This window comes from Hydrogenophaga sp. (assembly GCF_030656115.1).
Lineage (GTDB): Bacteria > Pseudomonadota > Gammaproteobacteria > Burkholderiales > Burkholderiaceae_C > Hydrogenophaga.
Genome location: NZ_JAUSOO010000037.1, coordinates 56000 through 112118 on the forward strand (window position 1 = coordinate 56000; position 56119 = coordinate 112118).

51 protein-coding genes and 1 pseudogene (2 of these 52 cut by a window edge) are annotated in these 56119 nt (G+C 65.3%); 24 read left to right on the top strand and 28 right to left on the bottom strand.

Annotated elements, in window-relative coordinates:
- Together Q7J58_RS04685 and Q7J58_RS04690 are read right to left on the bottom strand one after the other, a co-directional pair.
- Window positions 1-875, bottom strand: the 5' portion of a protein-coding gene (locus Q7J58_RS04685) for a hypothetical protein (RefSeq protein WP_304824127.1). 1117 nt of this gene lie to the left of the window's left edge; the window shows 875 of its 1992 coding nt (coding positions 1-875); it begins with the start codon at window positions 873-875; its stop codon lies off the left edge, out of view.
- 24 nt (window positions 876-899) lie between these two features.
- On the bottom strand, window positions 900-1709 hold the full coding sequence (locus tag Q7J58_RS04690) for a hypothetical protein (RefSeq protein WP_304824130.1): 810 nt from the start codon (window positions 1707-1709) through the stop codon (window positions 900-902).
- Between the two features lie 303 nt (window positions 1710-2012).
- Between Q7J58_RS04690 and Q7J58_RS04695 the strand changes: the two genes are divergently transcribed.
- Together Q7J58_RS04695 and Q7J58_RS04700 are read left to right on the top strand one after the other, a co-directional pair.
- Complete coding sequence (locus Q7J58_RS04695; RefSeq protein ID WP_304824133.1) at window positions 2013-2339, top strand: PIN domain-containing protein; 327 nt, start codon at window positions 2013-2015, stop codon at window positions 2337-2339.
- A 1-nt stretch (window position 2340) separates the two neighbouring features.
- Entirely contained in the window at window positions 2341-2574 is a 234-nt protein-coding gene (locus Q7J58_RS04700; RefSeq protein WP_304824136.1) for a toxin-antitoxin system HicB family antitoxin, read from the top strand.
- A 122-nt stretch (window positions 2575-2696) separates the two neighbouring features.
- Here the strand turns inward: Q7J58_RS04700 and Q7J58_RS04705 are convergent, their stop codons facing one another.
- The 8 genes from Q7J58_RS04705 to Q7J58_RS04740 form a co-directional block, all read right to left on the bottom strand.
- Window positions 2697-3731 (bottom strand): AI-2E family transporter, encoded by a 1035-nt coding sequence (locus tag Q7J58_RS04705; protein ID WP_304824139.1) that lies wholly within the window; start codon window positions 3729-3731, stop codon window positions 2697-2699.
- A 219-nt stretch (window positions 3732-3950) separates the two neighbouring features.
- On the bottom strand, window positions 3951-5144 hold the full coding sequence (locus Q7J58_RS04710; protein ID WP_304824142.1) for an ATP-binding protein: 1194 nt from the start codon (window positions 5142-5144) through the stop codon (window positions 3951-3953).
- Between the two features lie 164 nt (window positions 5145-5308).
- Entirely contained in the window at window positions 5309-6211 is a 903-nt protein-coding gene (locus Q7J58_RS04715; RefSeq protein ID WP_304824144.1) for a DMT family transporter, read from the bottom strand.
- A gap of 21 nt (window positions 6212-6232) precedes the next feature.
- Complete coding sequence (locus tag Q7J58_RS04720) at window positions 6233-8407, bottom strand: acetoacetate--CoA ligase (protein WP_304824147.1); 2175 nt, start codon at window positions 8405-8407, stop codon at window positions 6233-6235.
- Between the two features lie 219 nt (window positions 8408-8626).
- Complete coding sequence (locus Q7J58_RS04725; protein WP_304824149.1) at window positions 8627-9022, bottom strand: hypothetical protein; 396 nt, start codon at window positions 9020-9022, stop codon at window positions 8627-8629.
- 62 nt (window positions 9023-9084) lie between these two features.
- Window positions 9085-9672 carry an ATP/GTP-binding protein gene (locus tag Q7J58_RS04730; RefSeq protein WP_304824152.1) on the bottom strand — a complete coding sequence of 196 codons (588 nt, stop codon included), beginning with the start codon at window positions 9670-9672 and terminating at the stop codon, window positions 9085-9087.
- Window positions 9669-10289 (bottom strand): hypothetical protein, encoded by a 621-nt coding sequence (locus Q7J58_RS04735; RefSeq protein ID WP_304824154.1) that lies wholly within the window; start codon window positions 10287-10289, stop codon window positions 9669-9671. Before Q7J58_RS04735 ends, Q7J58_RS04730 begins: the two co-directional genes overlap by 4 nt.
- A gap of 184 nt (window positions 10290-10473) precedes the next feature.
- On the bottom strand, window positions 10474-10848 hold the full coding sequence (locus tag Q7J58_RS04740; protein WP_304824156.1) for a hypothetical protein: 375 nt from the start codon (window positions 10846-10848) through the stop codon (window positions 10474-10476).
- A 259-nt stretch (window positions 10849-11107) separates the two neighbouring features.
- Here Q7J58_RS04740 and Q7J58_RS04745 point away from each other — a divergent pair, with 259 nt between their 5' ends.
- Entirely contained in the window at window positions 11108-12394 is a 1287-nt protein-coding gene (locus Q7J58_RS04745; RefSeq protein WP_304824158.1) for a solute carrier family 23 protein, read from the top strand.
- 10 nt (window positions 12395-12404) lie between these two features.
- Here the strand turns inward: Q7J58_RS04745 and Q7J58_RS04750 are convergent, their stop codons facing one another.
- From Q7J58_RS04750 to Q7J58_RS04765, 4 genes are all read right to left on the bottom strand, one after another.
- Window positions 12405-13310: a metallophosphoesterase gene (locus Q7J58_RS04750; RefSeq protein WP_304824161.1), complete on the bottom strand. Its 906-nt coding sequence runs from the start codon at window positions 13308-13310 to the stop codon at window positions 12405-12407.
- 48 nt (window positions 13311-13358) lie between these two features.
- Window positions 13359-13745, bottom strand: coding sequence for a universal stress protein (locus Q7J58_RS04755; protein WP_304824164.1), 387 nt, complete (start codon window positions 13743-13745; stop codon window positions 13359-13361).
- Window positions 13746-14171: 426 nt separating this feature from the next.
- Complete coding sequence (locus tag Q7J58_RS04760; protein ID WP_304824166.1) at window positions 14172-15131, bottom strand: D-hexose-6-phosphate mutarotase; 960 nt, start codon at window positions 15129-15131, stop codon at window positions 14172-14174.
- A gap of 49 nt (window positions 15132-15180) precedes the next feature.
- Entirely contained in the window at window positions 15181-15456 is a 276-nt protein-coding gene (locus Q7J58_RS04765; RefSeq protein WP_304824168.1) for a DUF2164 domain-containing protein, read from the bottom strand.
- Window positions 15457-15822: 366 nt separating this feature from the next.
- Between Q7J58_RS04765 and Q7J58_RS04770 the strand changes: the two genes are divergently transcribed.
- On the top strand, window positions 15823-16161 hold the full coding sequence (locus tag Q7J58_RS04770; RefSeq protein WP_304824170.1) for a hypothetical protein: 339 nt from the start codon (window positions 15823-15825) through the stop codon (window positions 16159-16161).
- A gap of 18 nt (window positions 16162-16179) precedes the next feature.
- On the opposite strand, the gene Q7J58_RS04775 is transcribed toward Q7J58_RS04770, so the two are convergent.
- The 3 genes from Q7J58_RS04775 to Q7J58_RS04785 form a co-directional block, all read right to left on the bottom strand.
- Window positions 16180-16566, bottom strand: coding sequence for a hypothetical protein (locus Q7J58_RS04775; RefSeq protein ID WP_304824173.1), 387 nt, complete (start codon window positions 16564-16566; stop codon window positions 16180-16182).
- Window positions 16563-17339 (bottom strand): hypothetical protein, encoded by a 777-nt coding sequence (locus tag Q7J58_RS04780; RefSeq protein ID WP_304824176.1) that lies wholly within the window; start codon window positions 17337-17339, stop codon window positions 16563-16565. The genes Q7J58_RS04775 and Q7J58_RS04780 overlap by 4 nt, the downstream gene beginning before the upstream one ends.
- Window positions 17340-17438: 99 nt before the next feature.
- The gene (locus tag Q7J58_RS04785) at window positions 17439-18998 is read right to left on the bottom strand and encodes a YifB family Mg chelatase-like AAA ATPase (protein WP_304824179.1); all 1560 of its coding nucleotides are present in this window, start codon (window positions 18996-18998) and stop codon (window positions 17439-17441) included.
- Between the two features lie 324 nt (window positions 18999-19322).
- On the opposite strand from Q7J58_RS04785, the gene glnK reads away from it, so the two are divergent.
- The 8 genes from glnK to Q7J58_RS04825 all read left to right on the top strand — a co-directional run bounded on the left by glnK (window position 19323) and on the right by Q7J58_RS04825 (window position 25846).
- Window positions 19323-19661 carry a P-II family nitrogen regulator gene (gene glnK / locus Q7J58_RS04790; protein WP_056264790.1) on the top strand — a complete coding sequence of 113 codons (339 nt, stop codon included), beginning with the start codon at window positions 19323-19325 and terminating at the stop codon, window positions 19659-19661.
- Window positions 19662-19692: 31 nt separating this feature from the next.
- Entirely contained in the window at window positions 19693-21135 is a 1443-nt protein-coding gene (amt, locus tag Q7J58_RS04795) for an ammonium transporter (protein ID WP_304824182.1), read from the top strand.
- Window positions 21136-21332: 197 nt separating this feature from the next.
- Window positions 21333-21575 carry a hypothetical protein gene (locus Q7J58_RS04800; RefSeq protein ID WP_304824184.1) on the top strand — a complete coding sequence of 81 codons (243 nt, stop codon included), beginning with the start codon at window positions 21333-21335 and terminating at the stop codon, window positions 21573-21575.
- 117 nt (window positions 21576-21692) lie between these two features.
- The gene (glcE, locus tag Q7J58_RS04805) at window positions 21693-22820 is read left to right on the top strand and encodes a glycolate oxidase subunit GlcE (RefSeq protein ID WP_304824187.1); all 1128 of its coding nucleotides are present in this window, start codon (window positions 21693-21695) and stop codon (window positions 22818-22820) included.
- A 97-nt stretch (window positions 22821-22917) separates the two neighbouring features.
- A complete protein-coding gene (glcF, locus tag Q7J58_RS04810; RefSeq protein WP_304824189.1) occupies window positions 22918-24147 on the top strand; it encodes a glycolate oxidase subunit GlcF in 1230 nt (409 codons plus the stop codon).
- 154 nt (window positions 24148-24301) lie between these two features.
- Window positions 24302-24712 carry a DUF3597 domain-containing protein gene (locus Q7J58_RS04815; protein WP_304824192.1) on the top strand — a complete coding sequence of 137 codons (411 nt, stop codon included), beginning with the start codon at window positions 24302-24304 and terminating at the stop codon, window positions 24710-24712.
- 13 nt (window positions 24713-24725) lie between these two features.
- Complete coding sequence (locus Q7J58_RS04820) at window positions 24726-25100, top strand: CidA/LrgA family protein (protein WP_304824195.1); 375 nt, start codon at window positions 24726-24728, stop codon at window positions 25098-25100.
- Window positions 25097-25846 carry an LrgB family protein gene (locus Q7J58_RS04825; protein ID WP_304824198.1) on the top strand — a complete coding sequence of 250 codons (750 nt, stop codon included), beginning with the start codon at window positions 25097-25099 and terminating at the stop codon, window positions 25844-25846. Before Q7J58_RS04820 ends, Q7J58_RS04825 begins: the two co-directional genes overlap by 4 nt.
- Window positions 25847-25945: 99 nt before the next feature.
- On the opposite strand, the gene Q7J58_RS04830 is transcribed toward Q7J58_RS04825, so the two are convergent.
- From Q7J58_RS04830 to Q7J58_RS23185, 3 genes and pseudogenes are all read right to left on the bottom strand, one after another.
- Window positions 25946-26680 carry a response regulator transcription factor gene (locus tag Q7J58_RS04830; protein ID WP_304824201.1) on the bottom strand — a complete coding sequence of 245 codons (735 nt, stop codon included), beginning with the start codon at window positions 26678-26680 and terminating at the stop codon, window positions 25946-25948.
- A gap of 27 nt (window positions 26681-26707) precedes the next feature.
- Window positions 26708-27838, bottom strand: a complete 1131-nt coding sequence (locus Q7J58_RS04835; protein WP_304824427.1) for a two-component system response regulator — start codon at window positions 27836-27838, stop codon at window positions 26708-26710.
- Between the two features lie 399 nt (window positions 27839-28237).
- Window positions 28238-29587 (bottom strand): annotated as a pseudogene (locus Q7J58_RS23185) (ATP-binding protein); the annotation flags it as partial.
- Window positions 29588-29703: 116 nt separating this feature from the next.
- Between Q7J58_RS23185 and Q7J58_RS04845 the strand changes: the two are divergent.
- Complete coding sequence (locus Q7J58_RS04845) at window positions 29704-35310, top strand: alkaline phosphatase D family protein (RefSeq protein ID WP_304824204.1); 5607 nt, start codon at window positions 29704-29706, stop codon at window positions 35308-35310.
- Between the two features lie 56 nt (window positions 35311-35366).
- On the opposite strand, the gene Q7J58_RS04850 is transcribed toward Q7J58_RS04845, so the two are convergent.
- Window positions 35367-35852, bottom strand: a complete 486-nt coding sequence (locus Q7J58_RS04850; RefSeq protein ID WP_304824207.1) for a glutathione peroxidase — start codon at window positions 35850-35852, stop codon at window positions 35367-35369.
- Between the two features lie 301 nt (window positions 35853-36153).
- Here Q7J58_RS04850 and Q7J58_RS04855 point away from each other — a divergent pair, with 301 nt between their 5' ends.
- Window positions 36154-37284 carry a hypothetical protein gene (locus Q7J58_RS04855; RefSeq protein WP_304824210.1) on the top strand — a complete coding sequence of 377 codons (1131 nt, stop codon included), beginning with the start codon at window positions 36154-36156 and terminating at the stop codon, window positions 37282-37284.
- An 18-nt stretch (window positions 37285-37302) separates the two neighbouring features.
- Here the strand turns inward: Q7J58_RS04855 and lplT are convergent, their stop codons facing one another.
- Window positions 37303-38586, bottom strand: coding sequence for a lysophospholipid transporter LplT (gene lplT, locus Q7J58_RS04860; protein WP_304824213.1), 1284 nt, complete (start codon window positions 38584-38586; stop codon window positions 37303-37305).
- Between the two features lie 199 nt (window positions 38587-38785).
- On the opposite strand from lplT, the gene alr reads away from it, so the two are divergent.
- The 8 genes from alr (at window position 38786) to Q7J58_RS04900 (ending at window position 48274) form a co-directional block, all read left to right on the top strand.
- Window positions 38786-39919, top strand: coding sequence for an alanine racemase (gene alr, locus Q7J58_RS04865; RefSeq protein WP_304824216.1), 1134 nt, complete (start codon window positions 38786-38788; stop codon window positions 39917-39919).
- 207 nt (window positions 39920-40126) lie between these two features.
- Window positions 40127-40576, top strand: coding sequence for a bacteriohemerythrin (locus Q7J58_RS04870; RefSeq protein ID WP_304824430.1), 450 nt, complete (start codon window positions 40127-40129; stop codon window positions 40574-40576).
- A gap of 156 nt (window positions 40577-40732) precedes the next feature.
- Entirely contained in the window at window positions 40733-41980 is a 1248-nt protein-coding gene (locus Q7J58_RS04875; protein WP_304824219.1) for an MFS transporter, read from the top strand.
- A gap of 159 nt (window positions 41981-42139) precedes the next feature.
- A complete protein-coding gene (locus Q7J58_RS04880; protein WP_304824221.1) occupies window positions 42140-43318 on the top strand; it encodes an efflux RND transporter periplasmic adaptor subunit in 1179 nt (392 codons plus the stop codon).
- A 10-nt stretch (window positions 43319-43328) separates the two neighbouring features.
- Window positions 43329-46607, top strand: a complete 3279-nt coding sequence (locus Q7J58_RS04885; RefSeq protein WP_304824224.1) for an efflux RND transporter permease subunit — start codon at window positions 43329-43331, stop codon at window positions 46605-46607.
- 36 nt (window positions 46608-46643) lie between these two features.
- On the top strand, window positions 46644-46874 hold the full coding sequence (locus Q7J58_RS04890) for a DUF2892 domain-containing protein (protein WP_304824227.1): 231 nt from the start codon (window positions 46644-46646) through the stop codon (window positions 46872-46874).
- A 60-nt stretch (window positions 46875-46934) separates the two neighbouring features.
- A complete protein-coding gene (locus Q7J58_RS04895) occupies window positions 46935-47984 on the top strand; it encodes an SLAC1 anion channel family protein (RefSeq protein ID WP_304824230.1) in 1050 nt (349 codons plus the stop codon).
- Window positions 47981-48274 (top strand): metal-sensing transcriptional repressor, encoded by a 294-nt coding sequence (locus Q7J58_RS04900; protein ID WP_304824232.1) that lies wholly within the window; start codon window positions 47981-47983, stop codon window positions 48272-48274. The genes Q7J58_RS04895 and Q7J58_RS04900 overlap by 4 nt, the downstream gene beginning before the upstream one ends.
- Window positions 48275-48362: 88 nt before the next feature.
- Here Q7J58_RS04900 and Q7J58_RS04905 read toward each other — a convergent pair whose 3' ends face one another.
- From Q7J58_RS04905 to Q7J58_RS04925, 5 genes are all read right to left on the bottom strand, one after another.
- On the bottom strand, window positions 48363-48602 hold the full coding sequence (locus Q7J58_RS04905) for a ribbon-helix-helix domain-containing protein (RefSeq protein ID WP_304824235.1): 240 nt from the start codon (window positions 48600-48602) through the stop codon (window positions 48363-48365).
- Between the two features lie 201 nt (window positions 48603-48803).
- Window positions 48804-50180, bottom strand: a complete 1377-nt coding sequence (locus tag Q7J58_RS04910; RefSeq protein WP_304824238.1) for a DUF389 domain-containing protein — start codon at window positions 50178-50180, stop codon at window positions 48804-48806.
- A 59-nt stretch (window positions 50181-50239) separates the two neighbouring features.
- On the bottom strand, window positions 50240-51790 hold the full coding sequence (locus tag Q7J58_RS04915; protein ID WP_304824241.1) for a glycosyltransferase family 39 protein: 1551 nt from the start codon (window positions 51788-51790) through the stop codon (window positions 50240-50242).
- Window positions 51791-51834: 44 nt separating this feature from the next.
- Window positions 51835-52194, bottom strand: a complete 360-nt coding sequence (locus Q7J58_RS04920; protein ID WP_304824244.1) for an SMR family transporter — start codon at window positions 52192-52194, stop codon at window positions 51835-51837.
- A 22-nt stretch (window positions 52195-52216) separates the two neighbouring features.
- Window positions 52217-53692, bottom strand: a complete 1476-nt coding sequence (locus Q7J58_RS04925) for a UbiA family prenyltransferase (protein WP_304824247.1) — start codon at window positions 53690-53692, stop codon at window positions 52217-52219.
- Window positions 53693-53863: 171 nt separating this feature from the next.
- Here Q7J58_RS04925 and Q7J58_RS04930 point away from each other — a divergent pair, with 171 nt between their 5' ends.
- Together Q7J58_RS04930 and Q7J58_RS04935 are read left to right on the top strand one after the other, a co-directional pair.
- Window positions 53864-54178 (top strand): CopG family transcriptional regulator, encoded by a 315-nt coding sequence (locus tag Q7J58_RS04930; protein ID WP_304824250.1) that lies wholly within the window; start codon window positions 53864-53866, stop codon window positions 54176-54178.
- Window positions 54166-54459 (top strand): type II toxin-antitoxin system RelE/ParE family toxin, encoded by a 294-nt coding sequence (locus Q7J58_RS04935; protein ID WP_304824253.1) that lies wholly within the window; start codon window positions 54166-54168, stop codon window positions 54457-54459. The genes Q7J58_RS04930 and Q7J58_RS04935 overlap by 13 nt, the downstream gene beginning before the upstream one ends.
- Before the next feature lie 96 nt (window positions 54460-54555).
- Here Q7J58_RS04935 and Q7J58_RS04940 read toward each other — a convergent pair whose 3' ends face one another.
- A protein-coding gene (locus tag Q7J58_RS04940) for an FtsX-like permease family protein (RefSeq protein ID WP_304824255.1) crosses the window boundary here: on the bottom strand, window positions 54556-56119 show its 3' portion. It continues 953 nt past the right edge of the window; only the last 1564 of its 2517 coding nucleotides appear in the window; its start codon lies beyond the right edge, outside the window; the stop codon is at window positions 54556-54558.

The following is a 56119-nucleotide window of genomic DNA, read 5'->3' on the forward strand; positions in this document are numbered from 1 at the left end:
TTGACTACGAGGCTGGGTGTCGCTATTTGCGAAGCATGTGCCAGGATTCTCTTGACTTCGCTGTGCAACAGCGTCTCGCGACGTAATTGCTGGGCTACGGATGGCTCTAGGCCAGGGGGTAGTTGCTGTCGGAACTGTGCCTCTTCAATGTCCTCCCAGGCATCCATGGCTTCGCGAGCCAACTGCTGGGCCTGCACATTTGCGGCTGATTGCAATGCCATGTCGTCCCAATGCGCGCACCAGCGAATGTCCGGAAACAGACGAAGCCGCGCACGGATCTCGTCGGGCGACATCATCGCAATGGCGGGATCGGAAAGGAATAGCGTGACAATCGCCCGCCCCTGGCCATCGCTACCGGCAACTCGTTCCCCCGTGAGGTCGACTAGGAATTCACGACCATCGTCCAGCGTCAACAGTGCCGTAGCGTGGTCGTGGAGTACTGCGCTGATGATGGATACGCGCTCTGCGGGTTTCTCGGCCCACCCTTCATAGCCCTGACCGCTGAAGCCGATGGCGTTGGCGGACATCCGGCGTCTCGGCAGATCAATGAAGCCGCGATCCTGCAGGTGCCGGATCGCGGCCAGCCGAGCGGCAACTATGGTGCAGTCGTCCTTCTGCGCCCCCTTAGGATGGCGGAAATGCGCGGTGGGGTTCTTGCGCAACGGTTGCCCAGCCAACACTGGCGTCAGTGAGAGGTCGCATGCTGGACATTGGCATTCAGCGTTTCCATCGATGACTTCATGGTCGTGGATGTAGCGCGGCTCGCCGGTGCGCGCATCGTTCGCCCACGTCAGCGGCACTGTGTTCGCATCGGGCGTGGGACGATCTGGTGCGGTATGGGTGTCTACCTGCCAGTTGCTAGATTTGTGTGTCATTGCCGCCTTTGCGCTGCCGATACATCACTTGGCACCTTCGCGTTCGCGTTGACGCAGACGCTTCACGTAGGGGCCATCGACCATGCTATCCGCGTCTAGATCGAGCGCGCAGTTCACCAAGATGGCGAACGTGCTGTCGCTGATCTGTAGCCCGTAGGGAAGGTGGCCGAAACTCCGGGCGCTGTTCTCTTCGATGCTCGCAAACAGTGCTTTGAAGAAATCGGCGAGAGAAGCCCGGGACGCTGCCGTAGCCGCCGCCGTCAAAGGGTCGGAGGCCTGCGCAACTGCGGTCGCAGCATCGTGAGCCAGTTCCCGGACGAAGTCGCTCAGCCTGGGCCAGTACTTGAGGTCGAACTGTCTCCGCAGATCTTCGAGGCGCTCCCGTACATGGCGTGTGAACCCATAGTTCTCTTGAGATGATGCTTGGATCACGTCGCAGACATGGTAGTGCGTATCCGTCCTGAAGCCTGACGTGTTGCCGAGGTCCGAGCGCTGCTGCAGCAGTTCAGCCAGTTCGGTGGCCTGCTTGGCAATTTGCTGGTTCACCTTGGTGAGTTCACTCCGCGCGTTGCGCGCTTCCGCAATCCTCTCGGGATTCCAAAGCGCTGCCGCTGTCAAAACCAGCCCTAGAAACGTCTTCAGGGCGTGCGGATGCTGATGTAACTTGCTGTGCAACTCCTCGTAGGCCGGAGTCATTTCCAGGCCTCTGGCCAGAAGGCGATCCACCACTGTGCTTTCACTGGGCAGGATGTTGTATTCGGCGTTGTAGCGCTTTTCCTCCATGAGAAGGTTTTCGCAAACGTTTTTTGGAGAAACCGGTGTGTGCAAACTCATGGTGTGTCGTGGCAGATGAACATGCTTGCAGCATAGTGATGAACTCGCGTTCTGTCGGTACCTCAAGTGCTGAGGCAAAGTCTGGTTTTAGGTACCACGCCTTTCAAGGTGTTAGGGCTACGCTGAATAAGTCGAAAGCGCCAAAATTGAGCCTTTGTAAATCAATGACTTACGCGAGCCATTTCCATAAATCAGGCACTTGTTCAGCGTTGCCTTAGGTTGTCCTCGGCATTGTTGACGAATTGCGGTCGAGCCGCGTGCCACGCTGGACTGCTTATGGTGGCATTTTTAATACCATTCGCCATGCGTGCAGTGATTGATACCCATGTGTTTGTCGGCGCCTGTATGGGCACGGGAGCTTGCAATGCCGTTATCCACGCCTGCCCATTGAGCGCGCAAGAGCGCAACACCTTGCTCGACATTTTTTTGGTCCGTTGTGAATGGACCCGGGTGTATTACCTGTGGCGCCCCAACCTGCGTGACGAGGGTGACAACCACCTGATCGAACTGGCTGTGGCAGCCGGTGCCGACCTCATCATCAGCCGCAATGTGCGCGACCTGCGCAGCGGGCAGTTGCCCTTTGCCAGGTTGCGGGTCATGACACCCGAAGCGTTTCTGAAGGAGATTTAACATGGCAGCACTCACCGTCCGGTTGCCTGACGACAAACACCGTCGGCTCAAAGCCCTGGCGGCCAGTCGGGGCACACCGCTCAACCGACTGATTGACGAAATGACCACCCTGATGCTGGCCGAGTTCGATGCCGAAACCCGTTTTCGGCTGCGTGCCAGCCAAGGCATGGGCAAAGAAGCCGAGGGCTTGGCTTTGCTGGACAAGGCTTTGCACAAGCAAGAAAAAAACCTATGAACAAGGCCGCATAAAGACGCGACGTGGCTTAAGACTTCACAGGGCCGGATACATCACCGGCGCGCCCAGCCGACAACCGTGCTTTGGCCATGCTGCACCGCATGAAATGAATCCAGGGGATGTCACACAGTCGGTGGCTCCACCTCAAGCACCGCCTCGACATAAAGCTTCTCGATCAGCACGATCAGTACCACCATCAAAGGCGTGGCCAGGATGACGCCCGGCAACCCAAACAGCAGGCCAAAGATGACGGCTGCGATGATGCCCAGCACAGCCGGCAGGTCCACCGCCCAGCGCTGCACGAAGGGCATCAACAGGTTGCCTTCCACCTGCTGGATGGCAATGCACAGCCCGGCCACATACAGCGCCTGTTGGGGCCCTTGCATGAAGGCCAGCAGCACGGCCAGAATGCCCGATGCAATGGGCCCGAAAAAGGGGACGAAGGCCAACACGCCAGCGATGACGCCGATGGTTGCCGCCAGCGGTATGCCGAGCATGGCCAGCCCGATGGCCGTGGTGGAGCCGACAAACAGCATGGAGATGCCCTGCCCCAGCAGCCAACGCGACAGCGCCTGTGCGCTGGCCAGCAGCGCGCCGTCGACGCGCGCGCGCCAGGCGGGCGGCACCAGCCGGACCAGACCCCGGCGGTACAACTGCGGGTCGGCCGCCAGGTACACACCCAGCACCAACACCAGGCCGATGCTGCCCAAAGCGCCCAGCGTGCGCGTGGCCGCATTGGCCACGCGGGCCCAGGGCATGTCTTCGGCGTTGAGGCCTTCCCACACCTTCAGCGCAGCCAGGCCCAGCGAGTGACCGCGGGCCCAGGACACCAAGGCGGCCATGGCTTCGGGTATGCGCTGGCGAAGGTCCTCGGTCTGCGCCAAGAGGCGGTCACCCGCCAGCCACGAACCCAGCACCACCACCGCCAACGTCAGCACCACAGCGGCTGCGACAGCCAACTGGTGTTTCACGCGCAGAAAGCGTTCCAGCGGTGCCGCAAATGCCTGCAAGGCCACGGCAACGATCACGGCGCCGAACATCAGCACCAGCACGTCCGACAGCCGCCAAGCCAGCAGGCCCAACACCATGAGCAGCGCTCCCAGCGCCAAGATACGGGTGCTCGGAGCAACTCGGGTGGGTGGGTGTTTGATCGTCATCGGTGGACCGTTTGGGTGAAGGCTGGAACCGGACGAGGCCCGGTGCGACGAGACAGCCGTTCACAGCGGTGATTGCCAAAACCACCGAAACGCCAAGCAAGTGGGTACAGATGGGGCTGATCGCTCGTTTACCCATCCCCATTCAGTCTCGCCACAGAAATAAAGTGCCTCCGGGTTGTGCGCCACGACCCCGCCAAGCGGATGAGCACCTTCGCCTGTTTACTGGGTGTTTGGCAGCAGGGCGCCCTGTCGGGTCAACGGTGGCCAGGTACCGGCTGCGGCCCGGGTTTCGTACCACCGGTGCATGGCCGCGTCCTCCACGGCGTATTCGCCCCGTGCCGATTTCCACACCAGCGCAGGCATGCGCTGGCGCAGCGATTCCAGCGCGTTCTGCGCTTGAGGCGGCGTCACCGCCTTGTCGCGCCCGGTTTTCTCGCGGTAGAAGCGCAGCGCTTCAGCGTCATACGGCCTGAAGCGGGGGCCTTGTTCCAGCATGCGCCACAGCACCGCCTGCTCCAGCGGCTTCAGGCCCAGGTAGTCCGACTCCATCTGGCCCTCGTCGTCTTGCTGGCGCTGTGCGGCGGCCTGCAACATGGCGGGCTCAAAGCGGCCCGTCAGCGCCGCCAGCGGGCTGAGCACTTGGCCCAGTGCTTCCATGAAGAATTGCGGCCGGTTGCCAAAACCTTCAAACGCGGCCTGTAGCGTGGCTGGGTCCACCGGCGCCAGCTCGGGGCGCTGCGCCTCAATCAGTTGAACGATGTGCGCCATGAAGTCCTGCCCCAGCATCGGCATGGTCTTGATCTGTGAGCCATAAAACGGCGAACTGTTGGTATTCACCAGGCGCAGCAGCTTGTCACGGTCCGATCCCGACATCACCAGCATCAGGTTCACCACACCCGGTCGGTTCAGCTGGTCGCGGGCCGACTTGAGCGCTGTCATGGACGCCTCGCCCGCTTCGCTGGTCAGCGCGTGCTGGGCTTCGTCAATCACCAGCGCCACCGGTTTGTTGGCCGTTTCATGCAGGGCGCGCAAGGCGTCTACCAGCGTCAGCCCGTCCAGCCTGCCGATGCGGCTGGTGTCAACGTCCAGCCACCCAGCCAGGCTCACCTTGTTCAGCCCGGTTTTCTTCGCGGCGCGGGCGATCACACCCAGGTGCGGCTGCAGGGCACGGCCCATAGCGTCGGCAATCAGCACGCCAGGGTCGCGCGTGATGTCGGCCCAGAGGTCCACATACACCACCACCACACCCGCTTTTTCCAGCGCCGGGCACAGGTCGCCGCGCAAGAAGGTGGTTTTTCCCGTGCGCCGGGGCGCAGCCAGAAACAAGCCATTGTGGGCGTCACCAAAGGCGGTCTTGCCCTGGAGCTGGCGCACCAGTTCATCGGCCAGGGCGGTGCGGGGGTAGGCGATCATATTTATCTCGTTTTATTTTGATTTTGATAATTTATCGAGATCGAGATAAAAGTCAATAAAAGAGCGTCTAGCTGCTCAGGTTTCTTCAGCTACGAAAGCAGGGTCTGGATGCGCATACGGTAAGTAGGGCTGCGCTTTTAACTCGCCCGTGCATGGCCAGCACCTCAAGTCTTGCGCCGGATGCGCCCACCGCCCATGGGCCAGCGCACCAGGTTCAGCACGTTCCCAGACAAGATCAGACCGACCCCTAACAAGGTGAACAGATCCAATCCTTCCGAGTACGCCAGCCAGCCCACGAGCGCGGTCAATGGCACGCGCAGGAAGTCCATCGGCACGACCACGGTGGCATCTGCATGCTGCATCGCCCTGGCGAAGCAGTAGTGTGAGTAGGTGCCGCAGAACGCCACCACCACCACCCAACCCCAGGCCTGGGCGGAGGGCCATTGCCAGACCATGAGCCCGGGTACCAGCCCGATGGCGCTTTGCACCACCAGCATCCAGAAGCTGATCGCGACGGCGGCGTCCGTGCGGGTGAGGGACTTCACCAACACGACGGAGATGGCGAACCCGAAGGCTGAGGCCAGCGCAATCAGCTGCCCCATGTCGATCTCGCCCGCGCCTGGACGCACGATCACCGCCACGCCCACGAGCCCCAGCAGCACCGCGAACCACTTCCGTCCGCTCATCCGCTCACCGAGAAAGACCACGGCCAGGGCCGCCGACCATATCGGCATGGTGAATTCAATGGAAACCACCTGTGCGAGCGGGATCAGTGTGAGGGCCACAAACCAGCCGTACTGCGCGGCATAGTGAACGACATTGCGCAGCATGTGCTGGGGCAGCCGTTGGGTACGGACGGCGCTGAAACCACCCGCTGCGCGCACCAGCGGCCAGAGCATGAGCATGCCGAGGGTGGAGCGCAGCAGCATGATCTGGAAGACCGAGAGTTCTTGCGCGGCCTCGCGCCCGGCCACGGCGATCACCACCATCAGCGTGAGCCAGCCGGCCATCCAGACGGCGGCGCGAGCGATGGGTGTATGGAGGTGGAACGGCATCGGCTTGAACATGGGAGCCGTGGCTTTTTGATTTCAAATGGGTTGTCTGGCCTGGTGTTCGGCCGCAAAAGCCACGTACCAGTCCAGGCAACCCGGGTTGGCCATGGCTTCCTTGTTGATCACCTTCTCCAGCGGCTGGCCGAGCAGCAGCTTCTTGATCGGCAGCTCCTGCTTCTTGCCTGAGAGCGTGCGCGGAATCTCGGCCACCTGAAAGATGGCGTTGGGCAGGAAGCGCGGCGACAGCGCGGTGCGGATGGCGCCGTTGATCTTGGCCGTCATCGGATCGTCCAGCGAGAGCCCCGGGCGCAGCACCACGAACAGCGGCATGTAGCTCTCGCGCCCGAGATATTCGAGGTCGACCACCATCGAGTCCAGCACCTCGGGCAGGGCCTCGACCGCGCTGTAGAGCTCGCTGGTGCCCATGCGCAGGCCGTGGCGGTTGATGGTGGCGTCGGAGCGGCCGTAGATGACGCAGGAACCGTCGGGATGGATGCGCAGCCAGTCGCCGTGGCGCCAGACGGCGCCGGCTTCTGCGGCGAGATCACCGCCACCCGGTTTGCGGCCGTGGCCGGGCGGGTACATGTCGAAGTAGCTGCCGAGCAGGCGGCGGTTGTCGGTATCGCCGACGAAGTACAGCGGCATGGACGGGATGGGTTGTGCGCAGACCAGTTCGCCCACTTCGTCGATGACCGGCTGGCCCTGCTCGTTCCACGCCTCGACCGCGCAGCCCATCAGGCGGCACTGCATGCGGCCGGGGGTTTGAGGCAGTTCGCGGTTGCCGCCGATGAAGGCGCCGGCGAAGTCGGTGCCGCCGGAGATGTTGCACCACCAGATGTCGCCGGGTTGTTGTCCCATGTGCGAGAGGCTGGGTTCGGGGAGGCCCTCACCCCTGCCCTCTCCCAGGGGGAGAGGGAGTGAAGACCCCCGCAACTGGCGAAACTGCGCTGTGCCCCAGTTCTGCGCGTCTTCCGACAGCGGCGAACCGGTGGTGCCGAGCGCGCGCACCTTGGACAGATCGCCACAGGTCGACAGGTCCACCCCCGCTTTCAGGCAGTTTGCAAAAAACGCCGCACCGGCGCCGAAGAAGGTCACGCCCTGTTCGGCGGCGAAGCGCCAGAGCGTGGTCCAGTCGGGCTGGTCTTTGCTGCCGCCAGGGTTGCCGTCAAAGATGACGCAGGTGGTGCCGTTGAGCAGGCCGCTGGTCTGCGCGTTCCACATCACCCAGCCGGTGGAGCTGTACCAGTGGTAGCGCTCGCCCCAGCTGTTGGGGCGGTAGCTGCAGCCCACGTCGTTGTGCAGGATTTTGAGCGCCAGCGCGACGATCATGGTGCCGCCGTGGCCGTGCACGATGGGCTTGGGCAGGCCGGTGGTGCCGCTGCTGTACACGATCCACAGCGGGTGGTCGAATGGCAGCCACAGCGGCTCAAAGGCGGCGGTGTCAGCATCAACGCGCGCGGTGGCGGTGCTAAACGCGGTGCAGGGCTGGGCCGCTTCGAGCGCGCGGTCCACGGCGGCGGGCTCTTCGGCCAGGTTGGTGTGCAAGATCACATGGCGCACCGTGGGCAAGGCGGCGCGCAACTCGGCCACCACGGCCAGGCGGTCGAAGTCGCGTCCGCCGTAGGTCACGCCGTCGCACGCAATCAGCGCCACAGGTTCGATCTGTTTGAAGCGGTCGAGCACAGCATGCGTGCCCATGTCGGGCGCACACACGCTCCACACCGCGCCGATGCTCACCACCGCCAGAAAGGCCACCATGGTTTCGGGAATGTTGGGCAGGTAGGCGGCCACGCGGTCGCCGGGCTTCACACCCTGCGCCTGCAGGTGCAGCGCCAGCGCCGCCACCTGGCGGCGCAGCTCGGGCCAGCTCAGCTCCACCGCGCGGCCCTTTTCGTTGCGGCTGACCACTGCCGAAAAACCCGCCGCGTGCGCGGGCTGCACGTGGCGAAACACCTGCTGCGCGTAGTTCACCTGGGCGCCCGGGAACCACGTCGCGCCGGGCATCACGTTGCGCTGCAGCACCGCGGTGTGCGGCGTGGGCGAGCGCAGGTCGAAGTAATCCCAGATGCTTTGCCAGAACGCGTCCAGCTCGGTGGTGGACCAGCGCCAGAGCGCGTCGTAGTCATCGAACTGCAGGCCTCGGTGTTCGGCCAGCCAGTGCTGGTACAGGCGAATCTGGGGCGTGAAGGGGGCGGTTGGCGCGGTGCTCATGGGTTCGCTCTTTCATCGGGCCCTGGGGGCCGGTTGTCTCCGTCGAGCACGAGGGTAGCAGCGCCCCACAAGCGCAGCCGTTGCCGGTGCGACAGCCTGCGGTGCTGCGCGCCCGCACCAATGCGAATGCCCACCCGGCACGGAACCTGAGCGTTTTTGTTGCGGCCCCGTGGCAGCGGGCGATGTCCAGATCCGACCGCCTGCTCGACTCTCAGACTCTCACATACCGGCAATGCGGGAGCGGGTCGATTGCAGCACGTGGAGCACCACGCCCAACGGACTGGCCGCCGCCACCATGAGCACCAGATCGCCACCTTGCTGCCGCTGGATGCGCGCGGTGGCGACATGAACGCCCCCGGCCTCCATGGTCATGACATTGAGTCCACCGCTGCCCTCGCCCGAACCCAGTGGCAGGCCGTCGATCGCGGAGGCACCGACCGCCATCAGCGAGCTCGACAACGCCGCCATCTTGCCGACCTGCTTCTCATCCAGTCCGATCGATGCGATGTTGAAGCCGTCCGGCGTGCACAACACAGCGCAGCGGACCTTGGGCAGACTGGCCACCATGTCCTGCAGCACCGGGAGAAAAAAATGGCCCATGGCCAAGGAATCCATTTGCCATCCTTTGCTGTTCAAAAATTGGGCCTTGGCCGAACGTGCCACGTTGGGACACTCCCTCAGGCTTGCAAAGCGGTGTAGGGCGTCACCAGCGCCATGGTGACGGCCTGCAACACGTCAGCAGGCTCTCTGGGGTCGGCGCTGAGCACGGGCGCCAGCGGGTGGAAACGGGTCACCAGTTCGCGCACCGAATCCAGCACCTGCTGCTCCTGCCCGTCGGGCACCCGTGTCACCGCCACCGCCAACCGCGCCACCGCCTTGCGCTGGGCCAAGGCTTGCAGCCACTTGCGGCATTCCAGGCGGATCGGGTCGCGGTCACCGTAGATCCAGAGCACGATCGCCGAGCTGCGCGGCAGCAACGCGTCCCACATGGCGTCAAAGCGGTCCTGACCCGGCACACCGATCAGTGCAACCACTTTGCCATCGGGGAAACGCCATTCGCCATAGTCCAGGCCCACGGTCGTGGTCGTCTTGCCGGACTGCTGCAGCGTGCGATGGCCAATGGCCTCGGCACTGACCACATCGGTATTGACCACCGGCACATCTGAAATGGCGCGCAAGGCGGTGGTCTTGCCAACGCCAAAAGGACCGACGAACGCGACCTGCTGTTCGACTTGATGACCGAGAACGACGGGCAGTTTGTTCACGTGAATTTGCTCAGTAGGCGCGTGACCAGGCCCCAGCCCAATCCGCTGGCCGACAACTGTGTCGGTTTGGGTGCTTCGTTCGGCCGGGTCTGGCCGGACACGCGGGGTGCGATCTTGGGTTCCATCGTCAAAATACCCTGCTGCTGCGCATCGGCCAGCAGCGCATCCAGGGCCAGCAGAGCGTGGGGACACGCCAACCGGAGATCTGGGTAGCTGCACGGTTTGGCCAACATCTGCCCGCAGGCGGCGGCCAGTTCAATGGCGCCGCTCTTGCCATCGAGCAAGCCGTTGTAGCGAGACACGTTGGGCCAAACCTTCAGGCGCACCGGCTGCTCAGGGGCCGTCCAGGCACCGATCGGAACCGGTCGGTCCGGGAAGCAATGATCGATCCAGCCAAACACCTTGTCCATTTGCAGCGGCACTTTGAGAAAAGTCCATCCGCCCTGCACGGCCTGGGCCGGAAAATGGCTCGCCAGCACGACACCTTGGTAGGCGCCCTGCTTTTTGTGCTCTTGCAGCAGCTGGCTCAAGCCGGCCGGCTCCAGACAGCTGGCATCAATCACCCACAAGGCCGCCGCGTTGGGCTCTTCCCGCCATTCCCAGCGGCGCTCGTTCATGCCCAAGAGCGACTTGAACGCCATGACATGCGGGGATTGCCGGTGCGGCGACCACAGACCGCACCCGAGCGGTTCGGTGCGTGCGGCCTGAGACGGTTGACTGGAGGTCAATGGGCTGGACAAGTGAAGATGTTGCAAACAAGGCGGGGCGTGCCGACACCGCCTACACCACCGACACCGGCGTTCAACGACCGCCAGCCACCGCCGTCAGCATTTTGGGAATGGCCACCGACAGCAACATGCCCATGTTGGTCTTCTGGCTGTTGAGCAGGATCCCTTGCAACACGTCGTTGCCGTGGCGAAGAATCACGACCAAGTGATCGCCCTCCAGTTCCAGCATGTAGTAACGCCGCAGTTTGGGGAAGCCCGAATCCGACAGGGTGCTCATGAGCGATGTGGTCAATTCCGTAAACAGTGCCACGGCCGCAGGCTGGGAGTTGTATCCCGCGATGGAGAGCCCCACGCCCAGCTCCCAGATGTCGGTCGCGACAAGACCCTCTTTGAGCGTATTGCGCAACTCTTGAACGGCAGTGTTCAGTTTTTCAGTATCAATGACCATGTACTCCACCTTGTTTGAGAACCAAAAGATTCAGATCTTCCGGGCAGCAGTTGTAACCAAAAACACCCGCAAGAAGTCTGACACCGACATCTACCATGGTAAAGCGCCTGAAAGCACGGTCGGGCCCAGTAGAAACCCGAATTGACCCCCCCGGGGTATCGGCCCCACCGGCGTGTCTCGCACCGGATCGGTGCACGCGCGCGTTCAAGCGCAAAATGTGGCGCGTTTCAACCGACACCAAGACCAACAAGGATTTTCCATGGGCCTCTTCAACTGGACAGAAAAACCGGCCTCCACCCTCGCCCGCGGCGGTGTGGTGGGCCCCGACGAGCGTCTGCCCTGGCCGCAAACCACGGTGATGGGTGTGCAGCACCTGATCGCCATGTTTGGCGCCACCGTGCTCGCGCCCATCCTCATGGGGTTTGACGCCAACGTGGCCATTCTCATGAGCGGCATCGGCACGCTCATCTTCTTCGTCATGACGCAGGGCAAGGTGCCCAGCTACCTGGGTTCGAGCTTTGCCTTCATTGGCGTGGTGATCGCCGCCAGCGGCTACGCCGGCCCGGGGCCCAACGCCAACATCGGTGTGGCGCTGGGCGGCATCATCGCCTGCGGCGTTGTGTACACGCTCATCGGCGCCGTGGTGCAGGCCGTGGGCACGGGCTGGATCGAGCGCTTCATGCCGCCGGTGGTCACCGGCTCGGTGGTGGCGGTGATCGGCCTGAACCTGGCGGGCATTCCCATCAAGAACATGGCACCGACCAACTTCGATGCCTGGATGCAGGGCGTCACCTTCGTCTGCGTGGCGCTGGTGGCGGTGTTCAGCAGCGGCATGCTGCAGCGCCTGCTGATTCTCATGGGCCTGATCGTGGCCAGCGTGGTGTACGCCGTGCTCACCAACGGCCTGGGCCTGGGCAAGCCGATGGACCTGTCGGGCCTGGTCAGTGCCCCCTGGTTCGGCATGCCCCACTTCAGCGCGCCGGTGTTTGAAGCCAACGCCATGCTGCTCATTGCGCCGGTGGCGGTGATTCTGGTGGCGGAAAACCTGGGCCACATCAAGGCCGTGACGGCCATGACCGGCAAGAACCTGGACAGGTACATGGGCCGCGCCTTCATGGGCGACGGCGTGGCCACCATCGTGGCCGGCAGCGTGGGCGGCACGGGTGTGACCACCTACGCGGAAAACATCGGCGTGATGGCGGCCACCAAAATCTACTCCACCGCCATCTTTCTGGTGGCGGGCATCATGGCCATTGTGCTGGGCTTCAGCCCCAAGTTCGGCGCGCTGATCCAGGCCATTCCGCTGGCCGTGATGGGCGGCGTGTCGATTGTGGTGTTCGGCCTGATCGCCGTGGCCGGCGCCAAGATCTGGGTCGACAACAAGGTCGATTTTTCGAACAACAAAAACCTGCTGGTCGCCGCCATCACGCTGGTGCTGGGCACCGGCGACTACACGCTGAAGTTCGGTGAGTTTGCGCTGGGCGGCATCGGAACCGCCACCTTCGGCGCGATCTTGCTGCACGCGCTGCTCAACCGCAAAGCCTGATCGTTTGGGGTCAGGGCAACGGGATCAGCCGCTGCGGCACAAAAGCCTGTTGCTCCTGTTTTTCGGCATACCCCAGCGGATTGGCCACGATGCGGCAGCGGCCCACCTGCACATCGGTGGGGCAGTGCAAATGGCCATGCAGCCACAGATCGGCCATCGGCAGCAGGTCGTCAAGCCCATTGCAAAAACCTGCCGTGCCGGGGCTCAGGCCGTAACGCGGGTCGGCGCTGTGCAGGGTGGGCGCGAAATGCGTGACCACCACGGTCGGGCCGTCAAAGGGCTGGGCCAGCGTGTTGCGCAGCCAGTGCTGGCATTCCAGCGCCAGCGCGCGCATGGCCTCGGCGTCAAACAGCCGGCCGTGGCGCTGGCCAGCCATTTTGGTGAGGTAAAAGTTGGCGGCGCGAAACGCTTTTTCGCGTTGGCGCAAGCGGTGGGTGAGTGGGTCGGTGGCCGCAGAGGCCGTGGGGGTCGCAAACGCCGCATGTGCGCCTTGCCGGGTGGAGCGCGTCGCCTTGGCGGGTTGGGCTTTCACACCACCCAGGGCGTCGTAATCGCTCCACAAGGTGGTGCCTACAAACCGCACACCGCTCACCACCAGCGTCTCGCGCTCCAGCCAGGCAATGCCCAGGCGCTCGCAGGTGGCACGCAAGCGCTGGTGGGCCTCGTCCACATCCAGCGCGTCGTATTCGTGGTTGCCGGGCACAAACAGCACCGGCACCGGCCAGCCGGCGTATTGCGGCAGGGGCGAAAAGCGCTGCAAACCCCAGTCTGGCTCGTCCATGGCGCCACCGTCCCGGCGGTGTTGGTACGAGCCAATGTCACCAGCCAACACCAACACGTGAGCACCCGGTGCGGGGCTGGCCATGAATTCAGGGTTGGCTTCGAGGTGCAGGTCGCTCAGCAGCTGGATATTCATCAATGGATTGTGGGCCAGATTGCACAGACAGGGGCCCGTCGAACGCTCTCAGCGAATCACCAGCACCGGCACATGCGAAGACGCCAGCACCTCGGTGGTCACGGAGCCCATAACCGCCGTTTCCAAGGCCGACAGGCCCCGGCACCCCATCACAATCATGTTGCTCTGCAACTGGTTGGCAGCACGCACCAACTCCGCCGCCGGCGTACCCTGGCGCAGCATGCGCAGGGGGGTGAAACCTTGGGTTTCCAAAAAAAGGCTGGACTCGTCCAGAACTGTTGCGCTGGCCGCCGTATCAAGACCCTTATCCGCTTTTGGCGGGACATGGAACAACACATATTCGTAGTGCGGCCGAAACAACAATTCATTGGAGACGATGTAGGTGAGCATGCGCCGGGTGTAGCGGCTTCCGTCTACGGCGAGCAGAAATTTCATGGTGGGAATGGATGGACTCTCAGTTGGCTGTGGGATGCGATTTTCAACCCAGAAAAGGCCTGTGACCGCGGGTGTGCACGCACAGGCGCCGATAGCGAAAACCGCAGGTTTCATCAAACCCGGCCCCAGCGAGGACAGTTTTTGCCGGATTCGCAGACCTACAGCCCCGCGATGGGTCAAGAAGACGGTTGCAACGAAGCTCCATTCAACCTGGAAACGGCAGTTGGACCGGTCCAAGTCGGCTGTCAGGGGGTGGGCTGGCAAGGCGCAGACGCAGCGGGCTACTGCCCACCAGGAGGAGCAACGCCGCCAGCGCGGCCGGCGGCGATCCGGTGGGCCTCGTCGGCGCCGCACCGCGGGGCCTCCGTCCACCGCTTGCAGCAGGCCGGCGACCAGCACCGCACACGGTCCTGCAGCGCAGGAAGTTCAGGAACCCGCCACCCAGCCCGCTCCGTGCGCCGCCGTCAACCCAATGCGTGCCACCAGCCGGTGTTCACCACCGGGTGGCACACTCACCACCTCGTGGGCTGCGTTGGCGGTTTCCACGCACACAAAATGCCGGTACCCCCCGCTCGGCAGGTCGGCCATGCCCGCTGCCACGGCGTCGCCCGGGTTCCAGACCACGGCGGTGCGGCTGCCCGCACTGGCAATGCGCAGCGTGCGCTGTCTGGCGCCGTCCACCAGCGCCAGTTCGGCGGGGGCATCGGTGTAGATGCGGTCCACTTCGGCGTCAAACCGCACACCGCCCACCTGCTGGCGCACCGCGCCACGGGCGCCGGTGGCGTTGTCGATGTACGCGCAGCCATCGAGCCCGGTCACCGTGACCTGCGCGATGTCGCCCACCGCGAAGTAGCTGTGCAGCGCCTGCGTGATCTGCAGCGGTGCATCGCCCGTGTTGCGCGTGCTCAGCGCCAGATCCAGCGTGGCGCCCACGCTGATCTCCAGCGTGAGTTCAAAGGCGTGCGGCCAGACCGCGCGCGTCTCGGGCGTGTCCGCCAGGACGAGGACGATGCGCGTGGCGCCCTCGGCGGTGGTGGCCGTGTGTTGCAGCGTCCACAGCCGGGTGCGCGCAAAACCATGGTTGGGCCGCCCCAGCCCTTGCGGGTCGGGGCCAAACCAGGGCCAGCACACCGGCACCCCTCCGCGGATGGCCTTGCCGCTTTGGTAAAGCGCTTGTGGGCTCAAAAACAGCACATCGGCATCGGCCGCGCGCGGCCGGAACGCCAGCACCTGCGCGCCGTACAGCGAAATCTGTGCGCGGGCGTGGGCGTTGTGCACGTTGATGATGGGCAGACCGCCGGGCCCCTCCTCCAGCCGCAGTTGTCCGGGCTGTCCGTGGGTGGCGTTCAGGGTATCGAGCAGGTGGGCGATGCGGGGCACGTTCATGGCAAGGACTATAGCGAGCCGGTGCCTGCGTTGTATGCCGGGCGGGGTTTCAGGTGGAGCGGCGGCCACCGCGCCCGGCCGTCTTCCAGTAGCCGAACTCATCCTCGTGCACCTCAATGTCGAGTTCCTGCACGCGCGCCAGCAAACGCTCTTGCGCGTCGGCCACGGCGCGGTTGTACACGCTGGGGCCCACTTCCTGCAGAAAGAAGTTCAGCAGACCGCCTGCGGCCACGTTGCCAATGGGCTCGTCCATGTGTTCGCGAAAGTAGCGCTCAATGGACGCGATCGCCTGCTGGCGGGCTTCTTTAGGGAGTTCGATGGGCATGGCGGTCGGCGTCGGCGAATGGTCTTCGCAGTCTGCCCGAAAATCGTGCTGCCTTGTGCTTTCGGTACCCGACCCGCCCAACAACGCGCCCCCAGGCAGTCGACCAAAGGGCCCGGAATCCCCCTGTAAGGTATGGAAATGTGCATGCTTGCTCAGTAAACTTCTGGGAAAACGTTTTGTTGCACGGCTGCCCAAAACCACTTTTCAACGGCGATCGAAGGGGGAAAAATGATACGGAACGTGGCAGGCTTGACGGCACCCAGGCACCTGTGGCTGCTTGGCCTGTTGGGGGTTTTCATGAACCCAGTGTTCGCGGTCAGCCCGCCAGCGCCAGAGCTCAAATACATGAGTCCCAAGTGCGTCTCCATGCTGGAGGCCCAGCGCACGGCACCCAATGCGGTGCGCTACCAGCCGTCGTTTGCCGAACTTCGCAGAAATTACCAAGAGCAGTGCAGCGAAAACCAGGCGGAGGCTCGGCGGCGCCTGTACGAAGAAAAGCGCAAGAGCCAGCAACAAACGGCGGAGCAGGAGCGCGAGATGAAGAAGCAACAGCTGCTCAGTGACAATGCGGCGAAGCTCAAGTCGGCACAGTGCATAGAGATGCGCGAAGCCCTGGAAGCACGGAAAAGGCGCACCCATATGACCGATGGCGAGATTCGCGATCTTGGCCTGTTTGAGACCCGGTACAAAGAGCGCTGCCCCTGAGCGCAGCGAGGCCGAACCCTACTCCAGGCGCTGAAACACGCTCGTGCTCTGGTCCTTCTCGCGCAGGCTGAATGCATTCTTCGAGGCCGAGAGCACCGCGTTGGCTTCGTGGCCCACATGGTCGCCCACCTTGAAGGTCCAGACGATGCGGTGCCCCTGGTATTGCCAGACGCCAAACTGAAGTACCTCGCCGTTGTCTCGTCGGATTTCCCATTCCCCGTTTTCGTACAAATGGATCGGAATGCTGGATCGGGACGACTGCCATTTCCCCACAAACGTTTTCTGGCTCAGTGCATCGTCACCCGAACAGGCGACCAACAACCCCGCAACCAGCAGGCCGGTCAGGCCCGCACCCACCGCACGGCGTCCCGCCGCGACCAGAAAGGCGGTGCGGTATCTGTTCATGGCTGGGCCAGAGCCTTTCGCAGCGCTTCCTCTTCCGAGCGCCGCAGCGCGGCAGACACTTCGTCGGCCCGGCGTCGGGTTTCCTGTTCAAAGCGACGCTGCTCCAGTTCGGCTTGCTGCTGCTTGCGTTTCGCTTCGTTGGCCTCGCTGGACTTGCGCTGGTTTTCGCGCTCCAGCAGGTCGACTTCCTCGCGGCTTGCGGGTCGCACGCCGTGCGTCTGGTAATACTCCTGAATCACCACCTTGTCTTCGGCAGAGCGCTGGAAAGCACTGGGCTGGTTCGTCACGGCCATACGCATAAAGATCATTTGCAGCACCATGCCCATCACGGACAGAAGGCCAATGAAAACCAGCGATTTGGTCACCGACGACTTGAGGTTGGACAGCAACCAGACCACCGGTGACTGGCGTTCCTCTTCCGGGATCTGGGTGTGGCGGGCTTGGCGCAACACCGCTTGTGCCGGGAACCCGCGGTCCCAGGCGTTGGAGGCCTCCAGACTTCCCCGCGTGGATTCGGTGCCCGTGGTCCGGGCGTTCTGCGCACGGTCATGGGCCAGTTTGGCGTCGTAGGCCAGGCGCGATACGGGGCTCGACAGCGTGTTGAGCGCTACTTTCAGCGCCTGCACCCGAACGTCAAGGTCGGCTGCACGGTCGGCCGACCGCTGAGCAATCAGCTGCGCCACCAGGTGGTCGTGGGCCTGCTGGATATCCTCCACAGAGGCGTCCGGATCCACTTGCAGCAATTCATAAAGGGATTTTTTGGCTGGCTTCACAGGGGGAACTCGCGGTGAATGCAGGGACTTTTGATGTTACCTGCCCACCGCTGGCCCGGCACCATGCCGACAGGTTGCGGAAAAGCAACACGCATCTTTTCACCCACCCTGCCGCAGTGCCCGCCTGTATTGCACCGCTTCGGCCACATGGCCCACACCCACCGCATCCGACTCCGCCAGGTCGGCAATGGTGCGTGCCACACGCAGCGCGCGGTGCGTGCTGCGGGCGCTCCAGCCCAGGCGGGCGGCGGCGGTGTTGAGGAACTTGAGGGCGGCGGGCTCGGGGTGCACGTGTTCGTCCAGCGCCTGGCCGGCCAAAGCCTGGTTGTGCTGGCCTTGGCGGGCGTGGGCACGGGCGCGGGCAGCTTGCACGCGTTCGCGCACGGTGTCGCTGGGTTCACCGGCCACGCCGTGCAGCAGGTCGTCGGGTGGCAGGGTCGGCACTTCCACATGCAGGTCGATGCGGTCGAGCAGCGGGCCGCTGAGCTTGCTCTGGTAGCGGTTGATCTGGTCGGGCGTGCAGCGACAAGCTTTGGTGGTGTGGCCCAGAAAGCCGCAGGGGCAGGGATTCATGGCGGCAATCAGCTGAAAGCGCGCCGGGAACTCACTTTGCATGGCTGCCCGCGAAATGCGGATGTGGCCGCTCTCCAGCGGCTCGCGCAGAGCTTCCAGCGCGGCCCGGGGAAATTCGGGCAATTCGTCCAGAAACAGCACGCCGTGGTGTGCCAGCGAGATTTCGCCCGGACGGGGCGGCGAGCCGCCTCCCACCAGGGCCACGGCGCTGGCGGTGTGGTGCGGCGCGCAGGTGGGGCGCAGGCCCCAACGCTCCAGGCTGAAGCGGCCGGCGAGCGAAGCCACGGCGGCCGATTCGAGCGCTTCTTGCGTGTCCATGGGCGGAAGCAGGCCGGCGAAGCGCTGGGCCAGCATGCTTTTGCCCGAGCCGGGCGGCCCCATCATCAGCAGGCTGTGGCCGCCAGCGGCGGCAATTTCCAGGGCACGCTTGGCGGCAGCCTGGCCTTTCACGTCGGCCAGGTCGGCGTAGCGGGGAGCTCGGCCGAGCTGGGTGGGGGCCAGACGCACCCAGCCGCCGTCGTCGGGCGGGGTATCGCCTGGGGCGTTGGCGTTTTCGGGCAGAAAATGCGCCACCACGTCGAGCAGGTGGCGGGCGCGGTGCACTTGGGCTTGCGGCACCAGGGCAGCTTCTTCCGCGCTGCCCGGGGGCAGCACCAGCCGGGTTGGCGCGGTGGCATCAAGTCCCGTGGCACGGTGCAGCGCCAGGCTCATGGCCAGGGCGCCGCGCACCGGGCGCAGTTCGCCGCCGAGCGAGAGCTCACCAGCAAATTCCCAACCCACCAGACGGGCCGCGTCGATCTGACCACTGGCGGCCAGGATGCCCACGGCAATCGGCAAGTCAAAGCGGCCCGAGTCTTTGGGCAGATCGGCCGGGGCCAGGTTGACCGTGATGCGCTTGTTGGAGGGGAATTCGAGCCCCGAATTGGCGATGGCCGAGCGCACGCGTTCTCGCGCTTCTTTCACCTCGGTGTCGGCCAGACCCACCAGGGTGAAACTGGGCAACCCGTTGGCCAAATGGACTTCGACCTGAACGGGCCGCGCATCCAGTCCCAGCAAGGCGCGGCTGTGTACCAATGACAGACCCATGTGCATTCTCCCTTTTTTGGTGCAAAAACCGGCCTCGGTTGCTGGGAAGCGCCCGGCTTGGGTATGCACCGATTTGGTGCTCACGCTGTGGGTGTGACAACCGCCGAGCGTGGCCATGAGTCTTCATGATGGCACACAGCGTCCCTGCGGCGTGCACACGTCTGGGGGATGAAGGTGCTTTTGCAACACCTGAGAGGGGTGTTCTGGCCCTGCATTGAGAAATATTGGCACGGTCTGTGCTTAAAAACGAAGGCAATCGAATCCAACCCGTGGTGTGGGCCTGACGGCCTGATCACCTTCCTGATCTAGAAGAGGAATCACAGCATGAAAATGGTCTCCGCCATCATCAAGCCGTTCAAACTGGACGAAGTGCGCGAAGCGCTGTCTGGCATGGGCGTGCAAGGCATCACCGTCACCGAAGTCAAAGGCTTCGGCCGCCAGAAAGGCCACACCGAGCTGTACCGCGGTGCGGAATACGTGGTCGATTTCCTGCCCAAGGTCAAGATCGAGGCCGCAGTGTCCGACGACCTGGTGGACCGCGTCATCGAAGCCATTGAAGGTGCTGCACGCACCGGAAAAATCGGCGACGGCAAAATTTTCGTCACCTCTCTGGAACAGGTGGTTCGCATCCGCACCGGCGAAACCGGCAAAGAAGCGCTCTGATCACCGCCACAGCTCAAGAAAGATCACGGACATGAAAAAACTACTTGCAACCCTGTTGTTGGGCGTGGGCCTGGCCTTTGGCGGCCTGACCGCCGTGGCCCAGACCACGACCGAAGCGCCCGCCGCTGTGGCCGCACCGGCCGATGCGGCGCCTGCTGCCGATGCAGCCGCACCGGCTGCCGCAGAGACGCCCGCTGTTGAGGCCCCAGCCGCCGCGGTGGCGGCCGAAGAAGAAGCCAAGCCGACCGTGGACAAAGGCGACGTGGCCTGGATGATGCTCTCCACCCTGCTGGTGGTCATGATGGCGGTTCCCGGCCTGGCCCTGTTCTACGGTGGTCTGGTGCGCAGCAAGAACATGCTGTCGGTGCTGATGCAGGTGATGGTGGTGTTCTCGCTGATCACCGTGCTGTGGGCCGTTTACGGTTACAGCCTGGCGTTTGGCGGTGAAGGGCTGATCATCGGCAACCTCGACAAGGTGTTCCTGATGGGCATCACGATGGATTCGCTGGCCGACACCTTCACCGAAGGCGTGAAGATCCCCGAGTTCATCTTCATTGCCTTCCAGGCCACGTTTGCCGGCATCACCTGCGCCCTGATCGTGGGTTCGTTCGCCGAACGCATGAAGTTCAGCGCCGTGCTGCTGTTCTCGGCCATCTGGTTCACCTTCAGCTACCTGCCAATCGCCCACATGGTGTGGGGTGCCGGTGGTTACTTGCTGGACAAAGGCGCGCTGGACTTCGCTGGCGGCACCGTGGTGCACATCAACGCGGCCATGGCCGGCCTGGTGGGTGCCTACATGCTGGGCAAGCGCATTGGCTACGGCAAGGAATCGATGGCGCCTCACAGCCTGACGCTGACCATGGTCGGTGCCTCGCTGCTGTGGGTGGGCTGGTTCGGTTTCAACGCCGGTTCCAACCTGGAATCCAACGGTGGTGCCACCCTGGCCTTCATCAACACCCTGGTGGCCACGGCTGCTGCGGTGCTGGCCTGGTCGGTCGGTGAAGCGCTGGGCAAGGGCAAAGCGTCCATGCTGGGTGCGGCTTCGGGTGCGGTGGCTGGCCTGGTGGCCATCACCCCGGCCTGCGGTTCGGTGGGCCCCATGGGCGCCATCATCATCGGCCTGATCTCTGGCTTCCTGTGCCTGTGGGGCGTGTCGGGTCTGAAGAAGATGCTGGGTGCTGACGACTCGCTGGACGTGTTCGGTGTGCACGGTGTGGGCGGTATCGTGGGTGCCATTCTGGTGGGTGTCTTTGCAGCACCGTCCCTGGGCGGTACGGGCGCCGAAGACTTCTCCATCGGTAGCCAGGTTCTGATCCAGGCCGAAGGCGTGGTCATCACCATGGTGTGGTCGGCTGTGGTGGCTTTCGTGGCCTACAAAATTGTGGACATGATGATCGGTCTGCGTGTGTCGGAAGAAGCCGAGCGCGAAGGTCTGGACATCACCTCCCACGGCGAAACGGCCTACAACCGTTAAACGTGTTCCCAGGGGTGCGCCGCGGGCTCAGCCGGTGGTCACCCCGTTGTTTCTGAGTGTCTCCTTTGGATGTTGAACCCGCGTTGCCGCAAGGCACGCGGGTTTTTTTTCAGGGCATGGCGCCGGCGCTGCCGTAAGATGGTTTTCGTCACACACCGTCCAAACCCCACCGGGGGGACGTACCGGAGGAAACCACCGTGAACCATGCTCCCTGCGCCGCGTCCTGCCGGCATTTCTGGATCTCTGTCGCGCTGGGCTGCGCTGCGCTGCCCGTGCTGGCCACCAGCAACAGCACCGCCAGAGAAGCCCCGCGCAAGCCCGCCAAGGTCACCTTTATCGACGCCCCGTCCAGCGAAACGCCCGCCGCGCGCAAGCAGCGGCTCAAGCGCGAATGCAAAGGCCGCCCCAACGCGGGCATGTGCCTGGGCCACACGCGCTGAAGCCAGCCTGAAAGCCCCGCCAACCGCGGGTTTACCCGTTCAGGCGCGTCGGCATTTGCAGCCCGGTGTGCAAAAAATTCAAAGCCGGTTGAGAGCCCCACCGCTACCATGGCGGCCATGAGCCCCAACCCTTTTGAACACCCCAGCGCCGTCATCGACCAGGTGCGCGCGGCGGCGGCCGACCGCCGGCCGCTGCGCACCGTCGGCGGCGACACCAAAGCCTTTTATGGCCACCCCACCACCGGCACGCCGCTGGTCATGTCCAGCTGGTCGGGCATTGTGAGCTTTGAGCCCACCGAGCTGGTGGTGACGGTGCGCGCCGGCACCCCGCTGGCCGAGCTGGAAGCCGTGCTGGCCGACAAAGGCCAGTGCTTCCCGTTTGAGCCGCCGCACTTTGGTGCGGGTGGCACGGTGGGCGGCATGGTGGCCGCCGGCCTGGCGGGCCCGGCCCGCGCCTGTGTGGGCAGTGTGCGCGACTTCGTGCTGGGCGCGCAATTCATCAACGGCCGGGGTGAACTGCTCACCTTTGGTGGGCAGGTCATGAAAAACGTGGCGGGTTACGACGTCAGCCGTGTCATGGCCGGATCGCTGGGTACGTTGGGTGTGCTGACCGAGCTCAGTCTGAAGGTGCTGCCGGTGGCCCCGGCCGAAGCCACGCTGGTGTTTGAACTCGGCCAGGCCGACGCGCTGGAGCAACTGCACCGCTGGGGCGGCCAGCCCTTGCCCATCAATGCCTCCTGTTGGGTGCGCGACGACACCGCGCCCGGCGCACCCGAGCTGCTGTTTGTGCGCCTGCGCGGCGCGGTGGCTGCCGTGGAAGCGGCCTGCACCCGCATGACCCAGGAAGCCGGCGGCCGCCGCATGGACAACGCCCAGGCCGGCCCTGACTGGACCGCCTGCCGCAACCAGACCTTGCCGTTTTTCACGCCACCGGCCCAGGACCTGTGCCTGTGCCTGTGGCGCCTGTCGCTGCCGCAAACCGCACCGGTACTGGCGCTGCCTTATGCCCAGCTGGTGGAATGGCAAGGCGCCCAGCGCTGGTTGTGGGCACCCGCGTCCGCCGCCACCGAACTGCGTGCTGCAGCCGCTGCGGTCAACGGCCACGCCACCCTGTTCCGCGCAGGCGCCGACGGCGCACCCGGCGTGCCCCGCTTCAGCCGCCAAACCCCGGCCATTGAAACCATCACCCAGCGCCTGCGCCAGCAATTCGACCCGGCAGGCATCTTCAACCCCGGCAGAACATAAGCCCCCATGCTCCGCCGTTGCGCGGGTTGCGGCCTCCAAGGAGGTGCAACCCCAGCGTGGGACGGCCCGGCGCCAGGTTTTTTTGAGCTGAACACACATGCAAACCAACCTCTCCCCCGAATACCAGGCCCGTGCCGATGGACGTGCCGCCGAGGCGATTTTGCGCAAGTGCGTGCACTGCGGTTTTTGCACCGCCACCTGCCCCACCTACCAGCTGCTGGGCGACGAGCTGGACGGCCCGCGTGGGCGCATCTACCTGATGAAGCAGGTGCTGGAAGGCGCCGAGCCCACGCGCAAAACCCAGATGCATCTGGACCGGTGCCTGACCTGCCGCAACTGCGAAAGCACCTGCCCCAGCGGCGTGGACTATGGCCACCTGATCGACATTGGCCGCAAACTGGTGGACGAAAAAGTGCCGCGCCCGGCGGGCGAGCAAGCGGTGCGCTGGCTGCTGAAAGAAGGTCTGCCATCGCCGCTGTTTGGGCCCGCCATGAAGCTCGGTCAGATGGTGCGACCGCTGATGCCTGCGGCGCTGAAAAACAAGGTGCCTGCCAAGCAAAACGCTGGGCGCTGGCCCACGCAAACGCACGCACGCAAGGTGCTGATGCTGGCGGGCTGCGTGCAGCCGGCCATGATGCCCAACATCAACAGCGCCACCGCCCGCGTGTTGGACGCGGCCGGCATCCAGACCGTGATCGCGCCCAAGGCGGGTTGCTGCGGTGCGGTGAAGTTCCACCTGAACGACCAGGACGGAGGACGCGCCGAGATGCGCGCCAACATCGACGCCTGGTGGCCGCTGATCGAGGGCGGTGTGGAGGCCATCGTCATGAACGCCTCGGGCTGTGGCGTCACGGTGAAGGAATACGGCCACATCCTGGCCGACGACCCGGCCTATGCCGCGAAGGCGGCCCGCATCAGCGGCTTGACGAAAGACCTGAGCGAGCTGCTGCCGGCCCTGGTGCCGGTGCTCAAGCCCAAGCTGGCCCGCCAGCCCGATGCGAACAAGGTGATCGGCTTTCACCCGCCCTGCACGCTGCAGCACGGGCAACAGCTCAAGGGCGGCGTTGAGCAGCACCTGGCCGCGCTGGGCTTCACGGTGCAGGTGGCCAAAAACGAAGCGCATCTGTGTTGCGGCTCGGCCGGCACGTATTCGGTGCTCAACCCCACACTGTCGTACCAGCTGCGCGACCGCAAGCTCGGCCACTTGAGCGAACTCAAGCCCGCCGTGATCACCAGCGCCAACATCGGCTGCATCACCCACCTGCAAAGCGGCACCGAGACGCCGGTGCGGCACTGGGTGGAAATTCTGGACGACGCACTGGCCTGACATCCAGCGGGATTTGTCCACATCGGTGCGCTTTTCTGGGCATTCGTGTGGTCGGTCGGGTCGCTTTGTCTTCCGGGCGCGCTAAGCTGCGCCCAGCGGAGCCACCGGCGTCTGGCCTCGCGCTTCCTGTACCCGACGCCATTGGAGAGTTCACATGGGTTTTTTCAGCAACATTTTGGAGAAGCTGGGCATGAAAGAGGCGGCTGCGGCACCGGTGATCACGCCGCCCCCTGCCGCCGCATCACCCGCCCCCGAGCCCGCTCCGGTGGCTGCGGCCCCTGCTGAGCCGGTGGTACAACCCATTGCCATGGTGGACGTGGTCGCGCTGCTCACCGAGAAGGCTGCCAAGCACCCGGAAAAGCTCAACTGGAAAACCTCCATCGTCGACCTGCTCAAGCTGCTGGGCCTGGACAGCAGCCTGGCCGCGCGCAAGGAGCTGGCCAAAGAGCTGTATTGCCCCGACGACAAAATGGCCGACTCTGCCCAGATGAACATGTGGCTGCACAAGCAGGTGCTGGGCCACATCGCCGCCAACGGCGGCAACATCCCCAAAGAGCTGCTCTGACCGGCGCAGACCGATGATCCCCGCGCTCGCCACCCTGCTTGTTTTTCAGCTGCTCGGCGAGGCGCTGGTTTTTACGCTCGCCGCGCCCGTGCCCGGCCCGGTGGTCGGTTTGGCGCTGCTGTTGTTGGTGCTGGTGCTGAAGCCGGCCTGGCTGCAGGCCATCAGGCCCACGGCACAAACGCTGTTGCAACACCTGTCGCTCCTGTTTGTGCCGGCGGGTGTCGGCGTCATGCTGCACTTGCAGCGCCTGGGCGACGAGGCGCTGGCCATTGGCGTGGCGCTGGTGCTGAGCACGCTGGTGGGCCTGGCCAGTGCCGCGCTCACCATGGCCTGGCTCATGCAACGCGTGGCGCGCCCGCCCCAGCCGGTTGACGGAGAGCCGCCATGAACCCGGTGTTGCCGGCCGCTGCCGAGCGCCTGGCCGATGTCTGGGTTTACCTCGCCACCACACCGCTGCTGGGCCTGACGGTGACGCTGCTGGTGTACCAGGGTGCCTTCATGCTCTACCAGCGCAGCGGTTTTCACCCGCTGGCCAACCCGGTGGCCATGGCCGTGGTGGCGCTGGGCACTTTGCTGTGGGCCACCGGCACGCCCTACGCGACGTACTTTGAGGGCGCACAATTCGTCCACTTTCTGCTGGGTCCGGCCACGGTGGCGCTGGCGGCGCCGCTGTTTGAACAGCTGCCGCGCCTGAAACGCCTGTGGCTGCCCATGCTGGGTGCCTTGGTCGTGGGCACGCTGGCGGCCACGGTCACGGCCATTGGGGTGGGCTGGGCGCTCGGTGCGTCCAAAGCCACACTGGCATCGCTGGCGCCCAAGTCGGTCACCACACCGGTGGCCATGGGCATTGCCGAAAAAATGGGGGGGCTGCCCTCGCTCACCGCCGTGCTGGTGGTGTGCACCGGCATTGTGGGTGCGGCCAGCGCCCGCTTTTTGTTCGATGCCTTGCGCATCACCGACCCCACCGTGCGCGGCTTTGCGCTGGGCACCGCCGCCCACGGCATTGGCACCGCGCGGGCGTTTCAGGTGAGCCAGGAAATGGGCGCTTTCGCGGGCCTGGCCATGGGCTTGAGCGCGCTGTTCAGTGCGCTGGCCTTGCCGCTGGTGGCGGGGCTGTTGCTGCGCTGGGTCTGACCGCCACGGGGTTCATGCGCCCCGCAGGCCTCCACCGCCGACTGGCGGCGTTGCGCCTCCTTGCCAGCCTTTCGTCGGGGAAGGCCCTGGTGGGTGGGGTCAATAGTCGCTGTTCTGCCTTGCACTGGAAGGCAACAGACCCAGCGAGGCGGCCTTGAACACCGCCTCGGCCCGTGTTGTCACGTCCAGTATTTTGAAGGCTGCCGTGACATGCGTTTTGACGGTGCTTTCGGCCAGAAACAACTCGGAGGCAATGAGCCGGTTCGATTTGCCCTGCGCAACCATCAGCAGGCAGTCGATCTGGCGTTTGGACAACTGGCGAAGTGGTGCCCCGGTTTCGCTATCGGGACCGTCAGCCAGCGCGGGGCTGCTCTGCTGAAAATCGGCATGCTCGCCCACGAAGGCCATTGCGTTGTGCTCGCGGGTCCGTGCGTGTGTGGGTACGTACCGGAGGGCGAAGGTGGGCACATAGATGCCACCGGCCAGAATGGTGCGCAGGGCATGGAGCAAGGTCTCCACATCCACCGCTTTGGGCACAAAGCCAGCCGCCCCTCGGGCGATGAGTTGGTGCACCAGTTGCGGGCTGTCTTCGCCCGACACCATGACGATGGTGGCGTCTGTGTGGGCTTTGCGCATGCGCTCCAGTCCGTTGGCGGAGTGGCTTTCTCTGGGAAAACTGTAGTCCAGCAAAATCAGATCGAAAGGGCCTGGCTTCGCCACTGCGCCGGCCAGGGTGCTGGCGGTTTCGCAGGCCATGCCGGGGTGCAGGTCTTCCAGCAGGAATTTCAGGCTTTGACCAAACAGGGTCTGGTCATCAACGATGAGTGTTCGCATGGTTCAGTCTAAAGAACAAGACGCTCGTCAAACTGACGCACCCGCACCGTATTTTCCAGCATCCTGGTCCGGCTCATCTGGATCGGCAAACGCCAAGGCAACCGCCTGGAATTCGCTTTGCACACGGAGGAATGCCGCCACCACATCGGGATCGAAATGGCTGGCGCTGCCCGCTTCAATCATGTGCACCGCCTGCGTGTGGGAGAACGGGGGTTTGTAGACGCGGCGGCTGATGAGCGCGTCGTACACATCGGCCAGTGCCATGAGGCGGGCGGCAATCGGAATGGCATCGCCAGCCAGCCCCTGCGGGTAGCCGCTGCCGTCCCACTTTTCCTGGTGTGAATAGGCAATTTCTTTGGCGCACACCAGAAAAGGCACGGGATGGCCCAGCCGCCGCTCAGCGGCTTCGATGGTGTCGCGGCCAATGGTGGTGTGGGTTTTCATGATCTCCATTTCTTCTGGCGTCAGCCGATCGGGCTTGAGCAGAATGCGGTCTGGAATACCCACTTTGCCGATGTCGTGCAGGGGCGCAGACTTGAACAGCAACTCAATTTGTGCCTCGCTCAGGTAGCTGGCAAATCGGGGGTGGTGTTGCAACTCAAGGGCCAGCGTGCGCACGTAACGCTGGGTGCGCAAAATGTGCTGGCCTGTTTCGTTGTCACGGGTTTCAGCCAGCGAGGCCATGGTCAGAACCGTGACCTCCTGGATATCCTTGACCTCCGCGGTTCGGCGCTGCACCTCGTGCTCCAGGTAGTTGGCCTTGTCCTGCAAAAAGTCATGTGCCCTTTTGAGCATGAGTTGGGTGCGCACGCGCCGCAACACAATGGGTGGGTTGACGGGCTTGGTGATGTAGTCGAGCGCGCCCAGACGCAAGCCTTTTTCTTCGTCCTCAATTTGGTTTTTGGCTGTCAGGAACACCACGGGAATGTGGGCACTGGCCGGGTTGGACTGAAGCTGGGTGAGCGTGGTGTAGCCATCCATGCCAGGCATCATCACATCCAGCAGAATCAGATCGGGGGGCTGCGGGCCTGCGGCAATCACCAGGGCCCGCTCCCCGTTGGCGGCCACCCGTACCCGGTATTCGTCTTTGAGCAGATCAAACATCAGGGCCAGGTTGGTGGGGGTGTCGTCCACCACCAGAATGCTGGCTGAAGGGATCCCGGCAGGCGTTTGGGTGGGCGGCGGGGCGGCGGGGCCGGTGTAACCGATGGCCTCCAGCAGGCGACAGGCTTTGGGCAGGTCGTACTGGCGCACGGCGCTCTGGATGCGTTCGAACGAAGCGCCCAGGCGGCGTTTGAGCTCGGTGGTGTGGGTGTTGAGCAGATCGAGTGCCGCCGGGTCGTCGTGGGCCGCCAGCCACGCCAGACGGTGACCCAGCAGGGCCGACGGGCTGTCATCCGTTGCCAGAGGCGGTGAGGCCTTGTCGGTCTGGGGTGTGACGGGATCGGACACATCGGTCTGCACGCGGTTGGGCCAGGCCGGTAGCTCCAACGGTTGTGGCGCCCCGTTCAGGGCTGCCCGTTCGGCCTCAGGCCGGCCAAACCAGGCAGTGAACCAGAAAATCGAACCCATCTGGGGTTCGCTGTGAACACCCACTTCGCCATCCATCATCTCGACCAACGTCTTCGCAATCGCCAAGCCCAGCCCGGTACCGCCGTATTTGCGCGAGGTGGATGAATCGGCCTGGGAGAAGCTCTTGAACAGGGCGTCAAAGTGCTCAGGTTCAATGCCGATACCCGTGTCGTGTACCGAGAACTTGAGCTGTACCCGCTCCGTTGTTTGCGCCAGTTGGGCAATTTCCACGCGCACACTACCTTGCTCGGTGAATTTGATGGCATTGCTGACAAAGTTCAGCAGCACCTCGGTCAGGCGCAGTTCGTCGCCCAGCAGCCGCTCGGGGGTGCCTGGCTTCACATGCAGGCTCAGCGCGAGGTCTTTGGCTGTGGCCGCATCCTCATTCATGGTCAGCACGTTGTCGAGTGCCTGGGAAAGACGGAACTCGCTGTGCTCCAGCAGGAGCATGCCCGCATCCATTTTTGAGAGGTCCAGGATCTGATTGATCAGCTTGCGCAGGTGCAGGCTGCACTGATCGATCATTTCCACGTACCTGCGCTGCTTGGCGGTCAGTTCTGACTTCAGCACCAGGTAACTCATGCTGGTGATGGCGCTGATGGGGGTGCGGATTTCGTGGCTGATGTTGGAAAGAAATTGCGATTTGAACTGGGTGGCCTCGTTGGCGATTTGCTTTTCTTCTTCCAGTTTGGCGAGCAGGCGCTGGTTTTCATACCGCATGCCGATGGATTCTTCGAAGCTTTGTGCCATGTGCACCGACAACCGGGACAACACCAGTCCCATGCCCGCCAGAGCCAGCACCAGCGGAATGCTGACCATGCTGTGCGTGGCCCAGTACAGGATGGCCAGGACCAGGTTGATCCAGGCACCGCTGATGAAGGTGGTGGGGTGGGTGGCGGCATTGATCATCGCCGCGCTCAGGTAAATCAGTTGCAGCGATGTGCCCACGGCAGCCAGTGTCAGGTTGCCGGTGTAGCCAAACCACCAGACCGTGCTGCCCATCAACGCCTGGTTGATGGCGGTCATCCACCACAGCCAGATTTGCCGAGCGCGCAAGCCCTGAGGGCCGGACTGGGCCAAACCGGTCATGACACATGTACACACACGCCAATTGACCTCGGCCATGGCGATCACCGGCAAGGCCCAACACAGGCGCACCCACAGGGGCAAGTCGGCGGGCAGGACGAACACCGTGACCACACACACCGCCCAGACCACCCATTTGGATGCAATCGACTGGCCAGCCCGCAGCTCCAGTGAAGCGCGCGCCGTGCTGATCTGTACGGTGTCGGTGGCGTGGCTGGGCAAAAAACCCGGGTCACTGTGACTGCGCATAATAATAAATATTAAAAGTCAGAAGTGAGGAAACGATGAAGACTGAAGGTTTACAGGCATGGTCGCGTTCGTCCGAGCAATGGTGGCTTGCCCATCATCATGCCCCAGATTGCGACGTGCTGATCGTCGGATCGGGCTACGGTGGCAGCTTTGCCGCCAAAACGCTGGCCCGACCCGGACGGCGGGTATGGCTGGTGGAGAGAGGGCGGGAATACGCACTGGGCAGTTTTCCCGACAGCATAGGCAGCTTGCCTGGTCATGTTCGCATTCAGAAGGGGGCCGACTCACATGGGACGGGCAAGGCGGACGGATTGCTCGATTTTCGTCCCTACACGGACGTGGCTGTGCTGGTCGGCAACGGACTGGGCGGCGGATCGCTCATCAATGCCGGCGTGGCTGTGTTGCCCGAACCCACGTTGTTTCAGGGCCCGCACTGGCCCGCCCACTACCGCCATCACACGGAACACCGCGACGCCCTCTGGCAAGCCATGCAGGACGTGCAAAGCGTGCTCCAGGCCCGGCCTTTTTCCCATGCGGCGGAGCTGCGCAAACACCAGGCCCTGGCTGAACTGGGCCGCTCGATGGGGGAGGTGGCCGAGGTGGTTCCGATCACGGTGGCCAGCGAGGACCAGATCAGCACGGCAGGTGTGGCCCAGTCCGCCTGCACCCGCTGTGGCAACTGCTTCACCGGTTGCAATGTAGGGGCCAAAAACACCCTGCTCACGCATGTGCTGCCCGATGCCGTGCGTGCCGGTGCCGAGCTGATCACCGGCCTGACCGTGCTCGATCTTCGCCCTTGCGAAGGCTCCGATGCACAGGCCGACGATGGTGGGCCGCCCTATCGCTGGCGCGTGCGCATGGCCATGACAGCCGACCTGTCATCCACCGGCGAACGCCAGGTCATTGAGGTGCGCTCGCGCTCGGTGGTGCTGTCTGCCGGTGCGCTGGGCAGCACCGAAATTCTGCAACGCTCCAGCGCACTGAAGCTGTCTCCCTGGCTGGGGCGGCGGTTTTCCACCAACGGCGATGTGTTGGCCCTGGGCTGGGGCATGGGTGCGCGTGTCAATGGCATGGCCCGTGCCGACGAAGCCGAGCAACCGACCGACGAGCGCGTGGGCCCCACCATCACGGGAAGACTCGCGCCCAGCCTGCCCGTGGAGGGTCAGCAACGGCGTGTGTTGGTCGAGGATGGCGCGGTGCCTTCTGCCCTGACGCAGGCCGTGGTGGCGTTGGGTGCCACCCTGTCGTTGCCGCACCGCTACAGCCGCAGTGGTTTGCAGGGTTACCACGCCAACCGCCAGGCAGCCGGTGTGCCCAGCGACCCCTTGTCCACCCCGTCAGACATGGACCGGCACGCCCTGCTGTTGCTCGTGATGGGGCCGGACGATGCCGATGGCCGCATCCGCTTCACCCCGGGTCAGCCCGACGCCAGCAGAGCCGCCGCCCGGCGTGCTGCACTGGACATCACCTGGTCGGGCCCGCACAGCGGCCCCCGCTCCCCTTATTACCAGGCGGTTCACGACTGGCTGAAAAAAGCCGGCGAGCGGGGTGGCTTCCAGGATGGCGATTACCTGCCCAGCCCGTTGTGGAAACCGCTGCCCGATGACTTCGAAGGGGTGGCCGACGGGGTGGACAAACCCCAGGGCCTGACCGTGCATCCGCTGGGGGGCTGCCCCATGGGGGACGGCCCGGAAACCGGCGTGGTGAACTGGCAGGGCACCGTGTTCAGGGCCGACGGTGGTCAGGGAAATCCGCTGTATGACGGTCTGCATGTGATGGACGGCGGCATGCTGCCCACGGCGGTGGGGGTCAACCCCTTTGTCACCATTGCCGGTCTCAGCCTGGTGGCCGCCCGAGCCATGCGCCAGCAGCTGGACGCCGAAGAGGCGGCCCGCACCCAGCCTGCGCCCACGCTGCCCGTGTGGGCGCCAGCACCCGTTGCACAGACCCGCGAACCCAGGCCTCCTGCGCCCGCCGGGCAACCGGTGCGCCTGCAATTCAGGGAGCACCTGCAAGGCCACTGGCGAGCCGAGCGCCCGGACTGGGCGCCGGCCGCCAACCCGCTGTGGACCGATGACGAACGCACACGCGAGTGGGTGGTGGCGGTGGATGTCGATGTGCACCTCGACCAGTGGCTGGCCCAGCCTTCCATGCGGCTGGAGGGCGCGCGCATGCGCGTCTTCCACAACCCCACGCCACACGATCTCACCATCCGCCCCGAACTGACCCAGCTCAAGCCCTGGCTGGAAGGCACCGGCTGGGTGGCCCTGCTGGCCAGCGATCCGGGTGACGGGCTGGCTGGCGTGGTGCGCAGGCTGGCGGCGCTGGCTGCCTTTGTTGCCCGCCGCCCGCTGAGCGATTTCCAATCGGCCAAAAGCAAAAAAACCCGATGGCAGAAAGTGCTGGGTCTGTGGCGTGCAGCGGGCAACCACGCCCAGTACCGCACCCTGGATTACGCATTTGAACTCCAGGCCGCCACCGCTGACGCACCACCTGTGCAGGCCGCCGGGCAAAAGCGTCTGGCCTATGCCCCGTTCCAGAAAAACCCGTGGGATGCGCTGGTCAGCATCGACCTGCGGCTGACCCCCCGTAACGGCCACCCCCCGGCTGTACTGGCGCTGAATGTGGATCTGATCGACATGGTGCGCCGCCAGCGCCTGCAAGTGGTCAGTGCGCCCGACACGCCGGCCGCCATCATCGGGCTGGCCAGCTTTGCCAGCCTGTGGTTGCGTGCCCTGTTCCAGACCCATTTCTGGAGCCTGCGCGGGCAAGACTACGGGCGCTTGCAGACCGGTGCTCCCGCCGAGCACGGACCGCTGTATCCGCAGCAGCACCTGGGACCAGCCTGCCAGCCCCAGGTGATCAAGCTGCCTGTGCCCCGGCATGTGCCAGCGGCACCGGCTGCCCATGCATCCAACCCACCATCCGCCAGGACCTCTGGCCACACAGAGGCCGAGCCCCTGTGGCTTGAACTGACCTGCTACACCCCTGCGCAGGGCAGCGACCCGGCCCGCCACCTGCTGATGATCCACGGCCTGGCCCACGGGGCCACCGTGTTCAGCACCGACACCACCGGCGGGCGCAACATGGCCACCGCCTTTCTGGCCCAGGGCTACACCGTGTGGCTGCTGGACCACCGCCTGTCCAACCGCTTGGGCTATGCCAAACAGCAGCACAGCATGGACGATCTGGCCCGGCTCGACATCCCCGCTGCCGTCGCCCATGTGTACCGCGCGGCGGGCCAGCCCATCCGGGTGTTGGCCCACTGTGTGGGCGGCGGCGCATTCGCCATGGCCAGCCTGCGCGGCTGGCTGCAAGAGAGCCCAGGCCACAGCCGGGTCAAGGCCGCCATCATCCACGCCGTCCACCCGTGGGTGGTGCCCTCGGTGTCCAACCAGCTCTCGGGCGAGCTGGCCGCGCTCTACCGCGACTGGCTGCCTGCCGACCTGGCCATCGACCCCGTGCCGCCGCGTGAACCGACGGCCCTTGACCAGCTCATCGACCGCATGGCCGCCAGCCTGCCCTGGCCCCAGGCCGAACAGGCCGCCCACCTGGCCCATGTGACCGACCCCGAAGGCGGGACCGCCACCTGCAACCGCATGACGCTGTTCTATGGCCGCGAATGGGTGCATGCCAACCTGGCCGAGGCCACCCACCGCCAGCTCGCCACCCTGGTGGGGCCGGCCAGCGTCGAGGTGTTCCGACAGCTCTACTACATCATCACCCGCCAGCGCCTGACCGACCGCGAGGGTGCGGGGGTGTACATGACGCAGGCCAACTTCCAGGCCCACTGGTCGTTTCCGGTGCTGTTTGCCCACGGCACCGAAAACCGCGTGTTCGACCCCCGCAGCGCGGTGCGCTCGTGGCTGCAGCTCAGCCGCCTGCAAGCCGATCAACCGCCAGAGCGCCAACGTCCGGTCGGTCTGTTCATGCCCGAAGGCTACGGGCACATGGACTTTTTGTTTGGCCAACATGCCCACCGCGATGTCTACCCGCCACTGGTGAGCTTCATGGACGACCCAGCCGGCTTTCAGAGCACCTGGGGCGTGAACAGCGCCAAGGCCGAAGCCAGCCATAGCCTCATCCCCCCCCACTGGCAAGACCACTCGGCCAGCGTGCAGCGCCAGCCGCTGACCGGCCCCATGCTCCAGCTCAACCGCGTGCCGCCCGCCGATGCGCAGGCCGACCCTTGGGGCACCCAAGGCCAACGCGAGCTGGTGGTGTGGGTTGAACTGCCCAACGATCCCTGGCTGGCGGCCAACCCGCCCCGGCTGGTGTGCGCCGGTGAAGGTGGGACCGATGGCCTGCCCGACCTGCAGGTGACGCAGTTGCAAGCCATTCACCCCACGGGGGGCTGCGATGCACAGGGCCTGCCGCTGCCTGCTGTGGCCAGCCACGTGACCCTTCTTGAAGGTGCGGGCACCTACTGGGTGCTGCGGCTGCGCGAAACCGCACAACGGCCCTTTGCCCGAATGCCCGCACTGGAGCTGGTGTGGGGCTGGCCGCAGGCGGCGGTGCCGCTGAACCTGTCCCGGTTGCCCTGGTGGCACCGTTGGCACAGCGGCCACATGCTGCTCAATGCCTCTGGCTCTGAGCAACCGTCCATCAGCTGGTTGGCCAGTTCGTGCCGCTGGCCGGGCATGCCTTTCGAGCGCAACGCCGTCGATGCCCTGGCCCTGCACATGCAGGAACAGATCCACCACCCCGCACGGCCCGTGCAGGCACTGGTGCTGCTGGGCGACCAGATTTACGCCGATGCCACGGCCAACCTGTTCGAGGTACAGGAAGGCGACGAACGCCTGGCCCAGTTCTACCGCGATGCCTGGGGCAGCCCGCACACCCGCGAACTCTTTGCCCGTTTGCCCACCTACACCGTGGTGGACGACCACGAATACGTCGACAACTGGAACGGCAGCGCCAGCCCCGAGACCGACGCCACTTTTCTCAACGGCTTTGAAGCCACACTGGCTTACCAGTGGCGCTGGACCGACGGGCACAACCACGCACCCCGCATCCATGCCGCCATTCCTGCGGGGGGCGATGCGGTGCGCGGATTCTGGCAGCCGTTCCACATTGCCCACCTGCCCGCATTTGCCATGGACACGCGCTCAGAGCGGCATCCCCCAGTGCGGGGACAGGACTGGACAACCGTGCCCATGCTGTCACAGCTGCAAATGCAGGCCGTCGAAAACTGGCTGCTGGCCCACCGCAACCAGCCCAAGGTGCTGTGCATGGGCACGGTGTTTGGCTGGGTCGAGTCCGCGTTGGTGGCCAGCCCTGAGCGCTGCATGTCGTCCGACGGCTGGGCGGGCTATCCGGCCAGCTGGCGCTGGCTGGTGCAGTTCATCGTACGCAACCAGATCAGGCACACCATTTTTCTGTCGGGCGACTACCACTTTTCTGGCGTGGCCGAACTCAGCCTGGCTGCCGATGGCTGTGCGCCGGTGCGGGCGCTGTCGGTGGTCTGCTCAGCCTGGAATGCCAGTCTTCCGTTTGCCAATGCTGCCCCGAGCGACTTTGTGCTGGACGCGCCCACACCCTATCCGCTCAGCGACGCACAAGCGAGCATCCAATCCACGGCCAAAGGGCTGGGCACGGCGCAACGGCAGTTTTCCAAACTCACGGTCAGGCTGGCAGGTGCCGACCAGGACCGCTGGGCGCTGGATGTGGAGGTGATCAACGACAGTGGCCAGTCAACGGCCCGTTGGGTGGCGTCTTTTTAAGGGCCGGCTTGCAACAGTGCCGGGGCCGCAAGTACGTCCTTTGCCCTCTCAGCCTCTCAGGCGGCCAGCGCCGCCTCGATGTCTTTGGCCAGCTTCTCCGGCGCGTCTTGCGGCGCGTAGCGCTTGAGCACCCGACCGTCTTTGCCCACCAGAAACTTGGTGAAGTTCCATTTGATGGACTTGCTGCCCAGCAAGCCCGGGGCTTCGGCGCTGAGCCATTGGTAGAGCGGGTGGGCCTCGGCGCCGTTCACGTTCACCTTGCTCATCATGGGGAAACTCACGCCGAAGTTCTTCTGGCAAAAAGCCCCGATTTCTTCGTTGCTGCCCGGGTCTTGGCCGCCAAACTGGTTGCAGGGGAAGCCCAGCACCACCAAGCCGCGCGCACCGTAAGTTTGGTGCAGCTTTTCCAGGCCGCCGAACTGCGGCGTGAAGCCGCAGGCGCTGGCGGTGTTCACGATCAACAGTGGTTTGCCGCGGTACTGGGCCAATGCAACCGGTTGGCCGTCGATGGACAGTGCTTCAAAGTCGTCAATGCTGGGCATACAAACTCCTGAGGGAATGGGACACATGGGCTGGGCACACGGGCCACATTGTGGCGACTTGCGGAACATCGCGCTGCCGCAGCCGCTGCCACGGCCCAGGCCGATGGTGGTTGGGGCATGCACCCAGGCGGGCATACTGTCAAACCTCAACGGTGTCCGTTTTTTACTTTGGGGTGTCTGCATGGGCGGTGTGTACTCGGTGGCTTTGGTCGGGTTTACCCACAACGAGTCTGTGGCTTTCGACCATTTCTTTCGACTCGCTGCCCGCCGACCGCCGGGTTACCGGATGCAGGACGAGGTCATGAACGCTCAGATTCTGATCGTCAACGCCGACCATCCTCAGGCCCTGCACCTGGTGCGCTACGCCGAACTGCCGGGCCAGGTGTTGCTGCTGGGCCGCAGCGACCATGGCACCGGCTGGCCGGTGCAGCACAAGCCGGTGAAAGGAATGGCGGTGCTGGCGGCCCTGGATGCCTTGGTGAAGGTGCATCAAAAGGGCGTTGCTCGCCAACCTGCAGCCCCTGCCAGGCTGGAGGCTGCGCCGTCCAGCCAAGGGGTGGATACAGGCACGCGCGCTGGCGTCCATCGAACCGGTGCTGTGGAGCCCGTTCGCAGGCTTTCCGTGGTCGACATGGAGCGGGGTTTTGCCCCTACCCAGCCGCTGCCCGTGGGCGATCTGACCCGGTTGTTTGCTCCGGCGGCCAGATCGAGCCCCTGCGCGGAGAAGGCATGGCCTTCCATCCGCCCCCCCGCGCAAGACGCCGCGACAGGGGCTCCCTGCACACGCCCACCCGTCGGGCATGGCAAGGGCATGGCATCGGAACCGCCGCTGCTCACCCTCGCTGTTGACCCTGCGGTGGCGGCGGTATCGGCCTCATCTGTGCGTCCCGGCGTGGTGCGGTTGACCGATTTTGGCGGCCTGGATGCACGGTCAGTGGGGGCGGTGCCTTCGTCCCGGACCCAAACCGCGTCTTTCCCGGTTTCTGCACCCGATGCGACCAAACCCCCAGAACCCTCAGGGCAGCGTGGCGATACGCTGCTGCTGGCCGAAAGCCTGGTGGAAGGACGCATTTTGTACCAGCGGTTCCAGCGCTACGGCCTGTCCATCGACTGGTTGCGCGAAGCGGGGCAAGCGCTGCAGATGCTCAAAACGCATCCTTACCGGCTGGTGGTGATTGACCGCCTCAACGGCGGCCCCGACGTTTACCAGGTCTGCCGCAGCGTCAAGCAGCACAAACTGGCCAACGGCCAGTCGCCGGTGGTGATCATGTTTGCGCCCACCGCCGGCAGCATGGACCGCATGAAGGCCGGGTTGGCCGGCTGCGACGCTTACTTTTCCCGTGCGGTGGGTGAAGTGGATCTCTACAACTGCCTGGCACAGCACCGGCTGCTGAGCCAGCGGGCGTTTGCAAAAACCGACATCGGGTGCTGAGACTGTGTTGGGGTGGACTCAGCCGTGCAGGTCGTCGCGCCGGGCAATGGCCAGCAGACGCTCCAGCTCGTGCGGATGCGTGCGCTCGTTGTGGCGGTGCCACAGCGCAATCACCCCCATGAAGCCGGACACCAGCACACCGAACGCGGTGATGGCCATGAACGCCGACCAGCCCGCTGCGGTGGAGAAGCTGTAGAGGGCGCCCAGCATCAGGATGCAGGCCTGTTCGTTGAAGTTCTGCACCGCAATGGAACGGCCCGCGCCCATCAGGTTGTGGCCGCGGTGCTGCAGCAGCGCGTTCATGGGCACCACCAAAAAGCCGCCCAGGCCGCCCAGCAGCACCAAAAACGGCGCCGCCACCCACACGTTGTCGATGAAGTTCATCAAAATCACCAGCAGCCCCATGCCAATGCCCAGCGGCATCACCCGCGTCGCCTGGTCCAGCCGCATGCGCATTGAGGCCACCACCGCGCCCACGGCGGTGCCCAGCGCGACCACCCCCACCAGGCTCGATGCCTGCGTGGTGCTGTAGCCCATCGCGGCGCCGGCCCAGGCCAGCACGATGTAGCGCAGGTTGCCCGAGACACCCCAGAACAGCGTGGTCGTGGCCAGCGAAATCTGGCCCAGGCGGTCACGCCACAGGCGGCTGTTGCAGCGCCAGAAGTCGGGCACCAGGGCCAGCGGGTTTTGGGGCATGGGCCGCGGCGTCACGCCGGTCAGCGGTATGCGCAGGTTGAAAATGGACGCCACCACGTACACCAGCACCAGCACCCCAATGGCCGCCTGGGCTGCGCTGTCAACGCCGGTGTCCAGGCCCGGTATGTCGATGGACAGCAACAGCCCGGACAGCCACGGCCCCACCAGCTGGCCACCCAGCAGCACGCCCAGGATGATGGAAGCAATCGTCAGCCCTTCGATCCAGCCGTTGGCCTTGACCAGTTGTGACGGCGGCAGCAATTCGGTCAGGATGCCGTATTTGGCCGGCGAATAAGCCGCTGCACCCAGGCCCACCAGGGTGTAGGCCAGCAGCGGGTGCACGCCCGCCAGCATCATCAGGCAGCCCACCACCTTGATGGCGTTGCTGATGAACATGACCTGGCCTTTGGGCCTGGCGTCGGCAAAAGCGCCCACGAAGGGCGCCAACACCACATAAAACAAGGCAAACAGCGGCACCAGGGCCGCGCTCTGCCATTCGGGTGCGCCGCGCGTGCGCAGCAGTTCGATGGCGGCGACGAACAACGCGTTGTCAGCCAGAGAGCTGAAAAACTGCGCCGTCATGATGGTGTAGAAGCCGCGCTTCATGGGGATGATTTTGTGTGCCGGGCCACGCCAGAGGACGCTGGTGGGGTGGCCTGATGCGGCTTTTTTATGCGAAAGTCGGCGTGTCTCCGAGGATGCCGGGTTATAGCACGCCACTTGTGACCGTCTGTAAACACCCGGTACCTCGCCCCTGGCCGCAGGCCTTTGCCCTCTGGTTGCCGTCCGTTCCCTGCCAATTGCCATGCCCCGTCCCATTCTTGCCACCGTGCACCCCGACGCTTTGCGCCACAACCTGCAGCGCGCCCGCGACTGCGCGCCCGACGCCCGCGTCTGGGCGGTCGTCAAGGCCAACGCCTACGGGCATGGCATTGAGCGCACCTTTGACGCGCTGCGCAGCGCCGACGGCTTTGCCCTGCTCGACCTGGCCGAGGCCGAGCGCATCCGGACGCTCGATTGGCGCGGCCCCATTCTGTTGCTCGAAGGCGTGTTCGAGCCGCGCGACCTGGAGCTGTGTTCGCGCCTGCACCTGTGGCACACGGTGCACTGCAGCGAGCAGATCGACTGGCTGGCGGCGCACAAAACGCAGTTGCCCCACCGCGTGTTCCTCAAGCTCAACAGCGGCATGAACCGCCTGGGCTTCACGCCAACCGCCTTTCGTGCCGCCTGGGCGCGGCTCAACGCGCTGCCGCAGGTGGAAGAAATCTCGCTCATGACCCACTTCAGCGACGCCGACGGCCCGCGTGGCATGGCCCACCAGGTGGCGGCCTTTGAGGCCGCCACCGCCGACTTACCCGGTGAGCGCACCCTGTGCAACAGCGCGGCCACGCTGCGCTTTGCCCGGCAGGCGCTGCGGGTAGACCCCACCGCGCCCGCCACCGAAACCCTGAGCGCCGACTGGGTGCGCTCGGGCATTGCCACCTACGGCAGCGCGCCCGACCACCCGCAGCGCACCGCCGCCGACTGGGGCTTGCAGCCCGCCATGACGCTGTCCAGCCGCCTGATCGGGGTGCAGCAACTGCAGGCCGGCGACACCGTGGGATACGGTTCCACCTACACCGCTGCGGCGCCGCAGCGCATCGGCGTGGTGGCCTGCGGCTACGCCGACGGCTACCCACGCCACGCGCCCACCGGCACACCGGTGCTGGTGGCCGGTGTGCGCACCCGCGTGGTCGGCCGCGTCAGCATGGACATGATCACGGTCGATCTGGCCCCGCTGGACGCCCTGGGCGTGGCCTGTGGCGTGGGCGCTGAAGTGGTCTTGTGGGGCGTGAGCACATCGGGCGCTGTGCTGCCGGTGGACGAGGTGGCGGCAGCGGCGGGCACCATTTCCTATGAGTTGTTGTGTGCGGTGGCACCACGGGTGCCGTTCAATTGATGCCCCCATATGCGCTGCTGGGCAGGGCTGCGTGTGTGGTGGGCCGACATCCAGTGTGCGGCCAACGGCCTGGCATTTCAGCGACCGCACTGGTGTGTGCGTGCGGGTCAGGTCAAAGGTGCAGAAGCGCCCCAAAGCGGTGCACTCTTTGATTTGTGCTCTTGATTTCTTATTCCGCATCGGGTTTTAATGTCGCGGGTGATCGACATGATCGGTGGCAACCTGCCATTTCTCATCAAAGCGGAGAACAAGATGTTCATGCCCTGGAATGACGAACTGTTGACGGGAATCAGCGAAATCGACTCGCAGCACAAGTGGCTTGTCGAGGCAACGAACCGTCTCCACGACGAGCTGAGCAAGCCCCAGTCGGACCCTGCGGTGGTCGGCGACATTCTCGAAGGACTGGTGGATTACACGTTCAACCACTTCATCATGGAAGAAGAGCTCTTCGAGCGGTTCGGATATCCGGAAACCGCCGCACACAAAGCCCAGCACAACGTCTTTACCGCCAAGATCTCCGGCCTGCTGCACAAGCATGAGGACGGAGAGATCGCCTCGGGCGAGGCGCTGGAGTTGCTGAAGAGCTGGCTGATCCAGCACATCATGAAAACCGACAAGGCCTACGTGTCCTTCTTCGGGGCAAACGGGATGACGTAGGCGCGTGGGCTAAACCCGATGCACGCTCGCCGCAGAGGCCTGGGTGGTTGGCTGGTTACAAAGCGGGTTCTTTTTCACACGTGGCCGGCTTGGGTGTTGCTTGGCGCGGGACAATCGATTGCATTGTCTCGCAACCCCCGCACCGAAAGCCCTGCCTTGAACCCCTCCCGCTCTCCCCTGGCCATGTTTCTGGGCCTGCCTTTTGTGGCCTGGGTCATTTTGTACAGCGCGGTCACCTGGGGCATCTTTGGTGCTCTGCTGGGGGCGGTCACGCCCAATCTGCGCGCGCAAATGGGCGTGTCGTTCCAGCAGATCGGTTGGCTCATGGCGCTGTGGAGCGCCGGGGGCGCGGCGGGTTCGCTGCTGGGCGGCGCCATTGCCAAGCGCTTCCCGCCGCAGAAGCTGCTGCTGGGCTACACCGTGCTCGTGGTGGGCGGGCTGGTGGGGGTGTTGTGGGCACCCAGTTTTGGCTGGCTGGCTTTCTTCATGGCCACCATCGCCACCTTCGAGACCGCCTTGTTCACGCTCGGCCACGGCCTGCTGGCCGAAATGAGCGACGAGCCCGAACTGCGCACCCGCATCATCAGCCTGGTGGACGTGGCCTACAGCCTGGGCAGTGTGCTGTCGCCGCTGCTGGTGGCGGCGGTGCTGCTGTTTTCGCCCCAGTGGCGCGCGCCGTACGCGGTGTTTGGCGTGCTGGCGCTGGTGATGCTGGTCATGACGCTGCAGCGTTCCCGGCTGCGCGGTGTGCGGTTCCAGGTCCATGCCGACGCCACCGAGCCCCGCGCCAGCCGCCGCCCGTTGGGCTACGCGGGGCTGCTGCGCCAGCCGCTGGTGCGCTGGGTCCTGCTGGCCGGGGTGTGCAGCGGCCTCACAGAATGGGGTCAGTATTTCTGGTTTGTGAGCTTCGCCACCGAATCGCTCGGCCTGCACGAGCAAAGCGCCCGGCTGGCGTTGGGTTTTCTCATGGCCGGTATGGTGGTGGGCCGGGTGTGGCAGGCGTTTGGCCACAGCCGCTGGTCGCTGGAGCAGAAGATTTTCCGGCTGGGCACGCTGGCCAGTGCGGCCCTGGCGGCCTTGTGGTTCAGCCCAACGGGCGCGCCGTTTGTGTGGCTGGCGCTGTGCAATTTTGCGGCGGGCCTCGGTGTGTCGGTGGCGTTTCCCATTTTGCTGGGCAGCGCTTTGCGCGGTTTCCCGCAAGAGGCGCCGCGCCTCTCGGCCCTGCTCATGATCGCCTTCACCGTGGGTGCGCAGCTGGCCGCCTTGCTCATGGGCGAACTGGCCGAAAGCTTGGGCCTGCGCGTGGCTTATGCGACGCTGGTGCTGGCCTCTGTGGCGTTTGTCGGCTGCGTCTGGCAGCTGGGTCGGCTGCACAAGCGCACACTGGCGGGGTTTCCGGCTTGACGGCTTTTAAGCCCAACGCCGCATTGTTCTTTTTGCCAGACCCTTTGGAGCGCGCAGCCCATCGGGCCTGAAGACGCACCAGACCCCTGTCATCGTGCGCCCATCTTGTACCCCCAGGGGTATCAATGTATACTGCAGGCCGTATAGGAGAACCGCACCATGATCCCCCGGAAAACCGCCCGTTTCACCCAGCCTCTCGTGGCCCGTGCGCAAGCCTGGGTACCCCATCCACAGGCCCGGCGCCGCTGGGTGCTGGCGGGTTTGTCGCTGGCTTTGGTGACCGGCGCCGCCCTGTTCACCGCCAGCGGGGTGCACGCGCAGGCCGCAGCCGGTGCGCCACAGGTGCCCGTGGTGGTGGTGGGTGCGCAAGCGGTGGGCGCCGGTGTGGCGCTCGACGGCAGCTTGCAGGCGGTGCGCCAGAGCGTGCTGTCGGCCCAGGCCAGTGGCCGCATCGCCAGCCTGTCGGTGAAAGCCGGCGACCGGGTAAAGGCCGGCCAGGTGCTGGCCGTGATCGACGACCGCGCCACCCAGGCCGGTGTGGCCCAGGCGCAGGCCGGTTTTGCCGAAGCCGACGCCAACCTGGCCAACGCCAAGGCCCACTTTGAACGCACCCGCGACCTGCGCGCCCAGGGCTTTGTGGCCCAGGCTGCGCTGGACACCGCGCAGGCCCAGCTGAAGGCGGCGCAGGCCGGTGTGGCCGCCGCCCGCGCCGGGCAAACGCAGGCCGGTGTGGCCCAGGGTTTCACGCGCCTGACCGCGCCGTACGACGGCTGGGTGTTGGCCACCCACGCCGAAGCGGGCGGCTTGGCCATGCCCGGGGCGCCGGTGCTCACGGTGTACGCACCGCAACCCATTCGCGCGGTGGTGCATGTGCCCGCCTCGCAGCAAACCCTGGCCCAACAGGCCCAGCGCATTGAAGTGCAGCTGCCCGGCACCGAGCGCTGGGTGACCCCCGCCAGCCAGACCAGCCTGCCCGCGGCCGACCCGGTGTCGCAAACCGTGGAATGGCGCCTGGACCTGAGCGCCGCCGACGGCGCGGGCCAGGTGCCCGGGCGCCAGGTGCGCGTGCGCTTTGTGGGTGGCACCGCCCAGCCCGACAGCCAGCGCCTGCTGGTGCCCGAGGCAGCCCTGCTGCGCCGGGGTGAACTCACCGGCGTGTATGTGGTGTCGAGCAAGGGCGAAGGCCAGCCAGCCGGGTTTGCGCTGCGCGCGGTGCGCACCGGCGCTGCCCACGGCAGCGCTGGGGTGGAGGTGTTGGCCGGTCTGAAGGCCGGTGACCGCGTGGCGCTGGACCCGGTGCGGGCCGGCCTGTCGGGCGCTGTGCCCGCTGCCCAGTAAGGACGCCGCCATGAGCCACCCCGAAACCCCCTCCAACGCCACCCCTGAAAAGCTGGGCTTTTCGGGCTCGGTGGCGCGCATGTTCCAGGCCAACGCCATCACGCCGCTGCTGGCGCTGGTGGCCTTGCTGCTGGGCCTGTTCGCCGTGCTGGTCACGCCGCGCGAAGAAGAGCCGCAGATCAACGTGACCATGGCCAACGTGCTGATTCCCTTCCCGGGGGCTTCCAGCGCCGACGTGGAAAAAATGGTGGCCGCGCCGGCCGAACACGTGCTCTCGCAAATCCAGGGCATTGAGCACACCTACTCGGTGTCGCGCCCCGGCGTGGCCGTGCTCACCGTGCAGTTCCAGGTGGGTGTGCCGCGCACCGAAGCGCTGGTGCGGCTGTACGACGTGCTCAACGCCAACCAGGACTGGCTGCCCCAGGGCCTGGGCGTGCTCACCCCCATCGTCAAGCCCAAAGGCATTGACGATGTGCCGGTGCTGGCCGCCACGCTGTGGACGAAAGACGCCCAAAGCGCACACGACCTGGAGCGCGTGGCCCACGCGGTGGAAACCGAGCTCAAGCGCGTGCCCGGCACGCGCGAGGTGGTCACCATTGGCGGCCCCGGCCGCGCGGTGCATGTGTGGCTCGACCCCGCCCGCCTGCGCGAGCGTGGTGTGAGTGTGCAAACGCTGCACGGTGCCATTGCGTCGGCCAACCAGGCGCTGCCCTCGGGCGCGGTCATCAACCCCAACGCGGCCGCGGGCGAGCCCGGCATGTTGTCGGTGGAAACCGGCGAGTTCTTGCAGAACGAAAAAGACGTGGGCGACATCGTGGTCGGTGTTTCCAACGGCCGCCCCATTTACCTGCGCGAAGTGGCGCGGGTCGAGGCCGGTGCGCAGCTGCCCAAGCGCTACGTGTGGTTCACCCCCGGTGCGGCCGACGCGGCCCACCCCGGTCAGCAAGGCCAGAACCACCCGGCCGTGACCATCACCGTGACCAAGAAACCCGGTGAAAACGCGGTGGACGTGGCCGCTGGCGTGCGCGAGCGGCTGGACAACCTGAAGAACACCATCATTCCGGACGACGTGGAAGTGGCCATCACCCGCGACTACGGCCAGACCGCCGCCGACAAGGCCTACAAACTGATCCAGAAGCTGATTTTTGCCACCGGCAGCGTGATCATTCTGGTGGGTCTGGCGCTGGGCCGGCGCGAGGCCATCATCGTGGGCGCCGCGGTGATCCTCACACTCACGGCCACGCTGTTTGCCAGCTGGGCCTGGGGCTTCACGCTCAACCGCGTGTCGCTGTTTGCGCTCATTTTCTCCATCGGCATTCTGGTGGACGACGCGATCGTGGTGGTGGAAAACATCCACCGCCACCGCCAGCTCACACCCGATGTGCCGCTGTCGGTCATCATCCCGCGCGCCGTGGACGAGGTGGGTGGCCCCACCATTTTGGCCACCTTCACCGTCATCGCGGCGCTGCTGCCCATGGCCTTCGTGACCGGGCTGATGGGCCCTTACATGAGCCCGATCCCGATCAACGCCAGCATGGGCATGGGGATCTCGCTGGCCATTGCCTTCACGGTCACGCCATGGCTTGCACTCAAGCTCACGAAGACGGGCGCGGGTCACGCCGCGCACGGCCCAAGCAAGCTCACCAACGCCCTGCAAAACACCTTCACGCGCGTGCTCACGCCGTTGCTGCAAAGCGCGCGCAAGCGCTGGCTGCTGCTGGCCGGCATTCTGGTGGCGCTGCTGCTGTCGGTGGGCCTGGCGCTGGTGCAGTGGGTGGTGCTGAAAATGCTGCCCTTTGACAACAAGAGCGAGTACCAGGTGGTGCTCGACATGCCCGCCGGCACCCCGCTGGAAAACACCGCCGCCGCGCTGCAAGACATGACCGCCTGGCTCGCCCAGCAGCCCGAGGTGGCCAACGTGCAAGGCTACGCCGGCACCGCCAGCCCCATCACCTTCAACGGCCTGGTGCGCCAGTACTACCTGCGCGCCGACGTGGAAAGTGGCGACCTGCAGATCAACCTGACCGACGCCGCGCACCGCAGCGAAAAGAGCCACGCCATTGCGCAGCGCCACCGCCCCGATCTGGAAAAAATCGCGGCGGTGCACGGTGCGCGCATCAAGGTGGTGGAAGTGCCGCCCGGCCCGCCCGTCATGTCGCCCATCGTGGCCGAGGTCTATGGCCCGGACGAGGCAGGCCGCGCCGAACTCGCCCTGCGCGTGGCCCAGGCCTATGCCGAGACGCCCGACATCGTGGGCGTGGACACCTCGCTGAAAGAGCACGCCCCGCGCGCCTTCCTGCGCATCCAGCGCCAGCGCGCCGAGTCGCTGGGCATTCCGGTGCAGGTGATTGCGCAAACGGTGTACGCCGCGCTCTCAGGCTCCGACGCCGCCTACCTGCACGACGGCCACGCCAAGTTTGCGGTGCCGGTGCGCCTGCAGCTGCCGTTGGACCAGCAGGTCGGCCTTGATGCGTTGCTGGCGCTGCCGCTGAAAGCCGCCAACGGCGCCATGGTGCCGCTGTCCGAACTGGTGACGGTGGAGCGCGGTGTGATCGACCAGCCGCGCTTCACCAAAAACATGCTGCCCGTGACCTACGTGATGGGCGACATGGCGGGCAAGCTGGACTCGCCGCTGTACGGCCTGTTCGGCATCCGCAGCCGCATGGACGCCGCCGCGCTGCCCAACACCGGCGAACTCGGCGAGTACTGGATCAGCCAGCCCAAAGACCCGTACCGCCAGTACGCGGTGAAGTGGGACGGCGAGTGGCAGATCACCTATGAAACCTTCCGCGACATGGGTGCGGCCTACGGCGTGGGCCTGATCCTGATTTACCTGCTGGTGGTGGCGCAGTTCAAGAGCTACGTCACGCCGCTGATCATCATGGCGCCCATTCCGCTCACCATCATTGGCGTCATGCCCGGCCACGCGCTGCTCAACGCGCAATACACCGCGACCAGCATGATCGGCATGATTGCGCTGGCCGGCATCATCGTGCGCAACTCCATCTTGCTGGTCGACTTCATCGAGCTGGAAACCCGGCGCGGCGTGCCGTTTGCGCAGGCCGTGGTGCAGTCCGCCGCCGTGCGCGCCCAGCCCATTGCCCTCACCGGCCTGGCCGCCATGATGGGCGCCTTCTTCATCCTGGACGACCCGATCTTCAACGGCCTGGCGATTTCGCTCATCTTTGGCATTGCCGTGTCCACGCTGCTGACGCTGGTGGTGATTCCGGTGCTGTATTTCGCTGTGTACCGCAAAAAGTACGAAGCGCTGGCCTCTGCGGCCACCTGATTTTTCCCCCACTGTGTTTTTCTTTAGGAGTTTGAAATGACCGTTGAACGTTACATCCGTGTGATCGCTGGCCTGTTCATCATGTTCTCGCTGGCGCTGGGCGTGGAAGCCAGCCCCTTGTTTGTGAGCCCTTGGTTCCTGGCCTTCACCGCCTTTGTCGGTTTCAACCTGTTCCAGTTTGGCTTCACCAACTTCTGCCCGCTGGCGCTGATTTTGAAAGCCCTGGGCGTGCCCGAAAGCAAAATCGCTTGCAGCGCTGCCAAGTAAGGCGCAGTAACCGGAGCTTCCAACTCCGGTCCCATCTCAGCGACGTCACCAAAGGCCACCATGTCTTCACCTACCCCGTTGAAATTCCTCATGCCCGGCTGGTTCTCGCTGGTCATGGGCTTGTGCGGGCTGGCACTGGCCTGGCACAGCGCCCAGGCCGCCCTGGGTGACATGGCCACCGGCATCGCGCTGGTGCTGGGCGGGCTGGCGGTGCTGGTGTTCGGCGTGTTGCTGGTGGCTTCGGTGTTGCGCATGGTGCGCCACCCGCAGGCGCTGGCGGAAGACCTGAAGCACCCGGTGCGCCACGCCTTTGTGGCGGCGCTGCCGGTGTCGTTGCTGTTGCTGGCCACCGTGGGCGTGGCCCTGGGTGGGGCCAGCGGCGGTTGGGCCACGGTGTGGCGCGGCGTGTGGTGGCTGGGCAGCGTGACACAGCTCTGGGCCACGCTGTGGGTGCTGGGCCGCTGGATCGCGCCCGCCGCCTCGGCGCAGCCGGGCCAAGGGCCGGGCAACACCGGGTTGTGGCCGGCGGTTACGCCGGTGCTGCTGATCCCGGTGGTGGGCAATGTGGTGGCCCCGCTGGCGGGCATGCCGCTGGGCATCGACGGCTGGTCGGCGGCGCAAATGGGCATTGGCGTGTTCTTCTGGCCGCTGGTGCTGTTGCTCACGCTGGTGCGGCGCATCGCCCACAGCCCGCTGCCCGAGCGCGTGCTGCCGGCCTGGTTCATCACCATCGCACCACCCGCCGTCATTGGCCTGGTGCTGGCGCAAATGCAGGCACCGCTCCCGGCGGTGCAGGCGCTGTGGGGCGTGGGCCTGTTCTTCCTGTTGTGGACGGCGCCGGTGGTCAAACGCATCGTGGCGCAGCCGTTTGGCGTGCCCTTCTGGGCGCTGTCGTTCCCGCTGGCGGCGTTCACCACGCTCACCCTGCGCCTGGCCCAACTGCAGCCCAACAGCGGCTGGCACGGCACGCTGCAAAACGCGGGCGTGTTGCTGCTGGCCGCCACCTCCATGGTGGTGCTGTGGCTGGCCTTTGCCACCGTGCGCGGCCTGCGCGACGGCACCTTGCTGGCGCCCGAACCGGTGGCCAACATCATTCCCGTGTCGGCATGAGCAACACACCCGCCCAGCACCTGCCTGCCGAGCGCAAGGCCGAGCTGGTGCACCGCCTGCGCCGGGCCGAGGGCCAGGTGCGCGGGCTGCAAAAGCTGCTGGACGAAGGCGCCGACTGCGCCAAGATCGCGCAGCAACTGCTGGCCACGCGCCACGCGCTGGACAGCACCTACGTGCGGCTCAACCTCGCGGTGGCCGAGCAAGAACTGCAGCAACCTTCAACCGAAGGAGCGCAGCGCGTGACCGAGGTGCTGGACCGGCTGCAAAACCGATTGGGGCGGGCGCGCTGAGCTTGGGCAGCGGCCCGGGCGCTGATGGCTTGTGTGGGGCTGCGCTTCTCATGCTCACGGTAAATTCGGATCGTTGATCGCCATCGCATCAGTGTTGACGCGCCCATTGCACCGCCTCGTCGATGAGGTCGGTGAGTTCAGACGCCCCCATGCCGGCGGCAGCGGTCTTGGCTTGTTCTACGGCCTGGTCCAGCAGGTAGGCTCGTACAGCCTCCTCGATGAAGCGCGACAGGTCGCCTTTGCGACCGCCGCCCTGTGCGGCAATGAACATGCGCACGGATTGATCTGTTTCTGGCGACACAGCGATATTCCAGCGGACGGAATCCATGGTTTCTCCAGTGCCAAGCATTTGGGTGTTTGGGTGTGTTGTTTTTATATGTCGATTCGAACAAGCGCGCCAGGGTGGGCTTCATCCAACGCTCGACGGGCGAAACTTTGGCAAACCGCCATCGCGCACAGCGCCGATATGCGGTATACCCCCGATCGCCCCAATGCGCGGGAAGCCCAGTCCTTCAGGGCGGGGAGGAGGTCAGCGGCTGCGCGCAGCACGCACCAAGTGGTCAATGACGATGACCTCTTTGCGCTCCAGGCGCAGAGCCAGCCAGCGGGCCAGGGTGGCGCGTTCGCGGGCCGACAGCGCTCGCTCCACCGTCACCACCACCAGGGCCGTGGTGGGTGCAGCGGTGGCAGCAGCGTCAGACGCCGCAACCGGCGCCAAGGGTTCGGCCAGGTAAGCCGCGCGCACCTGCGGCAGCTGTGCGCGAATCTCGCTTTCCAGCAAGTCGCGCGGCAAGGGGGCGGGGGCTGGCGGTTCTTCCAGCCGCTTCAGGGTTTGTGCCAGCTGTGCTTCCAGCACGCGCACCTTGGCGTCGTTTTTTTGCACCTGGGCCACCAGGGTGCGTTGCAGTTCTTCGGTCAGGTCTTTGCGCAGAGCGCCCACGTCCAGGGCCTCATCGCCGGTGCGGCGCAATTCCACCTGTGCTTCGGGCAAGCCGTTGCGGCGCAGGGCCGCCTGGGCCTGTTCGCGCAGCTGTTCCCGGTCGCGGTCGCCCACGGTGGTCAGGCGGATCAGCCGGGCCTTGACGTCGATGTCATACGACAGCACACGCGGGTCGGACAGCAGCTCGTGGCCTACGTTGCGTGCGGCGTTGTTGAACACCTCGTTCTGCACGAATTTGTAGCCCAGCCAAATGCTGGGCACCAGCACCAGCGTCAGGCCCGCCGCGATGATGCTGCGGTGCCGCCGCCGTGTGGCGGCGTTCACCACACCGCGTGGCGGCAGGCGCAGCAGCTTGGCCACGGCCAACGTGGACGCCGCGATGAACACGCTGTTGATGACATACAGGTAGAAGGCGCCAAGAAAGAAGTCCCAGCGCCCGTTGGCAATGCCAAAGCCTGCGGTGCACAAGGGCGGCATCAGGGCGGTGGCAATGGCCACGCCCGGCACGATGTTGTTGAAGCTGCGCCGCGTCACCGCCACCATGCCGGCCGCGCCGCCGAAGGCCGCAATCAACACGTCCCACAGCGTGGGGCTGGTGCGTGCCAGCAGTTCGCTTTGCGGCTGGTCCAGCGGGCTCAGCGAGAAATAGAGGATTGACGTGATCAGGCTCAGCGCGGTGAAAATGCCCAGGTTCTTGGCGGCATCACGGATGAGGTTGAAGTCGGCCACCGCAGCGGCGTAGCCGATACCGACGATAGGCCCCATCAGTGGCGAGATCAGCATGGCGCCGATGATCACCGCCGTGGAGTTGACGTTCAGCCCCACCGACGCGATGAGGATGGCGAAAAACAGCACCCACAGGTTGGTGCCCACCACTTGGGCGCCGCTGCGCAAGGCGGCGTCGATGACGTCGGCATCTTGCTGGTCGCTGCGCAGGTTGAAGAGACGGTAAATGCGGGTGTTCATGAACCAGAAAGCGGGGTGGAAAGCGGGCACCAGCCCATGGCGGTGAAAGCTGCGCCTGCTCAGCGCCCCGGCCCACCGGGCGAGCACTCGGCAAACCCGTAGCGCTCGCAAAACGGGTTGCCCAGCAGCGGCAGCCAGGTCGGGATGTTGTGAAACTCGCGGGCGATGGTGCTCAGCACCGTGTCGCGGTAGGGCTGGTAGCGAAAGCCCTCGCCGTCCACCGCAAAGTAGCGCACGCCCGCCACCTCAAACGTGCTCACGCTCACGCGCTCGAAATACGGTGTGAAGTCGCTCAGCTGGGGTTCCTTGAAATCCAGGATGCGCAGGTGCTGGCCTTGCAGGGTGCGAAAGTCCACCAGCTGATCGTCTTGCCGTGCGTGGTGGCGGCCCACGCCAAACACCGGCACATAGGCGGTGTGGAAGTAACCGAGCATGCTGGCGGTGCTGTAGGCGCGCGCCATGAGGGTGGCGCCGGCGGGCAGGTCGTGCTGCAGCGCTTGCACAATGGCCGGCGCTTCGCGCAGGAACACCGCTTTTTCATAGAGCTTGCTCGACTGCCACAGCGACAGCGGTACCCAGGCCAGCGCGGCCACCAGCAGCAGGTGCGGCACCGACAGGGCCAGCGTCCAGTTCAGGCTGCGGCGCAGCGCGCGCGGCTCCAGCTTCAGCCCGGCCCACACCACAAACAGCGGCACAAAACCCAGCACCCAGTGCAGCCCCACGCTGCGGCGCAGGCTCAAAAACGCAAACAGCAGAATGGGGAACAGCCACAGCACGGCGGCGGCCCGTTGCGTGCTGGCCGACACGCCGGGCACCGGGCGCGCACGCCAGCCCTGCCACAGCAACCAGGGCGTGAGCAGGTAGACCGCCATGCCAACGTAGACCACAAACGTCTTGAGCTGCCAGTGCGAACCCTCGTGGCGGTTGAACACGTTGAACATCACATTGCTCCAGCCGTGCGTGGCGTTGAAGCCCAGGTTGATGCCGATGGACGGCAGCGCCAGCACCAGCATGAGCGGCAGCGCCCACCAGCGCTCGCGCCGCCAGCCCAGCACGTGCACCGCATAGGCCAGGCCAAGCAGGGCGGCGAAGTACTTGGACAAAAAGGCCAAGCCCACGAACAGGCCCGCCAGCGCGTACCAGCCGGTGCCTCGGTCGGTGCAGGCGCTCGCGCGCAGGTAGGCGTAGGCCGAGAGCGCTATGAACAGGATCAGCGGTGTGTCGGTGGTGACCAACACAAACATCCAGGACCACGGCATGGCCAGGTACACCGCGCCGGCCAGCCAGGCGCTGGACTCGCGCGCATCGGGCAAAAAGCGGCGCAGCAGATCGACCACCAGCAGCGCGATGGCGCTGGTCACCAGCAGCGTCACGCTGCGCAGCACCAGCGGGTGGTCGTTGATACCGTGCAGCACCGCCAGCAGCCAACCCACCATGGGCGGGTGGTCGGAGTAACCCCAGGCCGGGAACACGCCCCACTGGTAGAAAAAGGCTTCGTCCCCGGTCATCGGGAACGTGGCCGCCACCCCGGTCTTGAGCAACAGCGTGGCCGCAAACATGGCCCAGAACAACCGGCGTGCGCCTGCGAGGGAGAGGTCAGAAGTGTTCATGGCCATGCGTCATTCACAACAAAAATACGTTCCAGATCGGGGCCTCAGGCATCCATGGCCAGCAGGCTCACACCCACCACAATGAGCGTGCAGCCGGCCACACGCAGCCACGAAAACGGCTCGCCCAGCCACAGCACGCCCAGCCCCATCGTGACCACAAAGCCCAGGCTCACCAGCGGGTAGGCCAGGCTCACGTCCAGCCGCGACAGCACCCACAGCCACAGCACCGCGCTGGCGCCATACAGCACCAGGCCCAGCCACACCAGCGGGCTGGAGAGCGCGTGCAGGTAGGTGGCGCCCACGTCGCCACCGGCGGGGGCGCCCATGCCGCGCTTCATGGCCAGTTGGGCGGCCGAGGACAGCAACACACAAAACAGGGCCAGGCCCAGCGCGATGGATTTCATGGGGGTTTTTCAGGGGGGTGTCTCAAATGCCCACCGTAGCGGCCACGCCCATGGCGCTCATCACGGCCAGCGTGATCCAGCTGAACGGATCGCGCAGTGCGAATTGCAGCGGGTCTTCGCCGTGCAGCTCGCGCCGCCCGGTCTTGAGCCAGATGCGCATGATCCACAGCAGCAGCACCGGCGCCGCACCCCACAGCCACTCGGGTTGCGCATACAGCACCTGGCTGTTCTGGCTGTCGATGTAGAGCGTGAGCACCATCACCGCCAGAAAGCCGCTGGACAAACCCATGGACCGCAACGAGGCCAGGTCGCGCCGCTGGTAGCCCCGCCCCGGCGCGAGGGCGCTGCGGTCGTCGTCGAGCTCTTCCAGCTCGGCACAGCGCTTGACCAGGGCCAGGCTCAAAAACAGAAAAATCGAAATCGCCAGCAGCCAGTTGGACGGCACCACGCCCACGGCCACCCCGCCCGCGCCAATGCGCAGCGTGTACAAACTCGACAAAACCAGCACGTCCAGCAGGGCCACGCGCTTGAGCCACAACGAATACCCGAGTGTGGTGGCGGTGTAGGCCAGCAGCATGGCCGCAAAACCACCCGACACCGCCAGCGCCAGCCCAAAAGCCAGCGCCATCATCACCACCCCCAACACCACCGCCAGCGCAATGCTGAGGGCACCCGAGGCCAGCGGCCGGTGGCGCTTGAGGCGGTGCACCCGGTCGCTGGGCAGGTCCAGCAGGTCGTTGAACAAATAGGTGGCCGACGCGCACAGGCCAAACGCCACAAACGCCAGCACAGCCAGCCCCCAGAGCTCCGGGTCGAGCGAATGCGCGGCCAGCAGCGGCAGAAACAGCAGCGCGTTTTTGGACCACTGTTTGAGGCGAATGGCGCGCAGCACGGTCTTGAGCTTCAGCGGCTCCTGGGCAAACACGCGCGCCTGCGGGTGTTGTTGTTGCAGCGCACGCACCACGGCGGGCGGCGCGTTCACGGCCACGGCCTGCGAGCTGCCTTGCCACACCGCCAGGTCGTCGCGGCTGTTGCCGGCGTAGGTCCAGCGCGTGTGGCCGCCCGCGCGGGCGTGTGCCTCGATGGCGGCGCGCTTGTGGGCACGGCTCAGGTTGGGGCCGCCCGCACCGCCGTGGGTGCCCAGCACCGCGTCAAAGAACTTGAAGTGCGCCGCCACCTCGTCCACGATGCGCGCGTCCGCCGCACTCGCCAGCACCAGGGGGCGGCCGCGGGCGTGTTCGTCGCGCAGGTACTGCACAAAGCGCTCGTGGTAGGGCAGTCGGGCGGGGTCGGGGCGCACCGCGTCGGCCAGCTTGTGCTTGAAACCCGCCTTGCCCAGCAGCATCCAGAGCAGCAGGCGCAGCAGGTTCAGCGGGTTGCGCCGCACCAACAGCATGACCGACTCGTACAGCGTGTCGGACAGCGTGAGCGTGCCGTCCAGGTCCACATACAGCGGGCTGGTGTCGTGCGGCATGGCGGTGGCGGTGTGTGGCGGCAAGCTGGGTGTCCGGTTGGGGGTGCTGCGGCATTTTAGGCGGCAGGCCCGCGCCCGCTGTGCCGCTGCGACAGCGGTGCCTGTTCGCATGGGATGCGACGGCCGACTTTGTCTTGGGTTTGATTCAGGGTAGTCCCTGGATATACTGAACTTTACCTATATGCAGGTCACACCATGAACAGCAAAGCAACAGCCACCCAGACCGAGACAAAGGCCACGCCCCTCTCTCTCAAACTTGCACCATCATCGCGCCAGCGCTTGCGCAACTTGGCCGAGCTGCAGCGCCGACCTGCGCACGCCCTGGCGCGTGAGGCTATCGAGGCCTACCTGGATCAGGAAGAAACTCGCATGAAGCGCAACCAGGAAGCGCAGGCGGCATGGAAGCACTACCAAGACACGGGCTTGCATGTCACGGGTGACGAGGCCATCGCCTGGATGAAGTCGTGGGGAACACCTGACGAGTTGCCAAAACCTGTATGCCACGTTTAGTTCTGACATCCGAGGCCCTCGACGATCTGGAGAGAGTGCAGAATTTTCTGGCAGCGAAGAGCGTAGAGGCTGCGGCGCGTGCCAAGGCGGTGATCATTGAACACCTCGAAAAGGTGCAGCGTTTTCCAACGATCTACAGACCCGTACCGACGCAGCAAGACCAGCGGGAAATCGTCATTGCCTTTGGTTCCTATGGGTATGTTGTGCGCTACCTGTTCGACCAAGAAGCCGATGCCGTTGTCATTCTTCGGGTGTGGCACCAGCGAGAGCAGTCTGAATGAGCGCGCCTGCGGCCACCCGGCCCGGTTTCACACTGGCGTCAAAAACGATCGGTTGTGCAGCCGGTATGCCAGAAGGTCAGCGCAGGTGGCAGGCGCCTAACCGCCGCTGCGCAGCAGCAGCGCCGGGTTCAGCCGCATCTGCCCCAGCAGGTAGCGCGCGCCCAGGCCCAGGCTCACGCCGCTGACCAGCAGCGCGGTGAGCGCGCCGCTCCAGTACAGGCCCACCGGGCTCATGTCCAGTCGCCACAGCAGCAGGCCGGTGGCCAGCGCGCTGCCCGCCAGCAGGGCAAAGGCGGATGTGACGGTGGCGAGCACCACGTATTCCCACACCAGCACCCGGCGCAACAGCGAGTGGCGCGCGCCCAGCGCGTGCATCACCGTGGCGTCAAACAGCTGGCGGCTGCGGCTGGCCGCCACCACGCTGGCCAGCACCAGCAGGCTGGCCGCCAGGCACACGCCCGCCACCACCGCCAACCCGCTGCTGGCGCGGCCCATGAGGGCGCGGGTTTCGCGCAGCAGCGATTCGGTGCGCACGGTGGCGATGTTGGGCGCCACGGCGGCCAGGCGGTCTTGCGCATCCAGCGTTTGCGCCACCGGCAGCCAGGCCGCGCCCACATGGCGGGTGATGAAGGGGTCCAGCACGCCGTCGCTGAAAATCGCTTCCAGCCACAGGCGCGACTGCAGGCGCCGCTGGCTGTAGATGGCGGCCAGCGTGGCCCCCACCGGCGTGCCCATGATCTCAAAGCGCAGCCGGTCGCCCACTTGCAGGCCCAGTTCGTCGGCCTCGCGGTCTTCCATGGCCACCAGCGGTTCGCCGCTGTGGTCTGGGGGCCACCAGGCGCCCCGGTCAATCACCACGTCGTCGAAATTGCCCGAGCGGTTGCTCAGCTTGTGTTCGTCGCGCGCTTCCCGGGCGCGGGCGCCATCGGCGCTTTCGCGCAGCGCTTCGCCGTTCACCGCCGACAGCCGCCCCAGCACCAGCGGCGCGGTGCGCAGTTCCGCGCCCGCGCTGGCGCTTTGCAAGGTGTCACGCAGCAGCGGAATTTGCTCGGTCTGCACGTCGTAAAACACCAGCGCCGGGGCGTTGGCGGGCACGGTGTCGTTCACGGTGCGCAGCAGCGTCATCACCACAAGCGTGCAGGCCACCAGCAGGGTGAGGGCCGAGCCCAGCGAGAGCAAGGCGGTGCGCAGCGGTGAATGCGTTTGCTGCAAACCGGCCAGCGCCAGCTGCAGCGGCAAGGGCAGGCGCGGGTGGTGTTGCAGCTTTGCGGCCAGGCGGCGCAGCGCGCGGGTGACCAGGTCCAGCACGCCCAGCAGCGCGGCGGTGGCCAGCACAAAGGCCAGGCCAAAGCGCGGGTCGGGCAGCACCGCCACCAGCAGGACCAGTGTGGCCGTGGCCACGGCGGCGGTGAGCCACCAGGCGCGGCGCGGCGTGTGCAGCGCCTGCCCTTCCACACCCCGAAACAAGGTGGCCGGGCTGACCGACAGCGCGCGGCCCAGCGCCGGCAGCGAAAACGCCAGCGCGGTGAGCACGCCAAACAGCAGCGCCACCCCCGCGGGCTGCCACAGGCCTTGCACCAACAGGGTCACTGGCAGTTTGTCGGCGGCCAGCTGGGCGCCCGCCAGCGCCAAGCCCATGCCCAGCGCCACGCCCACCGCG

Excerpts from the sequence above, each read along its gene's own strand:
- Q7J58_RS04930 (WP_304824250.1), top strand. The coding sequence starts at position 53,864 with ATGAACAGCAAAGCAACAGCCACCCAGACCGAGACAAAGGCCACGCCC.
- Q7J58_RS04870 (WP_304824430.1), top strand. The coding sequence starts at position 40,127 with ATGATCGGTGGCAACCTGCCATTTCTCATCAAAGCGGAGAACAAGATG.
- Q7J58_RS04725 (WP_304824149.1), bottom strand. The coding sequence starts at position 9,022 with ATGGATTCCTTGGCCATGGGCCATTTTTTTCTCCCGGTGCTGCAGGAC.
- Q7J58_RS04745 (WP_304824158.1), top strand. The coding sequence starts at position 11,108 with ATGGGCCTCTTCAACTGGACAGAAAAACCGGCCTCCACCCTCGCCCGC.
- Q7J58_RS04910 (WP_304824238.1), bottom strand. The coding sequence starts at position 50,180 with ATGAACACCCGCATTTACCGTCTCTTCAACCTGCGCAGCGACCAGCAA.
- Q7J58_RS04770 (WP_304824170.1), top strand. The coding sequence starts at position 15,823 with ATGCTGGAGGCCCAGCGCACGGCACCCAATGCGGTGCGCTACCAGCCG.
- Q7J58_RS04885 (WP_304824224.1), top strand. The coding sequence starts at position 43,329 with ATGAGCCACCCCGAAACCCCCTCCAACGCCACCCCTGAAAAGCTGGGC.
- Q7J58_RS04700 (WP_304824136.1), top strand. The coding sequence starts at position 2,341 with ATGGCAGCACTCACCGTCCGGTTGCCTGACGACAAACACCGTCGGCTC.
- Q7J58_RS04815 (WP_304824192.1), top strand. The coding sequence starts at position 24,302 with ATGGGTTTTTTCAGCAACATTTTGGAGAAGCTGGGCATGAAAGAGGCG.
- Q7J58_RS04785 (WP_304824179.1), bottom strand. The coding sequence starts at position 18,998 with ATGGGTCTGTCATTGGTACACAGCCGCGCCTTGCTGGGACTGGATGCG.
- Q7J58_RS04690 (WP_304824130.1), bottom strand. The coding sequence starts at position 1,709 with ATGAGTTTGCACACACCGGTTTCTCCAAAAAACGTTTGCGAAAACCTT.
- Q7J58_RS04850 (WP_304824207.1), bottom strand. The coding sequence starts at position 35,852 with ATGCCCAGCATTGACGACTTTGAAGCACTGTCCATCGACGGCCAACCG.
- Q7J58_RS04765 (WP_304824168.1), bottom strand. The coding sequence starts at position 15,456 with ATGCCCATCGAACTCCCTAAAGAAGCCCGCCAGCAGGCGATCGCGTCC.
- Q7J58_RS04735 (WP_304824154.1), bottom strand. The coding sequence starts at position 10,289 with ATGAACGAGCGCCGCTGGGAATGGCGGGAAGAGCCCAACGCGGCGGCC.
- Q7J58_RS04705 (WP_304824139.1), bottom strand. The coding sequence starts at position 3,731 with ATGACGATCAAACACCCACCCACCCGAGTTGCTCCGAGCACCCGTATC.
- Q7J58_RS04775 (WP_304824173.1), bottom strand. The coding sequence starts at position 16,566 with ATGAACAGATACCGCACCGCCTTTCTGGTCGCGGCGGGACGCCGTGCG.
- Q7J58_RS04750 (WP_304824161.1), bottom strand. The coding sequence starts at position 13,310 with ATGAATATCCAGCTGCTGAGCGACCTGCACCTCGAAGCCAACCCTGAA.
- Q7J58_RS04855 (WP_304824210.1), top strand. The coding sequence starts at position 36,154 with ATGAACGCTCAGATTCTGATCGTCAACGCCGACCATCCTCAGGCCCTG.
- glcF (WP_304824189.1), top strand. The coding sequence starts at position 22,918 with ATGCAAACCAACCTCTCCCCCGAATACCAGGCCCGTGCCGATGGACGT.
- alr (WP_304824216.1), top strand. The coding sequence starts at position 38,786 with ATGCCCCGTCCCATTCTTGCCACCGTGCACCCCGACGCTTTGCGCCAC.
- Q7J58_RS04720 (WP_304824147.1), bottom strand. The coding sequence starts at position 8,407 with ATGAGCACCGCGCCAACCGCCCCCTTCACGCCCCAGATTCGCCTGTAC.
- Q7J58_RS04895 (WP_304824230.1), top strand. The coding sequence starts at position 46,935 with ATGTCTTCACCTACCCCGTTGAAATTCCTCATGCCCGGCTGGTTCTCG.
- Q7J58_RS04820 (WP_304824195.1), top strand. The coding sequence starts at position 24,726 with ATGATCCCCGCGCTCGCCACCCTGCTTGTTTTTCAGCTGCTCGGCGAG.
- Q7J58_RS04740 (WP_304824156.1), bottom strand. The coding sequence starts at position 10,848 with ATGGTCATTGATACTGAAAAACTGAACACTGCCGTTCAAGAGTTGCGC.
- Q7J58_RS04880 (WP_304824221.1), top strand. The coding sequence starts at position 42,140 with ATGATCCCCCGGAAAACCGCCCGTTTCACCCAGCCTCTCGTGGCCCGT.
- Q7J58_RS04920 (WP_304824244.1), bottom strand. The coding sequence starts at position 52,194 with ATGAAATCCATCGCGCTGGGCCTGGCCCTGTTTTGTGTGTTGCTGTCC.
- Q7J58_RS04900 (WP_304824232.1), top strand. The coding sequence starts at position 47,981 with ATGAGCAACACACCCGCCCAGCACCTGCCTGCCGAGCGCAAGGCCGAG.
- Q7J58_RS04830 (WP_304824201.1), bottom strand. The coding sequence starts at position 26,680 with ATGCGAACACTCATCGTTGATGACCAGACCCTGTTTGGTCAAAGCCTG.
- amt (WP_304824182.1), top strand. The coding sequence starts at position 19,693 with ATGAAAAAACTACTTGCAACCCTGTTGTTGGGCGTGGGCCTGGCCTTT.
- Q7J58_RS04825 (WP_304824198.1), top strand. The coding sequence starts at position 25,097 with ATGAACCCGGTGTTGCCGGCCGCTGCCGAGCGCCTGGCCGATGTCTGG.
- Q7J58_RS04935 (WP_304824253.1), top strand. The coding sequence starts at position 54,166 with ATGCCACGTTTAGTTCTGACATCCGAGGCCCTCGACGATCTGGAGAGA.
- Q7J58_RS04905 (WP_304824235.1), bottom strand. The coding sequence starts at position 48,602 with ATGGATTCCGTCCGCTGGAATATCGCTGTGTCGCCAGAAACAGATCAA.
- Q7J58_RS04915 (WP_304824241.1), bottom strand. The coding sequence starts at position 51,790 with ATGAACACTTCTGACCTCTCCCTCGCAGGCGCACGCCGGTTGTTCTGG.
- Q7J58_RS04715 (WP_304824144.1), bottom strand. The coding sequence starts at position 6,211 with ATGTTCAAGCCGATGCCGTTCCACCTCCATACACCCATCGCTCGCGCC.
- glcE (WP_304824187.1), top strand. The coding sequence starts at position 21,693 with ATGAGCCCCAACCCTTTTGAACACCCCAGCGCCGTCATCGACCAGGTG.
- Q7J58_RS04695 (WP_304824133.1), top strand. The coding sequence starts at position 2,013 with ATGCGTGCAGTGATTGATACCCATGTGTTTGTCGGCGCCTGTATGGGC.
- Q7J58_RS04710 (WP_304824142.1), bottom strand. The coding sequence starts at position 5,144 with ATGATCGCCTACCCCCGCACCGCCCTGGCCGATGAACTGGTGCGCCAG.
- Q7J58_RS04760 (WP_304824166.1), bottom strand. The coding sequence starts at position 15,131 with ATGAACGTGCCCCGCATCGCCCACCTGCTCGATACCCTGAACGCCACC.
- lplT (WP_304824213.1), bottom strand. The coding sequence starts at position 38,586 with ATGAAGCGCGGCTTCTACACCATCATGACGGCGCAGTTTTTCAGCTCT.
- Q7J58_RS04755 (WP_304824164.1), bottom strand. The coding sequence starts at position 13,745 with ATGAAATTTCTGCTCGCCGTAGACGGAAGCCGCTACACCCGGCGCATG.
- Q7J58_RS04890 (WP_304824227.1), top strand. The coding sequence starts at position 46,644 with ATGACCGTTGAACGTTACATCCGTGTGATCGCTGGCCTGTTCATCATG.
- glnK (WP_056264790.1), top strand. The coding sequence starts at position 19,323 with ATGAAAATGGTCTCCGCCATCATCAAGCCGTTCAAACTGGACGAAGTG.